A 56178-nucleotide genomic window follows, 5' to 3' on the forward strand; every position below is an offset into this window, starting at 1 on the left:
CTGGGCGACGTCGACCACGCCGAGGTGCAGGAACGCTGCGCCGGCTTCATCGACGCGATGGGCGGCCGGGCCACGGTGCACATCATCCGGCCCAAGGCCTTCACTTTCGAGGCGGGCTTCGACAGCATCTCGTCGCTGCTGAAGAAGAAGGGCGCCAATTTCGACGGCGTGTTCGCCGCCAGTGACTTGCTGGCCATGGGCGCGATCCGCGCGCTGGCCGAGAAGAATTTGCGGGTGCCGGAGAATGTCTCCGTCATCGGCTACGACGATACGCCCGGCGCCGCCAGTTTCGTGCCGCCGCTGACGTCCGTGCACCAGTATCTGCGCGACGGCGGCGTGTTGTTGGCCAAGAAGATGTTGGGCCTGATCGAAGGCCACACGGTCGCTTCCGAAATGCTGCCGACCACCCTGATGGTACGTCATACCTAGATTTCCTTTGAAAACGCCGTAAAACAGCTGTTTTTCAAAATTCAAACCGCTTTGAATCGCATATTTTAAGGAATACGCTGTGCAACAACACACTTATCCTCTGGAAGCCTGGTGCATCCGCGAGACCGCCTTCGACACCGACTCCCATTTTCTCGACGAGACGCTGTTCGCGCTCGGCAACGGCTACATCGGCCTGCGCGGCACCGGCGAAGAGGGCTACAGCGGCCCGGCCGGCACCTCGCTGGACGGCACCTATCTGAACGGCTTCTACGAATCGGAGCCGATCCAGTATCCGGAGGCGGCCTACGGCCTGGCCAAGGTCAACCAGTTCATGCTGAACGTGCCGAACGCCAAGGGCATCGAACTGTGGCTGGACGACGAGCGCTTCGATCCGCTGACCGGCAGCGTGCAGGCCTACGAGCGCGTGCTCGACTTCCGCACCGGCGTGTTGACCCGCTCACTGGAATGGACTTCGCCGCAGGGCCGCAGCGTGCGCGTGCAAAGCCGACGCCTGGTGTGCTTCGATAACAAGCACCTGTTCGCGATCGAGTTCGAAGTGACCTCGCTGAATTTCGCCGGCCGCCTGCGGCTGGTGTCGGCGCTCGACGGCGCGGTGAAGAACCTGGAAGCCGGCGACGATCCACGCGTCGGCTCGGCCATCTCCGGCCCGACGCTGCACATGATCGACAGCGAGCAGACCGACAGCTTCTCGGCGCTGGTGCAGAAGACCCACAACAGCGGCTTCACGCTGATCAGCGCGACCGAGACCGCGCTCAGCGTCGACCTGCCGGCGGTCACCGCGCGGCAAGGCCAGCGCCTGACGCAGACCTGGGAACTGCAGGTGAGCGAAGGCCAGACGCTGGGCCTGAAAAAATTCGGCAGCTATTACTCGTCGCGCGACTACGACGCGAAAGAGCTGATGTGGCGTAGCAGGGAGACGCTGGCCAGCGCCAAGGCGGCCGGCTTCGACGAGCTGCGCCTGGCGCAGGAGCAGTACCTGGCCGACTTCTGGCAGCAGGCCGACGTGCAGATCGCCGGCGACGACGCGCTCCAGCAAGGCATCCACTTCAACCAATTCCACCTGCTGCAATCGGTGGGCCGCGACGGCAAGACCAATATCTCCGCCAAGGGCGTGACCGGCGAAGGCTACGAAGGCCACTATTTCTGGGACACGGAAATCTACATCTTCCCGTTCTTCCTGTACTCGAAACCGGAGATCGCGCGCAAGCTGCTGGAGTACCGTTACGCCGGCCTGCCGAAAGCGCGCGAACGCGCACGCCAGATGTCGCACGCCACCGGCGCGCTGTACCCGTGGCGCACCATCGCCGGCGACGAATGCTCGGCCTACTTCCCGGCCGGCACCGCGCAGTACCACATCAACGCCGACATCGCCTATTCCATCAAGCTGTATATGGAAGCGACCAACGACCAGGAATACCTGGTCAAGCACGGCGCGGAAATCGTCATGGAGACGGCGCGCATCTGGATGGGCATCGGCAGCTACGACCGCGAGGGCCGCTTCTGCATCAACCAGGTGACCGGCCCGGACGAATACACGGCGCTGGTCAACAACAACTACTACACCAACGCGATGGCGCGGATGCATCTGGACTTCGCCGCGGCCATCGCCGAGCAGTTGCAGGCGACCGAGCCGGCGGAGTTCGCGCGCATCGCCGGGCTGGCCGTGCTGGACGCGAACGAGCCGGCCGAATGGCGCCGCGCCGCGTCGCTGATGAATCTTCCGTACGACGAGGCGCTGCAGATCCACGCCCAGGACGACAGCTTCCTGTCGAAGAAGGTGTGGGACTTCGCCAACACGCCGAAGGAGAATTACCCGCTGCTGCTGAACTACCACCCGATGGTGATCTACCGCCACCAGGTGTGCAAGCAGGCGGACGTGGTGCTGGCGCTGTTGCTGCTGTCGGACCAGTTCACGCTGGAGGACAAGCGCCGCGACTTCGACTACTACGAAAAGGTGACCACGCACGATTCCTCGCTGTCGTCCTGCATCTTCAGCATCATCGCGGCGGAAGTGGGCTATCAGGACAAGGCCTACGACTACTTCATGGAGACCGCGCGCCTCGACCTGGACGACACGCACGGTAACACCCACTACGGCGTGCACACGGCCGCGATGGCCGGCACCTGGATGGGCGTGGCCTACGGCTTCGCCGGCATGCGGGTGGTGGGAGGCGAACTGAAATTTGCGCCGTCGCTGCCGGCCAAGTGGCAGCACTACACGTTCAAGATCCATTTCAAGGGTGCGCTGCTGGAAGTGCACATCGAGCCCGGCCGCGCCGACTACAGCCTGCTGCAAGGCGAGGTGCTGGACTTCATGCATGGCGACGAGCCCGTCGCGTTGGCCCTGTCGCAGCCCAAGCAATCAAGGAGTTTCGCATGAGCCGTTTTAAAGCAGTTATTTTCGATCTGGATGGCGTGATCACCGATACCGCCCACTATCACTACCTGGCGTGGAAGCGCCTGGCGGAATCGCAGGGTGTGCACTTCGACCACGCGTTCAACGAGAACCTGAAGGGCATCGACCGTATGGGATCGCTGGACCTGATCCTGGCCGGCGCCAAGCGCGCCTACACGCCGGAGGAAAAGCTGGCGCTGGCGGACGAGAAGAACCTGCACTACCAGGAACTGATCGCAACGATGTCGGCATCGGACCTGCTGCCCGGCGCGGTGGCGGCGCTGGACACGGTGCGCGCCGCCGGCCTGCGCATCGGCCTGGCGTCGGTCAGCAAGAACGCCTTCACGGTGCTGGAGCGGCTGGGCATCACCGACAAATTCGACTACGTGGTCGACGCCGCGACCATCGCGCGCGGCAAGCCGGATCCGGAGATCTTCCTCAAGGCCGCGCGCGAACTGGGCGTCGCGCCGGCCGACTGCCTCGGCGTCGAGGACGCGGTGGCGGGCGTGGCGTCGATCAAATCGGCGGGCATGTTCGCGCTGGGGATAGGCCATCCCTTCGTGTTGACGCAGGCGGATGTCGTCATCACCAGCCTGAGCGAATTCAATCTGGCCGCATACTGACCGCGCGCCAAGCGCGGCAAAAAATAACGGAGACCGCAGCATGAAGAACCATCGCATTCTATTCGCGCTATTTTTGATTTATTTCGTTTTCGCGATTCTGCTGAACAGCGTCGGCACGGTGATCCTGCAGGTGATCGGCAACTACGGCGTGAGCAAATCCAGCGCCAGCGTGCTGGAAGGCTTCAAGGATCTGCCGATCGCGGCGGTGTCGTTTTTGATCGCCTCCGTCCTGCCGCGTCTCGGCTACAAGAAAGCGATGCTGACCGGGCTGGCCATCGTCACCGCCGCCTGCGTCGCCATGCCGCTGCTGCCGTCGTTCGCCACCACCAAGCTGCTGTTCTTCTGCGTCGGCGTCGCGTTCGCGCTGGTGAAGGTGTCGGTGTATTCGACGCTGGGGCTGATCGCCGCCGACCGCAAGCAGCACGCCAGCATCATGAACCTGCTGGAAGGCTTCTTCATGGTCGGCGTGTTGAGCGCGTACTGGGTGTTCGGCTACTTCATCGACTCGCGCGACCCGCTGTCGCAAAGCTGGCTGCAGGTGTACTGGGTGCTGGCGGTGCTGTGCGCGGGCACGTTCGCGCTGCTGCTGTTCACGCCCTTCAACGAAGACATGGCCGCGCTGCCGGCGGGCCGCAGCATCGCGCAGGATTTCGCCGCGATGCTCAAGCTGTTCTTCAAGCCGCTGGTGTGCGTGTTCGTCATCACCGCCTTCCTGTACGTGCTGATCGAGCAAAGCGTCGGCACCTGGCTGCCGACCTTCAACAACGAAATCCTCAAGCTGCCGGCGGCGATGAGCGTCGAAGTGACCAGCATCTTCGCCGCATGCCTGGCGGTGGGGCGCTTGTCGGCCGGGGTCCTGATGCGCAAGTTGAACTGGTATCCGGTGATGAACGCCTGCGTGCTGGGCATGGCCGCGATGGTGCTGCTCGCGCTGCCGCTGACGCACGACGTGGTGGCCGACCCGCACATCACCTGGGCCACGGCGCCGCTGGCGACCTTCCTGTTCCCGCTGATCGGATTGTTCATGGCGCCGATCTACCCCGGCATCAACTCGGTGATGCTGAGCTCTTTGCCGAAGAACCAGCACTCGTCGATGACCGGGCTGCTGGTGATTTTCTCGGCGCTGGGCGGCACCACCGGCTCGCTGATCACCGGCTACGTGTTCGGCAATTTCAGCGGCCATTTCGCGTTTTACCTGACGCTGGTGCCGATCTCGATCGTGCTGGTGATGTTGTATTTCTTCAAAAAGGCGGTCGATGACGGTGGCGGAGAATTTGACCGCACCGCTATAATCAGCGGTCAGCATTGATCGATCTTTTATGAATCTGGAGCGCCTCGCGAATCAACTGGGTGTATCGAAGACCACGGTGAGCCGGGCATTGAACGGCTACCCCGAGGTCAACGTCCGCACCCGCGAGCGCGTATTGAAGGCGGCGGCGGACGCCGGCTATCAGCCGAATCCGATGGCGCGCTCGCTGGCGCTGGGGCGCACCAATGTGTTCGGCATCATCTACCCGCTGCTGCCGGCGGACCTGGGCGACCCGATGTTCCTCGACGTGGTGGCCGGCATGTCGGCCGCGCTGGAAGCGGTCAACAAGAATTTGATCATCGCCCCGGTGTCGCCGGCGGCGGAGCAGCCGTCGTACCAGCAGATCGTGCGTGGGCGGCGGGTCGACGGCCTGGTGATCGGCCGCACGCTGGTGCACGACGAGCGCATCGCCTTCCTCAGCAAATCCAAATTTCCCTTCGTCGCGCACGGCCGCACGCAGCTGGACGCGCCGTATGCGTGGTTCGACTACGACAACGCCGCCGGCATCCGCATGGCGGTGGAGCGGCTGCTGGGCCTGGGCCACCAGCGCGTCGCCCTGATCAGCGCACCGCTGGAATTGAACTTCGCCCGTCAGCGCAAGGACAGCTTCGTGGCATCGATGACGGCGGCGGGATTGTCGGTGGATCCGCGCCACCTGATCGCCGACACGCTGGACCGCCGCAGCGGCCACGAGGCGATGCAGCGACTGCTGGCGTGCTCGCCGCGTCCGACGGCGGTCATCGTCGACAACCACCTGTCCGGCGCAGGCGCGCTGCGCGCGCTGCTGGACGCCGGCATCGAGATCGGCAAAGAGATCTCCCTGATCGTCTGGGGCAACATGGCCGACACGCTGCTCGGCGCCCACGTCACGACGATCGACCAACCCGACCCGCGCCAGGCCGGCGCCCGCATGATCGCCATGCTGCTGGCGCTGGTGGACGGCACCCCGGCCAGCGAGTTGCAGGAGCTGTGGCAGCCCATCCTGCTGGCTGGTTCCACCGTCGGACCGGCCCAAACCTGAATGTCCTAAACTCCGGGGTCAGAGCTAAAAACTGGACACGGGCTCAACAGTAGCGTGCGCTACTGTTGAGCCCGTGTCCAGTTTTTAGCTCTGACCCCGGAGTTTTAGGTCACATATTGCGGCGGTACTGGCCGCCGACTTCGAACAGTGCTGTCGTGATCTGGCCTAGCGAGCAGACGCGGACGGCTTCCATCAGCTTTTCAAACACGTTGGCGTTGTCGATCGCGGCTTGCTGTAATGCCGCCAGCGCGGCCGGGGAGGCTTCGGCGTTTCGAGTGTGGAAGTCTTCCAGGCGCTTGAGCTGCGATTGTTTTTCGTCGTCGGTGGAGCGGGCCAGTTCGATCTTCTGCGGCTCGCCCGTGGCCTTCGGATTGCGGAAGGTGTTGACGCCGATGATCGGCAGGGTGCCGTCGTGCTTCTGGTGCTCGTACAGCATCGATTCTTCCTGGATCTTGCCGCGCTGGTAGCCGGTTTCCATCGCGCCCAGCACGCCGCCGCGTTCGGCGATGCGCTCGAACTCTTGCAGCACCGCTTCCTCCACCAGGTCGGTCAGCTCTTCCATGATGAATGAGCCTTGGTTCGGGTTCTCGTTCTTGGCCAGGCCCCATTCGCGGTTGATGATCAGCTGGATCGCCAGCGCGCGGCGCACCGATTCGTCGGTCGGTGTGGTGATCGCTTCGTCGTAGGCGTTGGTGTGCAGCGAGTTGCAGTTGTCGTAGATGGCGATCAGCGCTTGCAGGGTGGTGCGGATGTCGTTGAAGTCGATCTCCTGCGCGTGCAGCGAGCGGCCCGACGTTTGCACGTGATACTTCAATTTCTGCGAGCGGTCGTTGGCACCGTATTTGTCGCGCATCGCGATGGCCCACAGGCGGCGGGCGACCCGGCCCAGCACCGTGTACTCGGGGTCCATGCCGTTGGAGAAGAAGAACGACAGGTTGGGCGCGAAGTCGTCGATGTGCATGCCGCGCGCCAGGTAGGCTTCGACAAACGTGAAGCCGTTCGACAGCGTGAACGCCAGCTGCGAGATCGGGTTCGCGCCCGCTTCGGCGATGTGGTAGCCGGAGATCGACACCGAGTAGAAGTTGCGCACCTGGTGGTGGACGAAGTATTCCTGGATGTCGCCCATCACCTTCAGCGAGAACTCGGTCGAGAAGATGCAGGTGTTCTGGCCCTGGTCTTCCTTGAGGATGTCGGCCTGCACGGTGCCGCGCACGTTCGCCAGCACCCATTCGCGGATCTTGGCCGCTTCGTCGGCGGTCGGCTGGCGGCCGTTGTCGGCCACGAACTTGTCGATCTGCTGGTCGATCGCGGTGTTCATGAACATCGCGAGGATGGTCGGCGCCGGGCCGTTGATGGTCATCGATACCGAGGTGCTCGGGCTGCACAGGTTGAAGCCGTCGTACAGCGCCTTCATGTCGTCCAGCGTGGCGATCGAGACGCCGGAGTTGCCGACTTTGCCGTAGATGTCGGGACGCAGCGCGGGATCGGCGCCGTACAAGGTCACCGAGTCGAACGCGGTCGACAGGCGCTTGGCGTCCATGCCGGTCGAGACCAGCTTGAAGCGGCGGTTGGTGCGGAAGGCGTCGCCTTCGCCGGCGAACATGCGGGTCGGGTCTTCGCCTTCGCGCTTGAAGGCGAACACGCCGGCGGTGAAGGGGAAGGAGCCGGGCACGTTCTCCAGCATCAGGAAGCGCAGCACTTCGCCGTGGTCTTCGTAACGCGGCAGCGCGACCTTGCGGATCTTGGTGCCGGACAGGGTGTGCTGGATCAGGCGCGTGCGGATTTCCTTGTCGCGGATTTTGACGACGTAGTCGTCGCCCGCATACGCGGCCTGCATGTCGGGCCATTGGGCCAGCAGCTTCTTGGCGCCGCCGTCCATCTCGGCGTCGCGCTCGGCGATCAGTTCATCAAAGTCGGCGCTCTTGTGGGCGATGGCCAGCATGCGCTTCGATTCCGTCAGCTGCTGGCGTTCGCGCGCCAGCGTGACCTGCTTGCGCGTGAAGCGGTGGTAGCCGCGCACGGTGTCGGCGATCTCCGCCAGGTAGCGCGCGCGCGCCGGCGGCACGATGACGTGCTTGCCGCTGGAGTGGCGCACGTCGGCGCCCGGCAGTTTGCCCGGCCTGGATTGCAGGCCGAATTGCGCCAGCTTCGGCAGCAGGCCCTGATACAGCGCGGTGACACCGTCGTCGTTGAAGCGCGATGCCTGCGTGCCGTAGACCGGCATCTCTTCCGGGCGCTGGCTCCACAGTTCGCGGTTGCGCTGGTACTGCTTGGCGACGTCGCGCAGCGCGTCCAGCGAGCCTTTGCGGTCAAACTTGTTGATGGCGATGAAGTCGGCGAAATCGAGCATGTCGATTTTTTCCAGCTGCGAGGCGGCGCCGAATTCCGGCGTCATCACGTACATCGAGACGTCGACGTGCGGCACGATGGCGGCGTCGCCCTGGCCGATGCCGGAAGTCTCGACGATCACCAGGTCGAAGCCGGCCACCTTGCAGGCGGCGATGACGTCGGGCAGCGCTTGCGATATCTCGGAGCCCGCTTCGCGCGTGGCCAGCGATCGCATGAACACGCGCGTTTGGCCTGCCCACGGATTGATGGCGTTCATGCGGATCCGGTCGCCCAGCAGCGCGCCGCCGGATTTGCGGCGCGACGGGTCGATCGAGATGATGGCGATGTTCAGCGCGTCGCCCTGGTCGAGGCGGATGCGGCGGATCAGTTCATCGGTCAGCGAGGATTTGCCGGCGCCGCCGGTGCCGGTGATGCCGAGCGTCGGCACCGGCAGGTGTTCGGCGGCGGCCAGCAGTTCGGCGCGCAGCGCGGGCGTGGCCTTTTCGTTTTCCAGCGCGGTGATCAGCTGCGCCAACGGGCGGTGGCGCGCGGCGATATCGCCTTCGCGCAGCGGCGCCAGCGAGGTTGGCGAGTATTGCGTCAGGTCGATGTCGCACTGCTGCACCATCCATTGGATCATGCCGACAAGGCCCATGCGCTGGCCGTCTTCCGGGCTGAAGATCTTGGTGACGCCGTAGGCGTGCAGGTCGGCGATTTCGTCGGGGACGATGACGCCGCCGCCGCCGCCGAAGACCTTGATGTGCGCGCCGCCGCGCTGGCGCAGCAGGTCGATCATGTATTTGAAGTATTCGACGTGGCCGCCCTGGTAACTGGAGATGGCGATGCCTTGCACGTCTTCGGCCAGCGCGGCGGTCACCACGTCGTCGACCGAGCGGTTGTGGCCGAGGTGGACCACTTCGACGCCGTTCGATTGCAGGATGCGGCGCATGATGTTGATCGAGGCGTCGTGGCCGTCGAACAGTGAGGCCGCTGTGACGAAGCGGACTTTGTTCGTGAGGCGCGGCTGGTCCGGCACGGCCGCGATTTTCGGAGCTGAGAGGTCGTTCATTGGTGTCCCTTATACTTTTTCTTTATTATATGACGTTTACGTTAACGTCAATTAATCGAAACCCGCACTGCGGCAAACAGGGGTCAGACCCCGTACGGGGTCTGACCCCAGCGTCTGGGTTGCGGGTCCACGTCTCAATCATGCAGCGCGCTGTTGGCTGAATTGCGTTAGCAGGCGGGCCTTCTCGGCGTGGAAGGTGGCGACCGCCTTTTCTTTCACATGGCCGAAGCCGCGCACTTTCTCCGGCAGGCCGGCCAGGTCGACCGCGACGGCGTGGTTTTCCGGCGTCAGCTGGTCAATCAACGCGACCACCAGTTCGCGGTATTCGACGATCAGCGCACGTTCCATCTTGCGCTCTTCGGTGTAGCCGAAGATGTCGAACGCGCCGCCGCGCAGCCCCTTGAACTTGGCCAGCAGCTTGAACGCGCTCCACATCCACGAGCCGAATTCCGCCTTGACCAGATGGCCCTTGGCGTCCTTCTTGGCGAACATCGGCGGCGCCAGATTGAACTTGACCGAGAAGTTGCCCTCGAACTGCTGCTTCAGCTGCTCGACGAAACGGCCGTCGGTGTACAGGCGCGCGACTTCGTATTCGTCCTTGTAGGCCATCAGCTTGAAGTAATACTTGGCGACGGCGGTGGACAGCTTGTTGCCCAGGCCGAGCGCCGTTTCCTTCGCGCGCACCTGCGACACCAGCTGCTCATAGGTCGCGGCGTAAGCGGCGTCCTGGTAGGCGGTCAGGAACTCGACGCGCTTGGCCAGCACGTTCTCCAGGCTTTGCGGCATCTGCACCACGATGGCTTGCGCCGGCGTCGCCACGCGCTCGACGCGCTTCAGGTCCACGGCGGCGCGGCGGCCCCACAGGAAGCTTTTCTTGTTCGAGGCGATGCCGACGCCGTTCAGTTCAATCGCGCGCAGCAGCGACGCTTCCGTCAGCGGGATGCGGCCCTTCTGCCATGCGTAGCCGAGCATGAACAGGTTGGCGGCGATCGAGTCGCCCATCAGCGCGGTGGCCAGCTTGGTGGCATCGATGAAATCGGCGGCGCCGGCGCCGACCGATTCCTCGATCAGTGCGCGCACTTCGGCCACCGGATACTGCCAGTCGGCGTTCTGCGCGAAGGTGCCGGGCGGCTGCTCGTGCAGGTTGATCACGGCCAGCGTGCGGCCCGGACGCATCTTCGATACCGCGTCGGCGGCGCCGGCGGTCAGCATGTCGCAGCCGAGGATGACGTCGGCCTCGCCGGTGGCGATGCGTTGCGCGCGCAGGTGCGCAGGGGTCTTCGCGACCTTGACGTGCGACGTGACCGAGCCGTTTTTCTGCGACATGCCGGTCATGTCCAGCACCGACGCGCCTTTGCCTTCCAGGTGCGCGGCCATGCCCATCAAGGCGCCGACGGTGATCACGCCGGTGCCGCCGATGCCGTTGATCAGGATGTTGTACGGTTGCTCGCACGATGGCAGCGCCGGCTCCGGCAGAGGGCCGAAGCCGTCGTCGGCGTTGTCCTTGGTGACGCCCGTTTTGGTCTTCTTCAGCGCGCCGCCTTCGACCGTGACGAAGCTCGGGCAGAAGCCCTTCACGCAAGAGTAGTCTTTGTTGCACGACGATTGATCGATGGTGCGCTTGCGGCCGAACTCCGTTTCCTTCGGCAGGATCGAGGTGCAGTTCGATTGCACGCCGCAGTCGCCGCAGCCTTCGCACACGGCTTCGTTGATGACCATGCGCTTGGCCGGGTCGGGGAACTCGCCTTTTTTCCGGCGCCGGCGCTTCTCGGCCGCGCAGGTCTGGTCGTAGATGATGACCGATACGCCTTCCAGCTCGCGCAGTTCGCGCTGCACCGCGTCCATGTCCTTGCGGTCGTGCAGGCTGACCACCGTCGGCAGCGCGCTGCGGTCGGTGTAGCGGCTCAGGTCTTCGGTCACCAGTGCGATGCGCTTGACGCCTTCGGCCGCCATCTGCTGCGCGATCATCGGCACCGAGGTGATGCCGTCGACCGGCTGGCCGCCCGTCATCGCGACCGCGTCGTTGTACAGGATCTTGTAGGTCATGTTGACCTTGGCCGCCACCGCCGCGCGGATCGCCAGATAGCCGGAGTGGAAGTAGGTGCCGTCGCCGAGGTTCTGGAACACGTGCGGGATTTTCGAGAACGCAGCCTGGCCGATCCACGGCGCGCCTTCGCCGCCCATGTGCGTGGTCAGCTTGTTGAACTCGGGGTAGATCGAGGTCGCCATCACGTGGCAGCCGATGCCGGCCAGCGCCAGGCTGCCTTCCGGGACTTTGGTCGAGGTGTTGTGCGGGCATCCGGAGCAGTAGAACGCCGGGCGGAAAGGCGTGCTGATGGCCTTCTTCAGCACCGCGTCCTTGGCGTCGAGGAAGGACAGGCGGGCCTTGATGTGATCGCAGGTGACCGGGTCGGAGATCAGGCGGGACACGCGCGAAGCGATCACGCGCGCCACTTGCGACACCGAGAAGTCGGCCTTGGAGGTCAGCAGCCATTCGCCTCGCGGCGCGACCCATTCGCCTTTTTCGTCGAACTTGCCGATCACGCGCGGACGCACGTCGTCGCGCCAGTTGTACAGCTGTTCCTTCAGTTGATATTCGACGATCTGGCGCTTTTCCTCCACCACCAGGATCTCGTCCAGGCCCTGGGCGAATTCGCGCACGCTGTCCGGCTCCAGCGGCCATGGCATCGCGACCTTGAACAGGCGCAGGCCGACGTCGGCCGCCATCTTCTCGTCGATGCCCAGTTCCTCCAGCGCTTCCAGCACGTCGAGGTAGGATTTGCCGGAGGCGATGATGCCAAGCTTGGCGTTCGGGCTGGTGATGGTGGTGTGATTCAGCTTGTTCTCGCGCGCGTAGGCCAGCGCGGCGTAGATCTTATAGTCCTGCATCAGCGCTTCCTGATTGCGCGCCTGCTGGCCCAGCGGGATGCTGGACAGGCGTGCATTCAGGCCGCCTTCCGGCATGACGAAATCGTGCGGGATCTTGACTTCGACGCGGAACGGATCGGCGTCGATCGAGGCCGACGATTCGACCGTGTCGGCCAGCGCCTTGAACGCCACCGTGCAGCCGGAGAAGCGCGACATCGCCCAGCCGTGGATGCCGAGGTCGAGGTATTCCTGCACATTGCATGGATACAGCACCGGGATCATCGAGGCCGAGAACAGGTGGTCCGACTGGTGCGGCAGCGTCGACGAATAGGCGCCGTGATCGTCGCCCGCCACCAGCAGCACGCCGCCGTGCTTCGAGGTGCCGGCGTGGTTCATATGCTTGAACACGTCGCCGCAGCGGTCGACGCCCGGGCCTTTGCCGTACCACATGGCGAACACGCCGTCGTATTTGGCTTCGCCGATCAGGTCCACCTGCTGCGAGCCCCAGACGGCGGTCGCCGCCAGATCCTCGTTCACGCCGGGGACGAACTGCACGTGATGCGCTTCCAGGTGCGCTTTGGCCTTCCACAGGTTTTCATCCAGGCCGCCCAGCGGCGAGCCGCGATAGCCGGAAATGAAGCCGGCCGTGTTCAGGCCTGCGGCCTGGTCGCGCACGCGCTGCATCATCGGTAGGCGTACCAGCGCCTGTATGCCGGAGAGGAAGATGTCGCCATCGGTGGCGGTGTATTTGTCGTCGAGGCTCACGGTCGTGAGTCGGGATGCGGCGCCGGCGTGGGCGGCGGGGCCGTGTGCCGAAGTTGTATCGGGCATGGTGTGTCTCCGTTTTTAGTATCAGATCGCGCCCGAATTCGGTCGCGCCGGGTAGGCGCGCCTGGATCGGGCCATGGGCCGCATGGTTAGCAGTCCATGAAGTATGGGCGCGGGTTGACGTATACGGAAATAGCGATTGCCGATATGGGTATAAGAAAAAACGATGGCTAGCTGATGGGCGTTGCGCCGGGCCAGCTGCCGCCGGCGCACAGTTGGGCGCTGACTTGCTGCACCAGCCGGCTAACCGCCGCCGCCGCGTTGGTCAGCGGGATGTTCTTGGAGGCGCACAACACCACGGTGCGCGAAATCGACGGGCTGTGGATGGGCTGGGCGCGCAGCATGCCGCGCTCCAGCTCGTCCAGCACCGGCGCGGCCGGGAGGATGGTGGCGCCCATGTCGGCCAGCAAGGCCGACTTGAGGATGGTGATGGAGTTGATTTCGATCACCTTGGACAGCGTCAGCCCGGCCCCGCGCGCCACGCTTTCGATACGCGGCCGCACGCCGTGCTGCAGGCCGGGCAGGATCAGCGGCGCAGCCAGCGCCCGCTCCAGCGTCAGTGATTGCTCACCTTGCGCGTAGGCCGCATCGGTGCGGCAGATGAACCGCAGCTCTTCCTCGACCAGTGCCGTGGTCGCGAACTGCGCCAATTGGCCATCGTCGAATAGCACCGCCAGGTTGACGCGGCCGGATTTGAGCTGCTCGGCCAGGTTGCCGGTCAGTTCCTCGGTCAGCTGCAGCGTGATTTCCGGATACTGGACGCGGGTCGCGGTCAGCAACGGCAGCGCCAGCGCGCCGGAAATGCTGTGCGGCAGCCCCAGCGTGACGCTGCCGCTGGGCCGTTCGGCCGACTGCGCGACGGCGGAACGGGCGTCGGCCACCTGCTTGAGGATGGCTTGCGCGTGTTCATAAAAGATCTTGCCCGCGTCGGTGCTGAGCACGCCCTTGGCCGAGCGGTGCAGCAGCTGCACGCCGAGTTCCTCCTCCAGCTGGCGTAGTTGCTGCGTCAGCGCCGGCTGCGCGATGTGCAGCACCAGCGCGGCGCGCGACAGCGAGCCATGGTCGGCGATCGCAACAAAATATCGAAGTTGGCGTAATTCCATGTAGTGAATGAGCTACATTAATACATCGGTGAAAGTGTTAGCATGGAAGAACAAGTCGTAGCGTTTGTAAACCTAATCCCGGCAGGAAACTATTTGTTATACTTTTATATCGGCGCGCCGGCGCTGGGCAGCATTTCTCTGTAGGTATCCGCATGTTAAAGAAAGTCGACGCTTCCCAGCTCAAGGTAGGCATGTACATCCATGACCTGAGCTGCGATTGGATGACCCATCCGTTTGTACGGAACCGATTCCTGCTGTCCAGCAATGATGAGATCCGCAAGATCATCAATGCCGGCATCCACGACGTTGTCATCGACAGCGCCAAGGGCTTGGACGTGCAGGATGCGCCCACCTTGGCAGAAGCGCAAGCGGCAACCGAACGTGAGATCGTTGAAATCGTCGCCAAGGCGCCGGTAGTCACCCGCGTTTCGCTGGGCGAGGAGATGAAGCGCGCGGTGCAGATCCGCCATCAGGCGTCGACGCTGGTGCGCACGGTGATGCAGGATGCCCGCCTCGGCAAGGCCATCGAGCTGGACCAGGTGCAGCCGGTGGTGCAGAACATCACCGAGTCGATCCTGCGCAACCCAGGCGCGCTGGTCGGTCTGCTGCGGATCAAGAACAAGGACGATTACACCTTTTTGCACTCCGTTAGCGTATGTACGCTGCTGGTTGCTTTCTGCCGTTCGCGCAATATCCCGGCCGATGTGACCCACCAGGCGGGATTGGGCGGACTGCTGCACGACACCGGCAAGGCGCTGGTGCCGGACGCCATCCTCAATAAGCCAGGGCCGCTGACCGACGAGGAATTCGCCGTCATCAAGCGGCATCCGCAGGATGGCTACGAAATCCTGCGCCAATCGCCGGAAATCGGTCCGATTCCGCTGGATATCACGCTGCACCACCACGAACGGCGCGACGGCAGCGGCTACCCGGGCAAGCAATCCAGCGATGACATCAGCGAATTGGCGCAGATGGCGGCCATTGTCGACGTGTACGACGCCATTACTGCCGATCGTTGCTATCACAAGGGGATGTCGGCGGCGGCGGCGCTGCGCAAGATTTACGAGTGGAGCAAGTTCCACTTCAATCCGACGTTTGCGCAGGAATTCATGCGTTGCGTCGGGATTTATCCGGTCGGCACCATGGTGATTCTGGAATCCGGGCGTCTGGGTGTGGTGATCGAACCACACGAAACCAATCTGCTGGCGCCCAAGGTCAACGTTTTCTTCCACACCAAAAAGAACGTCTACATCAAGCCGGAGACCATCGATTTGTCGCGGGGATTGGGATTTGGCGGCGGCGACAAGATCGTCGGGCACGAGTCGCCGGCCAAGTGGAACGTCGATCCGATGCGCTTCCTGACCCTGGCCGAGGCCTGAGCCTTAGAAGAATTCGGCGGTATCGTTGGATTCGATGGTCTGCAGCAGGCCGCCGCTGACCAGTTCGTCGTAGTGGCAGGCCAGGTTGCGGCCATGGCTTTTCGCGTAGTACAGCGCCTGGTCGGCGTGTCCCAGGATGATCACCGGCGCCTCCAGCGCGCTGATGCTGACGAAGCCCACACTCACCGTCACCTTGCCCACTTGCGGGAAATCATGCGACGCCACGTTCATGCGGAAGCGGTCGATGATCTTTTTCGCGTTGTCCAGCGTGGTGGAGCGCAGCAGCACGACGAATTCCTCGCCACCGAAGCGGAACACGCGGTCTTGCGCGCGGAACGAGGAGGTGAGCAGGTTGGCGATCAGGATCAGCACCTCATCGCCGTATAAATGTCCGAAACGGTCGTTAACGTGCTTGAAATGGTCCACATCGACCACCGCCAGCCATTCCTTTTCCTGCTCGCTGTGGGTGCGGCGCTCTTCCTCGCCCGGCAGGGTGATGGCGTCCTGCTCGGTGCTGGCGGCCAGCATCTTGGCCAGCTGGTCGTCGAAGGTCTTGCGGTTGAGCAGGCCGGTCAGCGAATCGCGTTCGCTGTAGTCCAGCAGGTTCTGGAAGTTGCGGTAGACGCTGACGATGCCGCCGATGACGTGCACGGTGTCGCTGGTGTATGGCGTCGGGTTGACGATTTCGAGGCAGGTGTCGGCCTTGTCGCCGAGCCAGATCGGCAGCCACAGCGTGTGCTCGCCGGCTTCGTTGGCGATGTCGGCGCCGGATTCGTGGCGCGCGATGCACTGCGCCAGCGCCGGGAAGGATTCGATCGGGCTGCCGGGATTGTGCAGGTCGGAAGTGTCGACCATGCGCGCGGCTTCGCCGGCGCTGATGATGGCGCGCGGCCGAACGAAGATCTTCCCCCTGACGGTGGCCAGGGTCAGCACGCGGACCAGACTGGCGTGGGCAAGCTCCTGCACCGCCGAGATCACCGAGATGTCGAGCATCGTGTGATCGCGGTGACCGGTCATGTCCACCATGTGTTTCAGTAGGGAATCCATTTTCTTCTCTGGAAAATAATCACACAAATACTGCGTTCGCCACGTTTCGTTCACGCCTATCAAGCCCATCTCTTTGATAGTCAGGCGCACTGTGAAGCAACACGGGGCCTTTCCAAAGAACAGCTAAGCAGGATAATGGCTTTTTGCTAGCAAGGCAATTCATGTGTGCGAAAAAAAACTCCATTGATATGAAATGCAACCTTTTTCCGACAGCGTAGCGTTCCCGCAAGCAATTTCAGCGGACTGGTCTGAAAGCTGGTGCAGTGTGACATATGCGGGCGACGCCGTGTGTCTTGCGGAGCGATTTTCTTCATCGTACCGGAAATAATTCCACATGGAAAACTTGCGTGAAGTCAACTCTCTGATTTCCTCGATCCGTATAGTGAACGCAATGGCGCGGCAACGGCGGCAAAGCATCGGCCGGCCGTCCGCGCCAGGGGTTTTTTATGGACTCAACCGAGGAGTACAACATGCACGCGCTTATTGCAGCAGCAAAGGAGTTTGCGCACGACGAGGACGGCATCACTGCCATTGAGTACGGCCTGATCGCGGCGACCATGGTGGCCGCCGTGGTCGCCGCGTTCGGCTTCCTGACGCCGGCGCTGAGGGATGCGTTCGAAGCGATCGCCGAAAAAATCACGGCGCCGTAAGCATCGGGCTTTCCAGCCGAGGCCTGGCTGGAAAGCCTTTCGACGGAGACGCCACCATGTTCAACGCCATCGAAGTGATTTTGATCTGCCTGGTCGCCCAAGCAGCGGTGACCGATCTGGCGATGCGCAAGATTCCCAACGTTCTGATCCTCAGCGGCCTGTTGCTGGCGCTGATACTGCATTTGCTTGCAGGGCAGCCGTGGGCGCCGGTAACACAATGGCTGGCCGGCTGTCTGGCCGGCTTTTTTTTATTCCTGCCGCTGTATCTGCTGCGCGGCATGGCCGCCGGCGATGTCAAGCTGATGGCCATGGTCGGCGCCTTTGGTGGGCCGCTGGAGGCGGTGCGGATCGCGGCGGTGTCGTGTCTGATCGGCGGCGTCCTGGCGTTGCTGCTGCTGTGGTGGAACGGCCGCTGGCGTGACGGCTGGCGCAATCTGGCGCAGCTCTGCCGGCCGCTGCTGTTGCGCCTGCTCGGTGTGCCGCTGCTGCCGGTGCCGCTGGCGCCGTCGGCCAGCGTCGGCGGCGTTCCCTATGGGGTGGCGATCGCGCTCGGCACCGTCGCGGTTGTGGCATGGACGCATCGTTGAAGCGAGGAAAGGCTCAACCTTGCTGCGTGTCAATGTCCACACAGCATGGACCGATAAACTGATTCCCAGACGTAACAATACCTTGCTGCGGAGAAGATCATGCTTGCTCTTGAATCCCCATCCCCCTACGCCCAGCAGTGCGACGCGGAGCAGGACGCCGCGCTGCCGCCGCAGCCGAAATCGGTGCGCGACACCGGCCTGACGCAGCAGCTGATCGTCGAGCTGCTCGCCAAGGCGATGTACCTCGGCGGCAAGACCCATCTGCCGGTGCTGACCACCCGGCTGCATTTGTCGATCAACGTGCTGCGCGAGGTGTTCGATTTCATGGTGGCCGAACAGGTGGCCGAGGTGGCGTGGCGCGGCGAGTCCGACATCGACGTCCAATACCAGCTGACCAACGCCGGCAAGCAGCGCGCCAGCGCGTGGCTGGAGCGCTGCCCCTACGTCGGGCCGGCGCCGGTGACGCTGGACGCGTACCGCGCGATGGTCGAGCGCCAGGCCGTCCAGGCGCCGCACTGCGCCGACGAGCTGGCGGCCGAATTCGCCGACGGCCTGCTCGACCCCGCGTTACAGCGCATGCTGGGCGCGGCGATGTACTCGGGCCGCAGCATTTTGCTGTACGGGCCTTCGGGCAGCGGCAAGTCGACGCTGGCGCGCCGCCTGGGCGGCTTGCTGCCGGGGGTGATCGCGGTGCCGCACGCGCTGGTGGTGGGACAGGACATCGTCCAGGTCTACGATGCGGCGCTGCACTGCGCGCCGCAGGGCCCGGCGCCGCGCCAGCCGCGCCAGTTGCCGCAGCAGCGCGGCGGCGATCCGCGCTGGGTGCTGTGCCGGCGGCCGGTGGTGGTGCTGGACGGCGAGCTTGATTCGGCCATGCTCGATCCGCAATTGGACCATCACAGCGGCTGCTATCGGGCGCCGCCGCAGCTGAAGGCCAACAATGGCTTGCTGATCGTCGATGATCTGGGACGCCAGCGCATGCCGGCGGCCGAGCTGCTGAACCGCTTCGCGTTGGCGCGGGAACTGGAACGCAGCCAGTTGTCGCTGGCCGGCGGTTGTCACTTCAACGCGCCGTGCCGCATGCGCCTGGTGTTCGCCACCAGTCTGGCGCCGGAGTCGTTGTTCGATGCGGCGGCCTTGCGCCGGGTCGGCTACAAGGTGGCGGTGGGTGCGCTCAGCGTCGCCAACTACCGCACGCTGTTGCGCCAGCAGTGCCTGAGCGCCGGTGTGGCCTACGACGATGCGGCGCTGCGCTATCTGCTCGACGAGCTGCACGCCGGCAGCGGCTTGCCGCTGTTGGCCTGTTATCCGCGCGAGATCGTCGGTCGCATCGTCGATTTCGCGGGCTTCATGGGTGAGCCGGCGCGGCTGTCGGTCGCGGCGCTGGACCAGGCCTGGACCAGCATGTTCGCCGGCTGCGGCGCGCTGCCCGACGGCGATGTCGAGGCCGATCTGCTGGAGCCTCGGATAGCATGAAGAACCGGCGCGCACTGTTGATGATGGCGTTGGCCGTCGCGTTCGGGCTGGCGGCGGTGGCGCTGGCTTCGCGCTGGCTGCTGCGGCAGACGCCCGGCGCGTCGAACAGGATCGTGGTGGCTGCGGCCGACGTCAATCTGGGGCAGCGTCTGACGCCGGAGATGCTCAAGTCGTTGGACTGGCCGGCCGATAGCCTGCCGCGCGGCGCGTTGCGCGATGCTTCCCGGCTGGTGGGGCGGGTGTTGAAAACCAGCGTGCTGCGCGACGAGCCGCTGAGCGAGGCCAAGCTGGCGCCGGCCGGCACGCTGGGCGGGCTGTCGGCGCTGATCGCCGAGGGCAAGCGGGCGATCACGGTGCGGGTCAACGATGTGGTGGGGGTGGCCGGCTTTGCGTTGCCGGGGAATTTCGTCGATATCCTGGTCAATACGCAAGCGGCGGGCGTCGGCCGGGAAAGTGCGATTTCCAAGATTGTGCTGGAGCGGATCCTGGTGCTGGCGGTGGCGCAGGAGGTGGGGCGCGATGAGACCAAGCCGCGCGTGGTCAACGCGGTCACGCTGGAGGTGACGCCGGCGCAGGCCGAGAACCTGGATCTGGCGCGCAGCGTCGGCACCTTGTCGCTGGCGTTGCGCAATCAGGTCGATCCCCGGCCGGGGGTGACGGAGGGGGCGACCAAGTTGACCTTGCTCGGCGCGCAGGGCGCGCAGGTGGCTGCTGCATCGCCGGCCGAGCTGCCGGTGGCGCAGACGGCGGCGCAGGCCAGACCGCGCGCGCAGATGGCTTCGGCCGCCGCGCCGCGTGCCTGCATCGGCGTCATCGCGGGCGTGCAGCGCACGCAGGAATGCCTGTGAGCCCGTCATGGACCCGCGCTCCCACATCATGCCGGCAGGCGGCCGGGCGTGCCTTGCGCACCGCGCGCGGCGCGTCCTCGCCTTCCTGTGGGTGCTGCCCGCTCTACTGATCCCGACGACGGCGCCGTATGCGGCCATTCGCGCCGCCGGCGCCGGCGCCACCGCCACCGCCGCCACCGCCACCGCCGCCACCGCCGCCACCGCCACCACCGCCACCGCCACCACCGCCACCGCCGCGCCGGCCGACGGCGGGTTGCGCTGCGGCGGACAGGCGGCGGCGCCGGGGAGCTTATCGCTGCAGCTGGGGAAGTCGACGCTGATGCGCATGCCGGAGCCGGTACAGGCGCGCAGCGTCGGCAATCCGGCGGTGCTGCAGGCGATGCTGGTGGCGCCGGACACCTTGTACGTGGTCGGCGTCGACATCGGCAGCAGCAATATGATCGTGCAGGGCAGCAGCGGCTTGTGCAACGTGATCGAGGTAGTGGTGAGCATCGACCCCGGCGCCTTGCAGCAATCGCTGGCCGCGCTGATGCCGGAGCAGAAGGACATCCAGGTCAGCGGCGCCGGCGACACGCTGGTCCTCAGCGGCACCGTCAGCGACGCGCAGGCCGCATCGCGCGTATTGGAGCTGGCGGCGGCCTTCGTGCGCCGTCCCGCGCGCCCGCTCGATATCGGCAGGAGCGACAAGGGCGACGCGATGTCGGTACAGGCGGGAGCAGCGGCCGCGCCGGGCGGCACGCGCATCGTCAACTTCCTCAACGTCGGCGCGCCGCAGCAGGTGATGTTGGAAGTGAAGATTGCCGAAGTCTCCAAATCCCTGCTGGACAAACTGGAGGCCGGCCTGTCGCTGAACATCGGCGGCGGCAGCTGGGCCGGCGCGCTGTCGGCGAATTTCATCAGCGGCGCGCTGAAAGGCCTGCTCACCGTCGGCAAGCCGGTCGGCGACCACCTCGGACTGGCCGCCGAAAAGCAGGATGGCCTGGTCCGCATCCTGGCCGAGCCGACGGTGATGGCGATCAGCGGCCAGGAAGGCAGCTTCCTCGCCGGCGGCAAGATCTTCATCCCGGTCGCGCAGGACAACAACAAAATCACGCTGGAGGAAAGAGAGTTCGGCGTCGGTCTGCGCTTCACGCCCACGGTGCTGGCCGGCGGCCGCATCAACCTGCGGGTGGCGCCGGAGGTGTCCGAGCTGTCGCGTGAAGGCGTCGGCATCTCGTCGGCGGGAGTGAGCGGCCGCGCCATCCTGCCGCTGATCACCACACGCCGCGCCGCCACCACGGTGGAGCTGTACGACGGCCAGAGTTTCGCCATCGGGGGTCTGATCAAGAACAGCCAGACCACCAACATCAACGGCCTGCCCATCCTCGGCGAGCTGCCGGTGCTGGGCGCGCTGTTCCGCAGCACCGACTTCCAGCAGGACCGCACCGAGTTGCTGTTTGTCGTCACACCCCACTTGGTGCAACCGCTTCCGGCCAATTACAGGCTGCCGACCGACAGCGTCGCCCCGCCGGGGCGCGCCCGGCTTTTCCTCGGCGGCCAGATGGAAGGCGCGCCGGCCCAGGGCACGGAACGCAAATAACCAGGGAACGATCATGCGATACCTACTTTGCCTGCTGACGGCGGGCACGCTGTCTGCCTGCGTCTCCGGCGTGACTTCGACCACGCCGCAATGGGATGCCCGCTTCGGCGCCGACGTGCGCATCGCGCTGGCGCGGCAGATCATCGATCCGGATGCCGGCCGCAATACCGATCCGGTGGCGGGCATGGACGGCCGCGCCGCGCGCTCCGCCTTCGAGCGCTATCAGAAAGCGTCCAGCGAGCCGGCGCCGCAGCCGTCCAGTTTCACCATCGGCGTCAGCGGATCGAAGTAGGAGGCGGCCATGAAAGCACTGATGATCAGCAGCGACGCCTTGCTGCACGCGGAAATCGCCGCGCAAGGGTCGGCGCGCATGCCGCCGGTACAGCTGATGGCGTCGCGCAGCTGCCTGCGCGACGCGGTCGAACGCCCGCTGCCGGAAGCGCCGCAACTGGTGGTGTTCGACGCCAGCGGCGTCACGCCGGATGAAGGTGAGCTGGTCGAACGCCTGAGCAAGCAGTATCCGGGCGCCTCCTTCATGCTGTTGACGCGCGAACCGCAGCACGACCTGTTGATCCGCGCCATGCGCGCCGGCATGCGCGAAGTGCTGCAACTGCCGCTGGCGCACCGCGCCTTCCACGAGGCGATGGACCGGATCGAAGTCGCCGCCGGCGTCAGCGAGATGCGCGACGGGAAGGTGCTGGCCTTCATCTCCTGCAAAGGCGGCAGCGGCGCGACCTTCCTGTCGACCAACTTCGGCTACGCGCTGGCCGCGCTGGCCGACAAGAAGGTGCTGCTGATCGACCTGCACGGCCAGTTCGGCGACGCCACGCTGTACGTGTCGGATCAGAAGCCGGCGATGACGCTGTCCGACATCTGCGCGCAGATCGGCCGCATGGACGCGTCCTTCCTCGATTCCTGCCTGGTGCACGTGGCCTCCAACTTCGGCGTGCTGGCGGCGGCGGATGATCCCAACCACGTGGTCGACATGAAGCCGGAGCACATGGACATCATCCTGCGCGTGGCGCGCCAGCACTACGACTTCATCGTGCTCGACGTCGGCCGCCAGATCGACGCCATCTCGCTGCGCGCGCTGGACCAGGCGGACATCATCCACCCGGTGCTGCAACTGGCGCTGCCCGACATCCGCGACGGCCGCCGCCTGCTGGACATCTTCCGCTCGCTGGGCTATCCGAGCGAGCGCACGCGCCTGATCGTCAACCGCTACGAGAAGGGCGGCAAGCTGCGGCTGATGGACCTGGAGCAGGCGCTGGGCGCGGACGTGGTGCACACGGTGCCCAACGATTACCTGTCGGCGACCGATTCGGTCAACCAGGGCATACCGGTGTTGCAGCTGTCGCGCAGCAGCACGGTGGCGCGCAGCCTGGCCGAGCTGGTGGAACTGGTGACGGCGCGCCGCGTCTCGGAAAGCAAGGGTTTGTTCGACCGGCTGTTCGGCCGCCACGAAGGAGGATGACATGAGCTTACGCGAACGCCTGGCCGTCGCCGACGACGGCCGCCAGGACGGCAACGGGCCGCCGGGCCTGGCCGCAGCCGCTTACCTGGAGCTGAAGAAGAGCATGCACCAGACCATCCTGGACCGCATCGACCTGGAACGCCTGAAGCGCCTGACGCCCGAGCAGTTCAAGCACGAGCTGGCGCTGCTGGTCCAGCGCATCATCGAGGATGAGCGCATCGTGCTCAATCAGCATGAGCGGCACAACCTGGTGCTCGACATCCAGCACGAGATGCTGGGCTTCGGTCCGCTGGAGCCGTTGCTGGCGGATCCCGGCGTGTCCGACATCCTGGTCAACACCTGCGCCAGGGTGTACGTCGAACGCGCCGGCCGGCTGGAGCTGACCGAGGTCACCTTCAACGATAACGCACACCTGATGAAGATCATCGAGAAGATCGTGTCGCGCGTCGGCCGCCGCGTCGACGAATCGAGTCCGATGGTCGATGCGCGGCTGCCGGATGGCTCGCGTGTCAACGCCATCATTCCGCCGCTGGCGATCGACGGCCCGATCCTGTCGATACGCCGCTTCGCGGTGACGCCGCTGACGGTCGAGAACCTGCTCGACTACCGCAGCCTGACGCCGCCGATGATGCAGGTGCTGCGGGCGCTGGGGCAGGCCAAGATCAACATCCTGATCTCCGGCGGCACCGGCTCCGGCAAGACCACGATGCTGAACGTGCTTTCCGGCTTCATCCCGGCCCACGAGCGCATCGTCACCATCGAGGACGCGGCCGAGCTGCAAATGCGGCAGCCGCACGTGGTGCGGCTGGAGACGCGCCCGCCAAACATCGAAGGCAAGGGCGAGGTGAACCAGCGCTCGCTGGTGCGCAACGCGCTGCGGATGCGGCCCGACCGCATCATCCTCGGCGAGGTGCGCGGCGCCGAGGCGCTGGACATGCTGCAGGCGATGAACACCGGCCATGAGGGTTCGCTGGCCACGATCCACTCCAACACCCCGCGCGACGCCTTGTCGCGGCTGGAGAACATGGTCGGCATGGCCGGCGTGAACCTGACGCCGCGCGCGACGCGGCAGCAGATCTGCTCCGCCGTCACGGTGGTGATGCAGGTGTCGCGGCTGACCGACGGCACCCGCAAGCTGGTCAGCCTGCAGGAGGTGACCGGAATGGAAGGGGAGGTGATCGCGATGCACGAGATCTTCCGCTTCGAGCAGACCGGCGTCGACGCCAACGGCGCGGTGCAGGGGCGCTTCTACGCCACCGGTGTGCGGCCGCGCTTCGCCGACCGCCTGCGGATGTTCGGCGCGGCGGTGCCGGACAGCGTGTTCGATCCCGACAAGATCTATCAGTAAGCGCCATGGACGCCGTCTTCTCCGCCTTCGCGGTCCTGCTGTTCGCCGCCGTGATCCTGATGATCGAAGGGGCCTGGCTGTGGTGGTCCGGCGCGCACGGCGGCGGCGCGCGGCGTATCGCCAAGCGCCTGCGGCTGATGGCCGCCAGCGGCAACGGCGGCGGCGAGCGTATCGACATCCTCAAGCGCCGTACCTACAGCCGCAATCCGGCGCTGGAAAAGCAGCTGCGCCGCATCGCGCGCGTCGCCAGGCTTGCGCTGTTGGACCGGCTGCTGCTGCAGGCGGGCGTGCGCTGGTCGGTGGCGCAGTTCCTCGGCTGCTCGCTGCTGATGCTGGCGCTCGGACTGCTGCTGCCGTGGATGGCCGGCATGCCGGCCGCGCCGGCGGTGGGCGCGCTGGCGTTGGCCGGCGCGCTGCCGTGGATGCTGCTGATGCGCGCGCGCCGCGCGCGTCTGCGCAAGCTGGAGGAGCAGTTGCCGGAGGCGGCGGACTTTCTCGGCCGCGCGCTGCGCGCCGGCCATTCCTTCGCCAACGTGATGCAGATGGTGGGCGAGGAGATGCCGGAACCGATCGCCGGCGAATTCAAGTTCGCCTACGAGGAGGTCAACTACGGGGTGCCGATGAACGAGGCGCTGCACAACCTGGCCTTGCGGGTGCCGCTGACCGACTTGCGCTACCTGGTGATCGCGGTGCTGATTCAGCGTGAATCGGGCGGCAACCTGGCCGAGGTCTTCGGCAGCATCAGCCGTTTGATCCGCGCTCGCCTCAAGCTGCTGGCGCAGGTGCGCGTGATGTCCGCCGAGGGCCGCATGTCGGCCTGGATCCTGTGCCTGCTGCCGGTGGGCGTGCTGGTGCTGATGGCGTTGGCCAATCCCGGTTACGTGCGGGTGCTGTGGACCGATCCCATCGGCGTGCGCCTGGTGTGGTACGCGATGGGCATCGCCGTCCTTGGCGTGCTGTGGATGCGCAAGCTGATACGCATCCGGATCTGAAAAGGGGAGGGCGCATGAATGGATCGCAGATCGTTTTCCTGGCCATCGTGTTCCTGGTGGCGGCGGCAATCGCCGTGGCCGCGCTGCAGGTGGTCACGCCGGTGGCGCTGCGCGAACGGCTGAACGAAGTGGTCGAGCCGACCGAGGCCGCGTCCGACACCGGCGGCGGCTGGGTGGAGAAGGTGGCGCAGGCGGCGCAGCCGTTCTCGCGCTTGTCCTTGCCGGAGGCGGGCTGGGAGCGTTCGCCGCTGCGCACCCGCTTCATGAATGCCGGCTGGCGCGGCGCGTCGGCGCCGTCGCTGTATTTCGCCGCCAAGTCGCTGCTGGCGCTGGGTCTGCCGGCGTTGCTGGCGCTGTTCGGCGCGGCCGCGCTGGGCGGGACCCACAAAGGCTTCATGTATCTGTTGTTGCTGGTGGCCGGCATCGGCTACTACCTGCCGAACGCGGTCCTGTCGCGCAGGGCGGACGCGCGCCGCCGCGAAATCTTCGAGACCTTCCCCGATGCGCTGGACCTGCTGACGGTGTGCGTGGAAGCAGGCCTGAGCCTGGAGCGCGCGCTGGCCAAAGTGGCCGGCGAGATCCACATCAAGAGCATGGCGCTGGCGCAGGAGCTGCAACTGGTGCTGATGGAGATGCGCGCCGGCTTCAGCAAGGAGCGCGCCTTGCGCAACCTGGCGCTGCGCAGCGGCGTGGAGGATGTCGATACGCTGGTGGCGATGCTGATCCAGTCGGAACGCTTCGGCACCAGCATGGGCGATTCGCTGCGGGTGCATTCGGATAATCTGCGCGGCAAGCGCAGCGTGCTGGCCGAGGAGGCGGCCGCCAAGATCGCGCTGAAGCTGTTGTTCCCGCTGATCTTTTGCATCTTCCCGACGCTGATGCTGGTCTTGATCGGCCCTGCCGGCATACAGATCTACCGCATGATGGCGCGGTCCGTTATTCCCCACTAGGAGACCGGCTTGAAAAAAACATTCGTCGCCGCGAGTGCGGGCGCGCTGCTGATTGCCTGCGGCGGTTTGCAGAACGTCGGCACCGCGCCCGCCGAGCCGGATCTGGCCGTGCTGGAAAAAGCATGCGTGCGCGATCCGCTGGATGCGGACAAATGGGAGCGGCTGGCGGCGGCCCTCAGCGCCGCTGGCGAACGCGAACACGCGGCCACCATGTATCTGCAGGCGGCCACGCTGCGCGCGCACGACGTGCGCAATGACTATGCGCTGCTGAAGCAGGAACTGCAGGACGCCCGCATCGCCGAAGCCGCCGCCTCCGCAGGCATCGACGCCGCCATGCCGCGCACGCAGGTGCGGCGGGTCGGCGCGGCGCTGGTGGAGGTGTTGCGCGTACCGACTGCCGGTTCCGCGCCGATGCCGCCGCCGGCGGTCCGCCTGGAGATCAGCAACGGCAACGGCGTTCCGGGCGCCGCCGCGCGGCTGGCGCGCACGCTTGATGTCGATGGATGGAGGACGGTGCGGCTATCGAACCTGCGGCCGTTCGTGGTGCCGCGCAGCCGCATCGAATACCAGCGCGCGCAGGAAGCGATGGCGCAGCAGCTGGGCGACCGGCTCCACCTGCCGCTGCATAAGCTGCGCGACAACTCCGCGCGCGCCGACATGCGCATCGTGCTGGGCCACGACGTGCGCTATCTAAAATAAAAAAACGTCCGAGTGGGTTTCCCCTCCCGGACGTAAAAAAACACACCCATGTGTTTACAGTTGCAGCCGGCCGCCGGGGCCGGCGCGATTCTTTACTGCCAGCTCACGCTACCCAGGCCGCGCGCGCTGGCGCTGCGATTGGTCGGATTGCCATACACGGTGGCGGAACCGAGGCCGGTCAGTTTGAGACTGGCGCTGTTCTTCGCGTACACCGACGCGCTACCCAGGCCGCTCATGTTGACGTCGATGGTGTCGGCGCGCAGCTGCTGCGCGTCCAGGCTGCCCACGCCGCCAAGGCTGGCGTGCAGTTGTTTGGTCTGGCCGGTCATCTCGATGCGGCCCGCGCCGTTCAGGCGCAGCTCGACGTTGTCGCTGCTGCCCGCGTCGACGGTCATGCCGCCCACGCCACCGAGCCGCACGTCGACATTGCGATACTGCGCATTGACCTTGACCGAGCCCGCGCCTTCGAGCGCCAGGCGCAGGTTGTCGCCTTTGAAACCGCTCACTTCGGTGGCGCCGACGCCGCCCGAGGTCAGCGCGCGCAGATTCGGCAGCGTCAGTTCGGCGCGCAGTTCGCGCTTGTTGCCGAAGTTGATCGAGTTCATTTTGCTGGTGCCGATGTGCAGCATATCGCCGCTCTGATCGACCACCACTTTTTTCAGCGCGTCGGCTTCGCCGTAGATCGTCAGCGTGGCCGTCGGGCCTTGCCGCACCTTGAGGCTGATGACGCCATCGAGCTCGATGTTGACCGCGCGCGCATCGACGCTGCGGCTTTCGCTGACTACATCGGCGGCCAGCGCGGCGGGTGCGCCGCAGCTCAGGACCGTGGCCAGCATCGCAGCCTTCAGGGTGGTGATCATCATGCGCTCCATTGGTTGTCGTTGGATTACAGCGCTGCTTTTTCAGCGGCGGTCAGGCGCTTGGCGGTGACGGTCACCACTTGCATCTTGCTGGCTTCGACCTTCGCCGCGGCCGGCACCGAGATGCGCGTCGCAGGCACGGCGGCGGTGGCGTAGGTGGTGGCGCCGGCGATGACGACTGCGGCGATGAAGATGGCTTCCATGTTTTTTGCGATGTTCATTTTGAGCTCCTTGTGGGTGGTTAGTTCGTTGCGTTGAGTGAACTATAGACAAGGGCTACCCGTCCATCCACCGGGATGTGACGAACTGCGAAAACAGGGGGGCAGAATGCGTTTTACGGGTTTAAAGCCACGCCGCAAAGCAGGTCCTGGTTGCCGGCGTAGAGTTGCGACAGCCAGGCGGAGACGGTTTTGAAGCGGGCGATGCTGCCGGCGTCGCGATGGCTGAGCAGCCAGATGTCGCGCTGCACCTCGACGCCGGCGCCGATGCGCTGCAAGCCTTCCTGCTGGCCCATGACGCAAGGCAGCAGCGCCATGCCGACGCCGGCGCGGCAGGCGCGCACCATCGTGCTCAGGCTGTTCACCTTGAGCACGCGGCGCGGTTGCGGCTCCATCTGCGCCAGCCATTGCATCTCGCCGGTCGCCGCCAGCGAATCGTCATAGGCGATCCACGGCTGCGTGCCCCAGCAGGCGCGCGGCGTGTCGGCGAACTTGGCGTGGCCGTAGACGGCGAAGCCGAGATCGCCCAGCTTGCGCATCACCAAAGCCGCGTCTTCGCCCGGCTTGCCGAGGCGCAGCGCCAAGTCGGCCTCGCGGCGGGTGAAGGAGAGGTTATGGTTGTCCGCTTGCAGCGTCAGCTGCAAATGCGGATGCTGGGCGTGCAGCGCCGGCACGTGTTCCAGCAGCCAGTAGTCGAACAGGAAATCGATGGAGGTGATGTTGACCGGGCCGGCGGTGGCGTCCGCCTCCTGCGACGATGCCCGCAACATGCTCTGGACGTTGCCGTAGACGGCGTCGCCGTGTTCGACGAAGACCTGGCCGGCGTCGGTCAGCTGGTAGCCGGTGTTGTCGCGGATGAACAAGCGCAGCTTGAGCGCCTTTTCGGCTGCGGCGATGCGGCGGCTGATGGTGGAGGCATCCAGGCCCAGCTGGCGGCCGGTGGCGCTCATGCTGCCGCTGCGCGCCAGCGCCAGGATCAGGGGGATGTCGTTCCAGTCGAAGTCGCTGCTAGTGGGCATTTGGGAGGATGTGGGCTTTTTCAAACTGTAGCACGGCGCCGGATATCGACCTATACGTAAAAAGACAGGGTAAAAATAGCTTGCTATTAAATAGCGCGCGATATATATTGAGCACATGGGCAACAAACAAACGCCCCGGAAGCTGTAAAAACATAGTTCACTATTGAATCGTCATCTACTAAATACGGAGTCCATCATGAGCAACGCATCCCAAGACCAAGTCAGCATCTCCCGTCGTTCCGCCCTGTTCGGTGGCGCCACCGCAGCGGTCGCTGCCGTCGCCGTGCCGCTGGCCGCCTTCGCCGGCGGCAGCGCGCAAGCGGCGCCGGTCGTCCATGGCGGCGCGGTCGGCAAAACCGGCAGCACCATCACCACCCGTGACGGCGTCGAGATCTATTACAAGGATTGGGGTCCGAAGACCGGTCAACCGGTCGTGCTCAGCCATGGCTGGCCGCTGAACTCGGATAGCTGGGAATCGGCCGCCTTCCACCTGGCCAACAACGGCTTCCGCGTCATCACCCACGACCGTCGCGGCCACGGCCGGTCGAGCCAGCCGTGGGACGGCAACGATATGGACCACTACGCCGACGACCTGGCGCAGGTGATCGAGGCGCTGGACCTGAAAAACATCATTCTGGCCGGCTTCTCAACCGGCGGCGGCGAAGTGGCGCGCTATGTGGGCCGTCACGGCACCAAACGCATCGCCAAGCTGGGCCTGATCTCGGCGGTGCCGCCGCTGATGCTGAAAACCGCCACCAATCCGGGCGGCCTGCCGATCGAAGTGTTCGACGGCATCCGCGCCGCCTCGGTCGCCAACCGCGCCCAGTTGTACCTGGACCTCGCCTCCGGTCCGTTCTACGGCTACAACCGCGCCGGCGCCAAACCGTCGCAAGGCATCATCCAGGCCTGGTACGCGCAGGGCATGCAGGGCGGTCATAAAAACACCTACGATTCGATCAAGGCCTTCTCGGAAACCGACTTCCGCGAAGATCTGAAAAAATTCGACAAGCCGACCCTGATCATCCACGGCGACGACGACCAGATCGTGCCGATCGACGCGGCGGGCAAGGCTTCGGCCGCCATCGTCAAGCACGCCAAGCTGATCGTCTATCCCGGCGCACCGCACGGCTTGACCGACACGCACAAGGATAAGTTCAACGCCGATTTCCTGGCCTTCGCCAAATCCTGAGCCGCAAAGCAAAGGGCCCGCAACCGCGGGCCCTTTTCAATGGTGCTTCAGGAAGTTACAGGCAGCAGGCCAGCATCTTCAGGCAGCAAGCCAGGTCGCCGCAGCAATCCATGCTGGCGGCATAGGCGCCGGCCGAGGCCAGCAGGGTGGCGGCGATGGCTGCGGATTTGAACAGTATCGATTTCATGGTGTTTCCTTTAAATGAGTGAAAGTTGTCGTGTGCGGCACTTTCGTTCATCAGTCGGGCGGACACCAGACTTCCTTGGCCGGTTGCGGCGGGATGACCGCGCTTTCCGCGATCGGCGCGACGCGCATCGCCTGCGGGGCGACGGCCGCCACCAGGCCTGCGGCGGCCGGCATCGCCGACGGCGTGCACGCGGTCGCGACGCACTGCACGAGCGGACAGTCGGTGCCGGTGCAGCAGGCATGCGCCGGCGCCGCCGCCAGCACGGAGCTGTACAGCAGGAAAACCACAGCGGCGAAGAGTGTCAGGGCCTTATGCATTGCGCGATTGTACCAGCGTTATACTTGCACTAGTTCAATGAGGTCCCGCATGTATTCACTGCCGCTAAGCGCTTTGCTGTTGTTGATGACGTCCCAGGCGCTGGCCGGAGATTGTCTGGTGCGGGTCGGCTATCCGGACCGCGAGCGACGGCCGTATTTCATGGGCAGCGGCAGCGAGCCGGCGAATCCGCCCGGTGTCGGCGTCGAGCTGTTGAGCAAGGCCGTGCTCAGCGTCGGATGCCGGGTGGCGCTGGTGCGCTTGCCGACCGCCCGCCTCAAGCTGGCGCTGGCGGCGGGCAGCATCGATTTGACGCCGTATGACCTGGTCGACGGCGAAACGCCGCTGGCCGCCTTGCCGCAGACCGCCGCCGGCGCGCCCGATACCAAGCGGGCCTTGCGCACCTTGGGCGTGGTGTATGTGCGTCGTGACGACGCGGCCGCCGTCGGCGCCGATCCACACGCCTATTTCCGGCGCCATCGCCTGGTGGCGAACCAGGGAACGCCGCTGGGATTGCAACTGCGCGCCGAAGGCGTGCAGGTCGACGACGGCGCCGCCGACACCATGAGCAACTTCGAGAAAGTCATGCTCAAGCGCGCCGACGGCGTCGCGCTGACCACCATCAACGAAAAATCCATGGACGGCGTCATCGCCGCGCGCTACGGCGGCGCGATGGTGCGCATCGACACGCCGATCAAGACATCGTATATCTGGTTTTCCACCAGCAAGGCGTTCTACCAGGCCCACCGCCGCGAGGTGGAGGGCATCTGGAGCTGGGTCGGCAGCCACGCGCCGGCGCAGCACGACGCGTTGATCAAGCAATACGCGCTGCGCTAAGCCTCAGGCCAGCCTGGCACGCAGGAAGTCCGTGGTGCGCTGCCATGCCAGTTTGGCGGCGGCGGCGTCGTAGCGCGGCGTGGTGTCGTTGTTGAAGCCGTGTTCGACGTCGGGATAGACGTGGTACTCGTAGGTGACGCCGGCTTCCTTCAGCGCCTTCTCGTAAGCCGGCCAGCCGGCGCGGATGCGTTCGTCCTTGCCGGCGTCGTGGATCAGCAGCCGGGCTTTGATCTTCGGCACCTCGGCCGCCGCCGGCTGCGCGCCGTAGAACGGCACCGCTGCCGCCAGTTCCGGTAGCTGCGTGGCCAGGTAGTTGGCGATGCCGCCGCCATAGCAGAAACCGACCACGCCGAGCTTGCCGTTGCCCTCCGGCCGTTGCTGCAGCCAGCGCGCGGCGGCGACGAAGTCGACGCGGGTCTTTGCCTGGTCGAGCTTGCCGAACAGCGCGCGCGCCTTGTCCTCGTCGCCGGGATAGCCGCCCAGCGGGTGCAGCGCGTCCGGCGCGAAGGCGATGAAGCCGTCGAGCGCCAGGCGGCGCGCGATATCCTCGATGTGCGGATTCAGGCCGCGATTCTCGTGCACCACGAGCACCAGCGGCAGCTTGCCCTTGGCGTCGGAGGGCGAGACCAGGTAACCGCGCACGCTGCCGTTGCCTTGCGGCGAAGGCAGCTCGACGAAGCGCGCGCTGATGCGCTTGTCGTCCGGCGTGACCAGCGGCGCGGCGAAGCTCGGGCTCAGCGCGCCCAGCAGGCTGGCGGCGGTGGCGCCGCCGACCGCGTAGCGCGCCGCCGAGGCCAGGAAATCGCGGCGGGTGATGCCGCCGTGTACATATTGGTCGAACAGCTTCAATACTTCCGGATCAAAATCTGCGGCGGTTTTGCGGGTCATGTCTCGGCTCCGTGGGCGGGTGGTTGGTCGCCCAGTGTAGCGCAGCCGGCCGCGAATTCCGTCGTTCAGTTGCTACGCGGCGTGTAGATCGGATCGGATTGGCGGCGACGCGTCTGTGAAACAAGGACGCGCAAAATCACCGGCGTCGGCACGCCGTGCTCGGCGAGGTAGGCCCAGGCGCTGGCGGAGCCGTTGACTTCATCGACCACCAGCCCGTTTTCAACGGCTTGCGCCGTGTCCATATCTTTTCGTAGTTGCATAGTTAAACCCGTCTGGGAGAACTGCGGACAAGAGGAGGTCACGGGTCTGGGTGATGGCACTGTGGGAAAGTGGGCAAGGTTGTGGCACACGGCACAGCTCGCGACAAATATACCAGATGATGTCGACAAAGTGATTGCATATTGCTATCGAATCGCGATGGCGAGGCTATCGCGCGCGCATGAAGACGAGGCCGGCGCGGTACGCTGCGCCGGCCTCGGTCGGGCGCTTATCGCAATACCGGCAAGTCGATATAGCTTTGCTCGTCGCCTGCATGGTGGACCGCGTTGTCCGCCACGACGCCTTCCTTCTCGCTCTCGTTCGGACCGCCGGTGTTGAGGTTGCGGACGAACTTGGGGAAGTTCGACGACGTGACCTCGACCCGGATCCGATGGCCGGCGGCGAACTGGGTCGCGGTCGTGATCGGCGTCGGCTTGATGGTGTAGACCTGGCCGGGCGTCATCATTTCCGGCTTGTCGTAACCGTTGCGGTAGCGGGCGCGGAAGATGGTGTCGCCGATGATCCAGGCGGTGCCATCGGGCGCGACGTCGACCAGTTTCACCGCGAAGTCGGTGTCCTTGGCGCTCGACGAGACCTTCAGCACCGCGTCCACGAAGCCGACCACGTCGACCGGCTTGGTCAGCGCGTCGCTGGTGTAGACCAGCACATCGTTGCGCGCCTCGATCTGGCGCTGGTCGGACGCGCCCGGCTGGATCACGCCGCCGTTGCAGCAATCGCCGCCGCCGATGGTCTGCACCGGATTCATCGGATCATAGCGGTAGCGGTCGGCGGCCTCGGACGCCGGCGGCGCTTCCGCGACCAGGCGACCGTCGCCGTTGAGGCTGTTGGCCTTGCCGCCGGAGCGCAGGTACAGACGCATGGTCTTGGCGTTCGCCGGCGGCCACTGCGCCGCACTTTGCCAGCGGTTGCTGCCCATCATGTAGTACTGCACGTGCGGCGTCGACGCAGGGAAGGCCTTGGTGTTGCCTTTGAGCCAGCGGTCAAACCAATCGTAGATCGCACCGTCGACCTTGAAACTGGTGTCGCCCATGTCGCGTTCACCGACCACGGTTTTCGGGCCGAGCTGGGCGTAGCGGCAATGCGCCACCGGAGCGATCACGGCATATTGATTCGCGCTGGCTTCCTTGTCCGTGTTGGCCGCGCGGGCCATGTTGAACAGCTCCATGTTCGGCCCCATCGACACGTCGTACCAGGTGTTGAACCACAGCGCCGGGACGCCCCAGCCCATGCCCTCGTGATACAGGCCGCCCTGGTTCCACGCCGGATCGGCGGGCGTACGGCGGATGAGCTGTTCGAAGGTTGCCGGTGGCTCGCCGAGCGCGGTCAGCATCTGATCGACCGGCAGGTGCTTGATCTGCTTAGCCCAATCGACCTTGGGCTTGGTCGCATCGAGATCGTTGTAGGCCTCGATGCGCGCGCGCAGCTTCTCGTCGGTCAGCGAGGCAGGCAATTCCGCGCGCAGCGGATTGTCGACGCCGTAGAGCCAGACAAAGAACAGGTTGCGCGGCACGCCGCCGGTGTACCAGTTGCCCTGTTCCTGGAAGCGGCCGACCTTGCCGATGCCGGCGCCCGCCGACATCGGCACCATGGCCGCATGGGCCGGATGATTCATCCCGGCCAGCGCCAGTTGCCACTCCGCGCTCGACGAGCAGCCAAGGGTGCCGACTTTACCGTTCGACCAGGATTGCGCCGCGATCCAGCTCAAGGCATCGTAGCCATCGGTTTGCGGGTGGCCGAGGATTTCCCATTTGCCCTGCGAGAAGTAGCGGCCGCGCTCGTTCTGCACGATGAAGGTGTAGCCGCGTTTCACCGATTCCAGGATATAGCGCATGGTGGTGCCGCGCGCCTTGTGTTCGTTGTAGGGCGTCTTCCAGAGGATGGTCGGCAGTTTGCCCGATGGGTTCTTGGGCGAGTAGATATCGGTCGACAGCGCCACGCCGTCACGCATCGGCACCATCACGCCCAGGCGGGAGACGGCGTTTTCCGCCAGCTCCTTCTCCAGCGCCTCCGGCGTGTACTTACTGTACTCCTGCGCGGCGACCAGGCCGGAGACATGGGACAGAACGAGTGTGAGCGCGACGAGCTTGACTGTTTTCGGCTTCAAAAAATTCTCCTAAGATAAATGACGGGAGCGATATTGATATTGCTTTCCAGTCGTCAATCTTAAGCAAATTTGATGCGCCTTGTATTACAAGTTGTAAATTAAATTCCCAGCCATACGCACTCGAAATCTCTACTGCCGCTGCACATCGGCAGCCGCCGGGAATTGTGCTTGCCGCGCCGCGATTATTTTGTGTATGGCTTCGGCGTCCTGGAGCCACATCGCATACTCATGGCGGTTCATGCCCAACAGCTCGCGCAATTCCAGTCCGCTGCCGATTGCGCCGTCATGCCATTGCGCGACATGGTCGTCGATCTGATCCGGCGTTGCGGTGCCGCTGAGGCAACGATCAATAAAAGTCAGAACTTCAGACATGCAGCTTCCTCCCCTTCACCGCCTCTTTTGTTTGCTTACCCGAGACGGCGTCAAATGCGCCCAAATGGCGGCCTCGGCTATCGAAACCCTCGATTTCACCGTGGCGGGCATCCCACGTATAGTAACGCCGCCGGTCTTTGCTCGCCCAGACCTGTTTGCCCCCTTGGATGTGGAGCTTGTCACAGGTGTCGAGGAAAGACGGCACCGGTTTTGAGATATTTGCCATCGTATGAAGGAAGAAAACCGTCGGCGATATCAGTCTATCGATGAAAATTGCCGCAGTAATCGGTTACATCAAAATGCTTAGGCTTTTCCTCGTCTGACTTACGAGCGCAAAGAAATCAAGGCACCTTCATGGTGGCGAGTAAGCGAAGGGAGGATTGGTGGCGGCCCTGGCCAAAAATAGCAGGTCAGGGATGCATGCGGGAACATAGCGAATTTCTGGAGCCCAAACAAAAAGCCCAGCTTTTGAGAGCTGGGCTTTTTATTCGATTTTATTGGTGCCGACTGCCGGCCTCAATAAGTTAAAAAAATCAGGCACTTAGTTCAAGAATTGGTAAATTCTTACCATTGGCGGCTCAATTGAATTAGCGGTAATACCGGTTTTTGTTGGCCCCGTTTGAATAGGTGTCGCCATCAGATCAACCGCTTCTTGAAACCATCGATCCAGGCCGCCAAGGCGGTCACGTCCCTTTTGATGTCCTCGAAGTCGGGCAGTTCTGCAGGTAGTTCGTCCGGCTGCGAATGCTCGAAACTGGAATACCGGGTCATGAGGTTGTCAACAAGTTGGCAATCTTCAGGAGTTATTTTAGCCAGTGCTCCGATTTTATTTTTCGTCTCTACTGACCTTCGGAAACGAGTTAGAACGTCATTTATTAGAACTTTTTCCACGCAACGCTCAACTAATATTCGGAAATCGCTGCATATACTTTTAGCTCGTTCCTCGTATTCTTCTGCTTGGCCTGCGGCATGTAGTTTTGCCAACTGTGGCACAGCTTCGTCCCGAAGACGGTTTGCTGCACTTTGTGGGTTGGTATCACGGATGCTAATCAGAGAGTTTGTAATGCCCGCGACTTTTCCCATCCGTCGGAGAGACTGTATCTGGAGCGTTGCGGGGGCTTCCTTTCCTTCCATCTTAGCCTGTTGCTTCAGGCGATCGATCATGTTCTCGATTAGGGTAAGAAGCGACAAGCGGTGCGTGAACACGACGACTTGTCGTGTCTTCGATAGATCGACGAGTCGACTGACCACTCGCTCCTCAAAAGACTGGTCTAGCGAAGAAATTGGGTCATCAAAGATGAATGGACTTGGATCCGACGATCCTCCCATGTCGGCCAAGAATGCTGCCAGCGTAACGATCCGAGTTTCCCCTTCGCTTAGCACGCGGGCTGCGCTCGATGGTTTTTTCGAGTCCATTATCGTGAGCCCGAAGCTGATCTTCCCCTTTCCTTCTTTCTTGCTTTCTGGCGTAATCGGGATCCGCGTCCCGCCCAGTTCCTTTAGCTCGGCGGCAAAGCGGGCTTGGTATTCAGTGCTTAGTTCGTTTTCGCCGAGTTCGTTTTTCTTGTTTGTGAGTGCATTTGTCTTTGCTAGTGCACCAGCCTTCTCGATGCGCTTAAGAGCCGCAAGACGGGCGATCTCCGCGTCAATGGATTTCCTGTTCTGGGCCAACCATTGCGAAGTCCTGAGATCGAGGATACGTGTTGCAAGTAATTTCCGATTTTCATCTTGCAATAATTTTGTAAGTGTTTGTTGTTCCGTCGTGTGACCTAGCACTAGCGAGGTCACTAGCTCCTCAAATGGGCTCCAATCGAATTCTTCGATGACAGCGAGGTCAGTGGCTGTGTTGATGCCATCCCATCGTGTTTGCAGGTTCAAGAAGGTCGCATCGCCAACATCATCACCTAACTTCAGGACTCCGCATTGGAGCTTCCATGCTTCCTGGGTTGGCATAGTTGGGATAGTTGCGCTTGCGTCCTTCAGAATCTTCTCCGCTGCGACAGCTTCTGCCTCCAGTCCATTCTTTACGAACGCTTCGAACGAATCGAGGCGCAACTGGGCTTGCTCGTCAAGCTCTTGTTGGCATAAAACGCAACGCCCTTGTTCTTGAGTGACGGGAAAAGCGTGCTCGGGATACGCGAGCGATTCGGAATACTTGCGTGCCTGCTTCCAAAGAGCGAGCCAAGAATCTTGCCCGACCCCCTTTAAAGGGGCTTGTGCAAAAACTCGCTTCGCATCCTCAGAGGCAGTCTTTCGTTTCGATAGCGCTTCTCTTCGCGCGACGACTAACGGTGATATCTGTTCGTTGCTGAAAGACAGTTTCAACGCGTCGAGGTTTGTCTTCAACGTTTGGAGTGTTGAAATGCTCTTCGTGACCTGCGCAAGTTTGCCAGGAATGTCCTTTTCATTAAGCGCCTGTTCTCCGGCGATCCGCTCATCATCGTGTCCCTGTTCATAGGCGCAACGCTTCTCTACGTCGGCTGCCGTGGTGGTAGCAGTGAGCCCGTTAACCCATATCGCTCCCGCAGTAGTCGCAAAGTCAGGAGGAAGGGCAGGAGTCTTCTTGACGAGCGCGAGCTTTTCCGCATCGAGCATCTTAGTCACATTGTCGCAGACGACTATCAGCGACGAGAGGAATCGCATCTTGCGTGGTTCGTACCTAGCTTCGTTTTTCGGCCCCATGTAAAGCTGCGCAGACTTAGAGTCGAATACGTGGACATCGCGCAAGAATCGGTGAGTCGGCGCGTCGATAGTCCACTCGATTAGAGGTTGTATTTCCCCGGACTTCGCGATACTGATCTTTGCTGTGGGAGGTATGTTTCCTGCCACAAATATGTTTGGCAGAATATCCTCTTTGGCGCGTGATCCACAAGCGTGCTTCAGCAGTCGAGCAAATCCAGTCTTCCCAGATCCGTTCTGTCCATAAATGACTGTGATGTTTGCCGTACCAAAATCAATTCCCGTCCCCTCCTTGAGGGCGTTCACGCCGCTGACCTCAAGCAGTTGACGGATATGGATTGGGGGATTGCCCGGGGCTGCCGCTAGACTGCCTACTGGGACAGTTGCGAATAGCGCATCCTTTTTACCGGCGGCTTCGGCCTTGCATAGCAGTACCAGTTCAGCCATCTCGTCTTCGTCGGGCAAGCGGCGGTTTTCAATCATCTGGGCAGCGGCAGTCTGTAGCCAACGAGGGCGTTCTGCCAGCCATGTTTCAAACGGGTCGGATGCGATCTTGACGTGAATGGGCTCTGGCATGATGGTGTGTTCCTCAGCTTTTAAGTAATGAGATCGAAAACTGGCATCTCTTGATGGAGGTGCGATCATTTACTGCCAGGAAGATTGTTGCATGCGTAAAATTCGTATGCGAGACGTATCGTTTGTAACCTGTAGGAAATAATGCGTATTAGACAGTCTTGGAGAAGACTAGATGTTGGTCAAGCTAAATAATGATTGTGACAATTGGTGGTATTGTTTAAGCAACAAAAAATTTCGATATGGACGAAAAAGCGCTACGATTTGATATATGTTCTGTAAAGTATCTTGGGAATTGAAATTGATTTTTCTAATTGCCTTTTGAAATAAAATGCCACCGCAATAGGTGGCATTTAGCAGGTGTTTTTTTAGGCTACGAAGGAGTCAACTATTAACATAGCGGATTAAACAGAAAAATTTGTCGAAAATTCTTACATTATTCTTTGCCATTGCCTGCAAACTTCAATAGATGTAGCACAAAAGCACTTGCGTTGGTGGCAGCTAGCTTTTGGTTGACCAATTTGTTTTTTGATTTTTTACCGTCTGCCCAATCACAAATTGCCTTAATAAGTATCCAAGGAACACCGCTATTGGCGCAAGCCACATATAGTCCTGCCCCCTCCATTTCTCCTCCAAGTGCGTCGGAAACTTTAGCAGCAAGTTGGTCACGAAAATCAATGTTGTCAATTAGTTTTTCACCACTAAGTAATAATCCGGATTCGACTTTGATCGAACTATTTCCACTCCACGACGAAATTGCATGCCTAACCCAATTTAAGGGCTCTGGGGATGCAGGTACACGATCGCCGCGCAAGTTGAATGTTGCGTCGGCATTAATCCGTTGCAATTCGTAAAATAATAGTTGTTTTGAGACTAAAATATCGCCAATGGAAAATTTCTTTTTATTAACGCCAAATGCTATGCCAACCATAAAAGTGGCTGCAGGTGAAAGTGCATTGATTGCTTTTCGAATTGATTCTTGTGAACCAGAAATCCCACCGGTTCCCATCTCTGAAATTGATAAAAAAACATCAAAATCTCCGATCTCACCAAGGAATTGATAGATATAGCCCTCGACCTTTAACGGTTTAGCGCTCTGGCCAGTTTCCACTTCAAATGCTGAGCGAATGGCATCTATTTCAACAGATGTGACAGCGACGATCAAAATTCTTTCTTTAGATCTTTGCATTTTCTTTTCTGGTGATTTTAAAAGTAAATCTCTTAACTTGAATTCTTTTACGACAAGATTCCAAGTATTTTGTGCTGAAACGCTGTCATGAATTGCATCTTCTGGGGAGGATATAATTCGTTCCACATCGGTAGGCAGTTGAATATTGGCATCGAAATGTGCTTTAATTATCGCTGCTAGCTCTAGCATTGAACTAGCATTATCAAATCTTTGTGTATTTCCTTGGAGTGTCGGCTGCGCATCCTCAGGAACATACGAAACAATGCCCTGTTTATCTATCAATAGTGTTGATCTATCGACCAAGTGGGGTTGGTTTTTCCTTATAACATCTGCGACCACGCTTTCGCGAGGAAGCGAGTGATGAGTTACAAGTTCGACTAGATTTATATCAGATAATATTTCTTTTGTATCTGTTGAGACGATCTGAATCGCAGAGAAACATTTTGGTAGGGATGGGAGCGGTTTTGCATTTCTATCCGCTTGAGTAATGATGCCACCCAACAATCGGACAAATTCCAGAAGCCTAGGATGGGATTCTAAATTTTGCAACTGTAACAAGTCAGTATCTGCAGATACGGAAAATGGAGAAAGTTCAAGTGTTATACATATGAACTGACCGAACAGCCTTATTGTAACGTTTAATCGATTCGAGATTTCAGCAGGAAAACCAGCGATTTCATATGGAAATTTATTTCCTACCAGATCAAGTGAATTTTTTCCTTTAGCAAGAGCTTGGTGAAGAACATCAGTAGGCTCAAGTAGTATAGGTTCGTATGTTGTTTGGATTCGACCGCCAATGCTACGGATAAAGCTGCGTCCACCGCGTTGATTGAAAAGGAGTCCGGTTAGAAGTTTCTCGCGCGCTTCTAATGAGGTTAAGCGAGTCACAATCTTCCATCTGAGCTTAATTTGAAAGGGCATAGAAATTCCTAAGGGCGGATAGGGAAGGAATCGAACCCCCACTCTCGAGAAATCTCAAGTCCTTTGCCAGCTAAGCCTATCCAGGAGGAAATATGATAGCATGGGCTTTCCACGCATGTGTATGCTTGTTTTAAAGTTACGCAGCTCATTAATTGAGGCTCGGGTTTTCAGGCGAATGTCGGTAGATTAATCTTACTTTAGCCACACTCAGCGGAAACGAGGGAGCCGAGTGTTCTGATCTGCGCACAAGGAAGCTCAATTCAGACGGTCGTATCTTCGCAGCTAGCGAATTTTCCACCCGTAGATTTTTCCAAGGGGGGTGGGATAAACGTAGCAAATTCCGTGTTCGGTTTTCCATCCAGGTTGATCGCACCTCGCAAGACGGTCGATGCTGCCGGCGAGTGCCAGGTGATACGCGGCCTTTCCTTGCGGTGTATTGGCCCATGCTGCTGCCGCTTTGTCGTCTTTAGTGTCTGCATACGCTTCGCCATATCCTTTGTCGTAGCCGGCTTCGTAGGCCATCCGATGGATATACCAGCCGAACGTTCCTAACGTAACGCTGCACCCGAGCAAGCATGCGGCGATCCAAGTTGCAGCTTGTCGTGCAGCAGTAAGACGCGCAACATCACGCGCTGCCGTCGAAACAGCTTTGGCTAGCTCTGCCTTAGCTGACTCTTTTGCCGATGTTAGCGTGCCTTCGGCGGTCTGCTGGAATTGCCGCAGAGTTTCAACAGCGGCTTGTTTGATCAGCTCGGGAAAGCGTGCGTACATCGTTTGATGATACTGCAAGGCCATTAGGATTAGCCACAGTGCATCGTTATTTTTCAATGCCAATGCATCGCGCACCTGGTATAGCTGATGGCGCTCGGCGTCGGTCGGCTGCCGTCCAAGAAGCTTGGCGAAGCTGTCCTCCAGCTCATTCATTTGTTAGTTGCCCCAGCATGGATTTGACGGCAGCGCGCCAGCGATGCAGTTCAGCGCGATTGCCCAAGGGTAGTTCTTGCGCAGCTTGGGCGATGTTCATGCGCTTGCTGTAGATGTCATCGCTTACGCGATCAGCCAGGTCAGGGAAGGTCAATGACAGACCGCCGCGTTCCTCGACCAATGCGCGTCGTTTAGAACCGTTGTATAGCTCGAACTTGCGCTCCTCACCGAAGTAACCGTTTCTAACGACGTGAACGACGGTATCGGGAATAGCATCCATATATTCCTTGAGCAGCTCTAGACTGTCACGCTGACGGTTGATTACCCATAGTGTGACTAGTTTACGGCGTAGTTCGGGAAGTGTGTTGCTTAGGATCTGACCATACGCGCTGACGGATTTGTTGTTGCGCGCAGCCGTATTGATCACGATGACGCTGTCTGGACTGTTGTCGGCGACGTTGATCAGTTCTATCCAACCATCGGCGTTATCCAGGTCCAACAGCTCGGTACGTACGGTGCCTTTGTATGCCTTCCAGACATCGGGATTGCTGGTATCCGCATCGACCAGTAACAGGTCCTCTTCACGCTGCAGCACGCAGTCGACCATCGCCATAGAGACCAGGGACTTGCCGACGCCGCCCTTGCCGCCGCCAATCAGATAGATATTTTTCGCCATGGCGGTTCTCCTAGATTTCGTCGGTGTCTGAAGCTACGGGGAATGACGCTGATTTGTTAGATGGCTTTGGTTTGGCTTGCACCGGTTTTGGATCGGTCGGCGTTGCGGGCACCTTTTTGCGAGTCGGCTTTGTACGCAGCAGGTAGTTTTTTAGCGTTGGAGTCGCGATGTCCAATCCTTCACCGCGCAAGGCCTCAGCGATTTGTGCAAGTGCATAGCCACGTTTTTGCAATCCTCTGATTTCCTTGATTAGCACTTCAACTGCGGCCTGCTTCGTGTATTCCTGCCGAGGCTTTGCAGCAGCCGGCATGTCGCGCAGCTTGGCGGCGATGGCATCGAGTTGTTCGCTGGTGTATTTCATATCAGCTCCGTGCTTCCTGTAGTTACGGTAGCACTCCAGCGACGGTCGATCTTGTGCCAGATCAGTTCGAGCTCGTCGCGAAATCGTAGACTGAAGTGGTGAGTGAAAGAGATACAGGATGGCCCTTGTCACACACATGCTGGCGCATGTGGTGGCAAGGGACGCCATGCCATTCGGCGCTACGCTTCTCACGGCAAGGCTCATCCTGCAAGGGGCGCACCCCTTGACCCCAGACACGCTGCGCGTGGCGCCGCCAACCGTCGTCGCTATCGTTGGAGTCCGCATGCCTTTTGAAAAACGTGGCGACGAGCCTTTGGACGCTGTGATCAACGTGCGCTTAACGAAGGCGGAAAAGGCGCGGCTTCTAGAGGATGCTGACCTAGCCGCGTTAAGCATGTCGGAGCTGGTTAGGCGGCGCTACTTTGGGCGTCCAATCCTTGCCAACGCTGACCAAGCGATGATCAGGGAATTGCGGCGACTGGGCGGACTACTCAAGCACCTGCACAACGAAACCGGTGGAGTCCTGCATCGCGACACCGCCTCCGTACTGGCGGCGCTGAAAGCCTATATCGAAAGGCTTAGTCATGATCGTCAAAAAGATTAAGAATCCGAAGAAGTCCGCGTCCAAGCGTGCGCGTATTTGTCGGCTGATGGACTACATCCGCGCACCGGAGCAAGAAAGCAGCAATGAGAAATGTTTGTACGCCGGTGCGCGTGGCTTTCTGTCCGACGACCATAAGGCGCAGAAGGCAGAGATGCTAGCCCTGTCGCAGGAGGCGGTGCGCAGCGCGGACACCATCAACCACTACGTCCTGAGTTGGCAGGAAGGAGAACAACCCAGTCCGCAGCAGGTCGAAGAGGCTGTCGACATTTTGCTCAAGGAGCTAGGATTGGAAGGGCACCAGACTATGTATGGCCTGCACGTCGACACCGACAACGTCCACCTTCACATCGCCATCAACCGCGTCGATCCCGAGACGCTGAAGGTGATTAAGCCAAATCGCGGCTTCGACATCGAGGCCGCGCATAAGGCTGTGGCGCGCATCGAGGAAAAGCAAGGCTGGCAACGTGAGGCGCATGGTCGCTACCGAGTCAAGAGCGACGGCGATGTCGAACGCGATGCTCGCGGTCGTGGCGAATCGCGTCAGCCGGAACAAACCAAGCGCGATATGGAGCAGCGTACAGGCGAGAAGTCTGCGGAACGAATCGCAATCGAGACTGGCGCACCGATCATCAAGGCCGCCGCCAGCTGGCAGGATCTGCATCGAGCGCTTGCCAAGGAAGGCATGCGCTATGAGCGCACCGGCAGCGGCGCGGTGCTGTTCGTGAACGATATTGGCGTGAAGGCCAGTCGTGCGGATCGGGAAGCCAGTCTCGGTAAGCTGGAAAAGCGACTGGGGGCGTTCGAGCCGTCGCGGCGACAGAACGTTGTGGAGCGCGCACCGGAACCAGTGGAGCATGTGGTGCGAGGCTGGAAACAGTATATCGCGGGGAGGCGGGCGCATACCGCTGAAAAGGAGGCGGTCTTGAAAGCGTTAAAACAGCGCCAGGAGGTCGAGCGAAAAGCGCTGCTACTACGTCACCAACGTGAACGCGCGGACGTGCTACAGGGGCGCTGGGAAGGGCGTGGAGAGCTACGCAATGCGCTCGAAAGCATATTGGCGGCACGGCGCGCCGTGGAACAAGCGGACATGCGAGACCGGCAGCGCGAGCAGCGTGCGTCGCTGCGCGAACGATATCGACCATATCCAGATCTGGAGCAGTGGTTGCGGCAGCAGGATTATCCTAAGTTGGCCGAACAGTGGCGTTACCGTGCCACCGAAATGCAGCATATCCGAGGCGGCCATGCAGAACCAGTTAGGCCGTGCGATATACGCGACTATGTGCCGATGATCGACGGTGAGCAGGTGCGCTATGCGCGGGGCCCCATGACAAGAGTTGATGCAGATGCCGCGTTCGTCGATAAAGGCGGCGAGATCGACGTCTATGCATGGCGCGAACGCGCCAGCGTACTCGCCGCGCTCCAGCTGGCCGAACAAAAGTGGGGGACGTTTGAAGTCGCCGGGCGTGCCCAATTCAAAATGCTGTGCGTTGAACTTGCGGTCGAACATGGGTTCAAATTAGATAATCCAGAATTGCAGAAGCAGATCACCCAGGAGCGGCAGCGTCAGTTGGAGGCGCGTGCCATATCGCGTGGTCTCAAAGCGACGTCGGTCTCCGGTCGCGAGGGTGTGAAGGAGGCGCGGATTGATCCGGCTGCCGCCACCCACGAACGTGTGCCTCCAGCGTTTGAGCGTACTACCAAGGCTTATGCTTCCCATTACCGGGACGTGTTGAAGCTCCAGAGCCAAGGAGGGCACTTGGCCGATCCGGCGCGGGTGGATGCGATGATTGCGGTGCGAATGCGGGCCACCGGCCACACACAACAGCAGGTCGAGGCGGTCTTACGGCAATGCGCGCCGGCGACGCGCCAGAAGGAAGAAATACGAGACTGGGACAACTATGCGAAACGCACTGCCGAATATGCCTTCGGCGTAGCAGGTAAGCAACAAGCGGATGCGCTCAAAAGATATTGGCAGCAGTGGCAAAGACTGGAAGGCCGGGAATCAACCCAAGAGCGCGAACGCGGGCGCGGCATCTCCCGGTAAATTTGCAGCGGGAAAAGCTTATAAATTCCGTATGGCGGCGGCGTGGGGTATCTTCAGATTAAGAATTCAAAGCTAGAAAGGAGCTTTACAGTTTCAGGAAGCTTCTGTTGGAGGAGTCTGTCTAAATATTCTCGGGAGGTGTGCGGGAATTTCTTCAAGGATGCGCGTTGGCGGCGTGCTGCCTCAAGCACCGCAGCTTGATCCAAATCCCAGAGGTCGACAATGAAGCTGTCCGGATGCAGCGCTTCAACATTAAACGGGGCCAGTATGTCAGGCGGAAAGTCCTTGAGATTGAACGTTACGATAACGGACGCGTTACATTTGATTGCTGCCGCGAGCACATGGCGATCATCGTCGTCCGGTAGATGAAGCCCGTCGATAAGCGGCTCATAGTCAGTGACAAGTCCATCCGGGACGGCTTTGTCCATCAGCGAAGATGTTCGATCCAATTTTTCACGCATGATGTCTTGACGATTTTTCAGAAGATTGCGCTTCCACTCTTCATGGACCTGCGCGGTCCAGCGTGCGCGGTACACGCCAGTCAGCGCCAGGTGAATCAAAAAATCACGCAACGGCGCGGGATAGAGGACGTTCGCATCATAGAAAGCTGTGAACGGTGACTGTCTCATTCGTACCCCATCCCCAACTCTTCGGCTTGTGCTGTCAGTTCATCCATCGCGGCATAACTGGCCTGATCGCGTTGTGCCTTGTAAGTCATCAGGTCGTTAAACTTGATCCTTCGATGGCGGCCTGTTTTGGTGTGTGGTAACGCTCCTTCATCCAGCAGTTTCACAAGGTGCGGCCGGGAAACATTTAGCATGTCGGCACCTTCCTGGGTGGTGAGCTCAGCATGGATGGGAACCACCTTAACGGCGTTACCCAACGCCAGTTCGCTGAGGATTTCTCCAAGCAATCTCAAAGCAAAGGTGGGAAGCTCGATAACTTCCCGTTGTTGGCTTTCGTCTACCAGTTCAATGCGCTGGGTTTCAACCTTTGTCGAAAGAAATGCCGCCAGCTGACGGCTAGACTCCACAGCCGCGTTGATTTCTTTCTCATCTGGAAGAACTGTGCGGTTAAGGGCGGCGTTGGTCATAACTTTCCCCAAGACTAAATTAAACGGTGTTGAAGCACGAAGCTGTCACGATCAATTTTATTCGAAATAAACGAAAATCGCAATAAACGAAACGACTATGTGATAGTGCCGCTGAATCCAATTTCGGTGAGGCATAACTAATTGCAACAATGGCAAATCATTGACATAAAACTAATTGTGAATGTTGGGTGTGAGAGACAATCCTGTGATGGTGCTGAGAATTGTGATGCTGCCTATAGGAACAATCGCACTGAGGACAGGGAGTTGGACCGGTTGCATACCATGACTCCCATGCCAAACAATTAATGTCCATGAACTGGCGCGCCGGGAAGGATTACAGAATGAATACCGAATTACTTTTAGAGAAGCTGTTGGAGCAGTTGTCGAAACCTACACCGGTTCTGCTGCCTGTAGCGATTGATCTGTGGGATACCAGGCATATTGCAGCTTACCTTAAGCGGTCTGTGGATACGGTAAGGGATGACATCATCACTTTGCCCTCATTCCCCCGCCCGATTCGTCTGCCCGTTAAGGGGACAGCACGCGCCCAAGCGCTGTTCAAGGCGCGCGAGGTGGTCGCTTGGGCGGAGCGGCAGACCTCCAGATGACATCCCTTAATCCAGTTGTTGCCATGCGCCGGTAAGACGGCAAATACGCCGAGGAAATCCTATAACTTTTTGGCGATGTCTTCGGCGGTTGCGTTGTAATAGGTCTGCAATTGTTTGATGTCATGATGGCCCACCATGCGAGCTAGGTCTAAAACATTAATCTTACTTGCCAAGCGCGTGATCGCTTCATGCCGACTGTCGTGAAAAGTTAATCCTTCAACGCCTGCCCGTTGGCGCGCCATACGGAACATCGCGTCCAGGGTCGCTGTCGTGATATCGAAACCATTAGGGACCATGGACCAGATTTCCATGGCGCGAGGCGACAAGGGGACATTGCGTGAAGATCCGTTTTTCGTCATTCTTAGCCTGGCAACGCAGCCTTGGACGTCTTCCTTTCGCAATCCACAGATTTCGCCGGCGCGCATTGCGGTTTCCAAGGCGAACAGGAAGGCCAATGCAATGCGTTGCTGCCTAGTCTCAGGCGTTCTAACGCTGCAGTCATTGGGCCAGCGTAACGCCAGGCAGATGCGGTCAATCTCATCTGGCGTAATGCGACGGTCACGGTGTGGCTTCGCCTTGGGACGCGCGACATCGGTGGTTGGGCTCTTTGCGATCCACTTCCACTCCTTGCGGGCAACCGAGAACACATGAGAGAGCAGATTCATTTCCCGGGTAACGGTGCCACCTTGGACATTGCGTAGGCGCTCGTCGCGCCATGCGGCGATGTGGGACGGCGCCAACTGGGCCATGGTGATGGGGCCGAGCGACGATGCCGCCATTGCCGCGAGGCGCCCCGCTTCCCACCGATGCCCGCGTTTGGTTCGTGACACTTCTATTTCGTAGCGTCGAAATGCGTCCGCACATGTTTTGGTTACGGCAACGTGTTCTGGATGACGCAGGGTTACTCGCTGTTGCGCTTCCCACTTCAGCGCGGCGGCTTTGGTATCAAATGTGCCGGATGTTCGCACGCCATCCACCATGATGCGGTGCCGCCAACGCGTGCCGACTTTTATTGGTATAGACATCTCACACCTCCTTCTTGAATGTTCAAAGAAGGGTTAGACCGGCAGCGTTACCAAACGTTGGTAAATCCTTGCCAAATGGTGCTCCAAAAGCGCGGGTTTCGCCTTACTTCACCGCAAACGAAGACGTAAAAAAACCCGGAGATCCCCTATGAAGAAGGCGATTTCCGGGTTTTTCGCGCGTTGTCTAAAACGCCATTTGGTGCCGACTGCCGGTTTCGAACTGGCCACCTGATGATTACAAATCAACTGCTCTACCAAATGAGCTAAGTCGGCGAAACTTGTACGGGGCGAATTATACGCTATTTAATTCGCGTCAGAGTAGGGCGCCCGCCCTTTTTTGGCGGGTCGGCGTCGTCGTCCGGGGCGCTTGGGGCCTCGGTTTTGACCTCGGCCAGGGCCTTCGGCGCGGCCGCCGGCACCGCCGACAATACCGGCGCCGGAGCGCTGTTTTCCTCCACCGGAGCCGGGGCTTCGGGCTGGCCGCCGGCCTGTGGTTCGAACGCCATCCCCTGGCCGTTTTCGTTGGCGTAGATCGCCATCACGTTGTTGACCGGGACGTAGATTTCGCGCGAGACGCCGCCGAAGCGGGCGTGGAAGCGGATGCTGTCGTTGTCCATCTTCAGGCCCGAGGTGGCGCCGAAACTGATGTTGAGGACAATTTCACCCTTCTTGACGTATTCCATCGGCACCGTGGTCGAGGCGTCGACCTTGACCGCGAGATAGGGCGTGTAGCCGCTGTCGGTGCACCATTCGTAGATGGCGCGCAGCATGTAGGGCTTGGTTGAGATTTCGGACATGGTATTCCAGGGCTGCTGTCAAACACGGCGCGCCGCCGGCCAGGGCCGGCCAACGCGCCGCTACTTCAAGTAAAACGGGCGCGTCGAATTAACGGCGCATCACTTTTTCCGACGGCGTCAGCGCTTCGATGTAGGCCGGGCGCGAGAAGATGCGCTCGGCGTATTTCATCAGCGGCGCGGCGGTCTTCGACAGTTCGATGCCGTAATGGTCCAGGCGCCACAGCAGCGGCGCGACTGCCACGTCCAGCATCGAGAACTCGTCGCCGAGCATGTACTTGTTCTTCAGGAACAGCGGCGCGAGCGTGGTCAGGCGGTCGCGGATTTCGGCGCGGGCCTTGTCGTGGCTCTTGTCGTTGCCCTTGGCGCGTTCGCTTTCCAGCACGTGCACGTGGACGAACAACTCTTTTTCAAAGTTGAACAGCATCAGACGCGCGCGCGCGCGCATCAGCGGATCGGCCGGCATCAGTTGCGGATGCGGGAAACGTTCGTCGATATACTCATTGATGATGTTCGATTCGTACAAAATCAATTCGCGTTCGACCAGGATCGGCACCTGACCATACGGATTCATGGTCGAGATATCTTCCGGCTTGTTGAACAAGTCGACGTCGCGCACTTCAAAGTCCATGCCTTTTTCAAACAGGACCAGGCGGCAGCGTTGCGAGAATGGGCAGGTCGTACCCGAGTAGAGAACCATCATTTTTATAGTTCCTTAGAAGAACAAAGGGGGTGAACCCGAAAACGGATCACCCCGGATCGATCGCCCGCCAGCGCGGACATCGCAAAACAAGCGCCGGCCAGCCGGCGCTCTCGATTATTTCACTTCTTTCCAGAACGACGCGTTCAGGCGCCATGCCAGGAAGGCGAACACGGTCATGAACAACACGACCGCGACGCCCAGTTTCTTGCGGGTCTGCGCCGCAGGCTCCGCCATCCACTCCATGTAACCGACCAGGTCGGCCACGGCGGTGTCGAATTCCAGCTTCTGCATTTTCCCCGGCGTCACCACTTCGAAGCCGGCGAATTGGTGCGTCATCTTGCCCGGCTCGTGCGGATCGGCCACTTCCTCCATCTTGACCTTCTGCACGCCCTGCAATTCCCACAGCACATGCGGCATCGCCACATTGTTGACCACCAGATTGTTCCAGCCGGTCGGGCGGGTGTCGTCCTTGTAGAACGTACGCAGGTAAGTATACAGGTAGTCGCCGCCGGTGCCGGCGCCGGACGATTTCGCGCGCGAAATCACCGACAGGTCCGGCGGCACCACGCCGAACCAGGCCTTGGCGTCGGCCGGCTTCATGGTGGTGGTCATCATTTCCCCCACCTTGTCGCCGGTGAACAGCAGGTTGGCCTTGATTTGCTCTTCGCTCAGACCGAGGTCCTTGAGGCGGTTGTAGCGCATCGAGGACGCATTATGACAGTTCAGGCAGTAATTGACGAACAGCTTGGCGCCGTGCTGCAGCGCGGCCATGTTGGTGGAGCGGTCCGGCGCCTTGTCGAGGGCGACGCCGCCTTCGTTGGCCAACGCCAGGCCCGGCAGCAAAGCCAGGGTCGCGAGCAGTTTCTTAGCAAAATTCATGTGATGTCCTTTATGTACTTTAGCCGAAGTGGTCGATCAGTGCGCGTGGAACACAACGCGGTCCGGGACCTTCTTGAACGTGCCCATGGCGCTCCACCATGGCATGAACAGGAAGAAGCTAAAGTACAGCAGGGTGCACACTTGCGAGAACAGCGTCCGGCCTTCGGTCGGCGGCAGGGTACCCAGGTAGCCCAGCGCCAGGAAGCAGAAGAAGAACACGCCGTACACATATTTATGCCAGTCCGGACGGTAGCGGATCGACTTGACCGGCGACTTGTCCAGCCACGGCATGAAGGCCAGGATCACCACCGAGCCGCCGAAGAACACCACGCCCCAGAACTTGGCGTCGAGGATCTGCGGCAGCATGCCGATGATGGCCAGCAGCGCGATCACGGCGATGGCGATCTTGACCAGGCGCGGCAGTTGCGATTTCAGCCACACGAACACCACGTAGGCGGCGACGAAGAACATCAGCACCCACATGAAGTCGGCGGTGGTGGCGCGCAGCACCGAGTAGAACGCGGTGAAATACCAGGTCGGGGCGATGTGCAGCGGGGTCTTGAGCGAGTCGCCCGGCAGGAAGTTGTTGTATTCCAGGAAGTAGCCGCCCATTTCCGGGGCGAAGAACACCACCGTGCTGAAGATCAGCAGGAATACCGACACGCCGAACAGGTCGTGCACCGTGTAGTACGGATGCGACGGGATCGAGTCCAGCGGATGGCCGTCGGCGCCCAGGTGTTCCTTGACTTCGATGCCGTCCGGATTGCTGGAACCGACTTCGTGCAGCGCGATCAGGTGGGCGGCGACCAGGCCCAGCAGCACCAGCGGGATGGCGATCACGTGGAAGGCGAAGAAGCGGTTCAGCGTGGCGTCGGACACCACGTAGTCGCCGCGGATCCACAGCGACAGATCGGGTCCGATCAGCGGGATCGCGCCGAACAGGTTGACGATCACCTGCGCGCCCCAGTACGACATCTGACCCCATGGCAGCAGGTAGCCGAAGAAGGCTTCGGCCATCAGGCACAGGAAGATGGCGAAGCCGAACAGCCAGATCAGCTCGCGCGGCTTGCGGTACGAGCCGTACAGCAGCCCGCGCGTCATGTGCAGATAGACGATGATGAAGAAGGCCGAGGCGCCGGTCGAGTGCATATAGCGCACCAGCCAGCCCCACGGCACTTCGCGCATGATGTATTCGACCGAGCCGAAGGCCAGGTTGGCGTCCGGCTTGTAGTGCATGGTCAGGAAGATGCCGGTGACGATCTGCAGCACCAGCACCAGCATCGCCAGCGAGCCGAAGATGTACCAGAAATTGAAGTTTTTCGGGGCGTAGTACTTGCCCCACTGGTCGTTCCACAGCTTGGTCAGCGGGAAGCGGTCGTCGACCCAGCCCAAGGCTTTTTGTGCGGCTGGTGCATCTGCAGGGAATTTAGTCTCTTTGAAAGCCGCCATGATTTACGCCTCGCCTTTCTCGTCTTTACCAATGACCAGCTTGGTGTCGCTCAGATACATATGGCGCGGTACTTGCAGATTGTCCGGCGCCGGCTTGTTCTTGAACACGCGGCCGGCCATGTCGAAGGTCGAACCGTGGCATGGGCAGAGGAAGCCGCCCTCCCAGTCGTCCGGCAGCGACGGCTGCGGGCCGGGGGTGAATTTCGACGACGGCGAGCAGCCCAGGTGGGTACAGATGCCGACCGCGATCAGGATGTCGGGTTTGCGCGAGCGCCATTCGTTGCGGGCGTACTCGGGGGTGAATTCTTCGGGATTGCGTTTCGAGTCGGCGTCGGCCACTTTGCCGTCGGTTTTTTTCAGCGAGGCCACCATTTCCGGCGTGCGCTTGATGATCCAGACCGGCTTGCCGCGCCATTCGACGGTTTTCATCTCGCCCGGGTTGAGGGTGGAGATATCCACCTCGACCGGCGCGCCGGCGGCTTTCGCCCGCTCCGACGGCTGGAAGGTGCTCACCAACGCCCCAGCGGTTGCCAGACCTACTACACCACCCGCCGCGCCTGTTGCGACGAGCAATCCGCGACGGCCGGTATCGACCTGCTTTTCGTTACTCATACAAACCCCAATCAGTCAAAGTGCGAACAAAATCTGAAAACCGCCTACCTACCTGAAAAGTGAAACCTTGTCGAAGCACGAATAGAGCTTCTAGCAACCTTAAATTATAAGGTAAGCGTGTTGCGAATTAAAGAAAAAACGTTGCTCTTACCCCAATTTGGGCGCTTTGCGCACCATTTTGGAGGTCCAAAGACGAGCATCGACAATTAATATTGATGTAAGTCAAATTTATAACGTAATTCGTCGCGAAATGCGCAAAGGACAAGCGTGTTTGGAATCTAATTGAAAAAATAGTATGATCCAGACGCGGTTTTGTTCACAATTGGCCACACAGCGGGGATGACAACATGGCAATGATGCAAGAATTTAAAGAGTTCGCGATGAAGGGCAATGTGGTCGACCTGGCGGTCGGCGTGATCATCGGCGGCGCCTTCGGCAAGATCGTCGATTCGCTGGTGGCCGACATCATCATGCCGCCGATCAGCAAACTGTTCGGCGGTCTGGACTTCGCCAGCTACTATATCGGCCTGAACGGCCAGCCCTCCGGCCTGAGCCTGGTGGAGGCGAAAAAACTGGGCGCCGTGTTCGCCTACGGGAATTTTGCTACCATCCTGCTGAACTTCATCATCCTGGCGTTCGTGATCTTCCAGATGGTGCGGTTGATGAACAAGGCGCGCTCGTTGAGCCATCGCCAGGATGCGTTGGCGGAAGCCGCCGCGCCGCCGGCGCCGACGCCGGAAGATATCGTGCTGCTGCGCGAAATCCGGGATTCACTCAAGAAATGACAGGACGCCGTCTCCGGGACGGCTTGAAAGCTATGCGACGACTCTGGTTATTGTTTGCGCAAACGGTGACCGTCGTATTGGCACTGTATTTCGTCTACGCGGCGCTGGGTCCGCAGCGCAGCGCGCCGGTGCGCCTGCAACAGATGGGCAACGCGGAGCGGCCGGCGGTGATGCTGGAGGCCGGCCCGGCCAAGCCGCCGCTGTCGGCGTCCGGTTCCTACCGCGCGGCGGCCGGGCGGGCGATGCCGGCGGTGGTCAACATCGTCACCAGCAAGAAGCCCAAGCGCGGCAAGCATCCGCTGCTGCGGGACCCGTTCTTCAAGAAATTCTTCGGCGACCGCGACGGCGAGGGCGAGGACGACGAGTCCAGCCTGGGCTCGGGTGTGATCGTCTCGGCCGAAGGCTACATTCTGACCAACAACCACGTGGTGGAGGCGGCCGACGACATCGAAGTGGCGCTGGCCGACGGCCGCAAGGCCGCCGCCAAGGTGGTCGGCACCGATCCGGAAACCGACCTGGCGGTGATCAAGATCACGCTGGACAAGCTGCCGGTCATCGTGCTGGGCCAGGCCGAGCAGGCGCAGGTGGGCGACGTGGTGCTGGCGATCGGCAACCCGTTCGGCGTCGGCCAGACCGTGACCATGGGCATCATCTCCGCGCTGGGGCGCAACAATCTGCACATCAACCAGTTCGAGAACTTCATCCAGACCGACGCCGCGATCAACTTCGGCAATTCCGGCGGCGCGCTGGTGGACGCCAACGGCAACCTGTTGGGCATCAACTCGGCGATCTATTCGCAAAGCGGCGGTTCGGTCGGCATCGGCTTCGCGATTCCGGTCTCGACCGCGAAGACAGTGATGGAGGCGATCATCAAATCCGGCCACATGGTGCGCGGCTGGATCGGCGTCGAGACGCAGGAGATCACGCCGGAGCTGGCCAACAGCTTCGGCCTGAAGCGGCAGAGCGGCGCCATCATCGCCGGCGTGGTGCGCAACGGGCCGGCCGACAAGGGCGGCATCAAGCCGGGCGACATCCTGCTGTCGGTGGACGACAAGCCGGTCACCGACACCAACGGCATGCTGAATCTGATCGCGCAACTCGTTCCCGGCGGAAAGGCTAAAATGAAGGTCTTGCGCAAGAGCCGCGAGACCACGCTGGACATCACGGTCGGCAAGCGTCCGGCCAGCGCCAAATAAGGATTTACCACGACATGCATCTGCGCGACCTGACGCAATTCCTCAAAGAACTCGCGGACAACAACAACCGTCCCTGGTTCATCATGAACAAGCCCCGTTACGACATCCTGCGCGAAGAATTCCTGCAGGTGGTGACGGAGACCATCGTCGAACTGGGCAAGTTCGACACGGCGGTCAAATTCTGCAATCCAAAGAAGGCGATGTTCCGCATCAACCGCGACGTGCGTTTCGCGCACGACAAGAGCCCGTACAAGACGCGCTTTTCGGCGGCGGTGGCGCCGAACGACCTGCGCCGTCCGAGCAAGGCGGGCGGGCCGACCTACTATGTGCAGATCGACGGCAGCGGCCGGCTGCTGTTCGGCGCCGGCGAATACATGCCGCCGCCGCACCGGCTGAAGGCGCTGCGCCAGCACATGGTGGACGACCCGGCCGGCTTCAGCAAGGTGCTGAAGAACAAGAAATTGAAGGCGACCTTCGGCGACATCCAGAACGAAGGCAAGCTGATGCGCCCACCGAAAGGCTTCGACGCCGAGCACGAGCACATCGAATACATCAAGCTGAAGAGTTTCTTTGTCTGGACCGAGCTCGACGTGCCGATGAACAAGCCCGAGCTGCTGGTGCCGATGATCGCCCAGGGCCTGAAGGACGCCTATCCGCTGGTGGCGTGGATGCGCGAAGCCAAGGAAGAGGAAGTCGCCGAATAAACTTCGGTGTCAACCCCGGTGTCAGTGCCGACATTCGGACACGAGCTCAACCGTAGCGTCCGCTACGGTTGAGCTCGTGTCCGAATGTCGGCACTGACACCTATTTATTCGCCGCGGGGATCGCGCGCCAGCAGGCGGGTGACCATCGCTTTCGGCTGGTCGCCGTCGAACAGCACGCCGGCCACCGCGTTGGTGATCGGCATCTCCACACCCAGCCTGGCCGCCAGCTCGCGCACCGCCTTCGAGCACGGCACGCCTTCGGCGACGTGGCCCAACTCCTGCACCACCACCTCCAGCGACTTGCCCTGCGCCAGCCCGAGGCCGACGCGGCGGTTGCGCGACAGGTCGCCGGTGCAGGTCAGAATCAAGTCGCCCATGCCGGTCAGGCCCATGAAGGTTTCGATCTGGCCGCCCAGCGCCGTGCCCAGCCGGGTGATTTCCGCCAGGCCGCGCGTGATCAGCGCGGCGCGCGCGTTCAGGCCCAGCCCCAGCCCGTCGGCGACGCCGGTGGCGATCGCCAGCACGTTCTTGACCGCGCCGCCCACTTCGACGCCGACCAAGTCCTCGCTGGAATATACGCGGATGTTGCCGCCGTGGACCGCCGCCACCACGCCTTCGCGCAGCGCCGCCGAGTCCGAGGCGATGGTCAGCGCGCACGGCAGCCCCTTGGCCACCTCCTGCGCGAACGACGGTCCCGACAGCGCGCCGCCGGCGACGTCGTCGCCCAGCACGTCGCGCACGATCTGGTGCGGCAGCAGGCCGGTCTCGTATTCGAAACCCTTGCACAGCCACACCACGTGGCGGATCGGGTGGGATTTCAGCTGCTCCAGCAGCGGCCGCAGCCCGGCCACCGGGCAGGCGGCGATCAGCAGGCCGTCGTCGCCGGCGGCGTGGGCCAGCGCGGCGTCGAAGTCGGCGGCGACGTCCAGCCCGGCGGGGAACGGATAGCCGGGCAGGTAATCGGTGTTTTCGCGGGCCCGGCCCATCGCTTGCAGCGCGGCGCCGTTGCGGGCCCATAGCAGCACCTCATGGCGCTGGGCCAGGGCGATGGCGACGGCGGTGCCCCAG

General features: G+C 61.6%; 53 protein-coding genes and 1 tRNA gene (2 of these 54 running past the window's edge). 25 read left to right on the top strand and 29 right to left on the bottom strand.

The window, feature by feature from the left end:
• The 5 genes from GW587_RS24995 to GW587_RS25015 form a co-directional block, all read left to right on the top strand.
• Window positions 1-429 carry the final stretch of a LacI family DNA-binding transcriptional regulator gene (locus GW587_RS24995; protein ID WP_229259649.1) on the top strand. It extends 531 nt beyond the left edge of the window, so only the last 429 of its 960 coding nucleotides appear in the window; its start codon lies off the left edge, out of view; its stop codon occupies window positions 427-429.
• A 79-nt stretch (window positions 430-508) separates the two neighbouring features.
• Window positions 509-2830: a glycoside hydrolase family 65 protein gene (locus GW587_RS25000; protein WP_166107622.1), complete on the top strand. Its 2322-nt coding sequence runs from the start codon at window positions 509-511 to the stop codon at window positions 2828-2830.
• On the top strand, window positions 2827-3468 hold the full coding sequence (pgmB, locus tag GW587_RS25005) for a beta-phosphoglucomutase (protein WP_166107623.1): 642 nt from the start codon (window positions 2827-2829) through the stop codon (window positions 3466-3468). The genes GW587_RS25000 and pgmB overlap by 4 nt, the downstream gene beginning before the upstream one ends.
• 40 nt (window positions 3469-3508) lie before the next feature.
• Window positions 3509-4777 (top strand): MFS transporter, encoded by a 1269-nt coding sequence (locus tag GW587_RS25010; RefSeq protein WP_166107624.1) that lies wholly within the window; start codon window positions 3509-3511, stop codon window positions 4775-4777.
• 10 nt (window positions 4778-4787) lie between these two features.
• Window positions 4788-5798, top strand: a complete 1011-nt coding sequence (locus GW587_RS25015; protein WP_166107625.1) for a substrate-binding domain-containing protein — start codon at window positions 4788-4790, stop codon at window positions 5796-5798.
• Between the two features lie 109 nt (window positions 5799-5907).
• Here the strand turns inward: GW587_RS25015 and icmF are convergent, their stop codons facing one another.
• The 3 genes from icmF to GW587_RS25030 all read right to left on the bottom strand — a co-directional run bounded on the left by icmF (window position 5908) and on the right by GW587_RS25030 (window position 13994).
• A complete protein-coding gene (icmF, locus tag GW587_RS25020; protein WP_166107626.1) occupies window positions 5908-9195 on the bottom strand; it encodes a fused isobutyryl-CoA mutase/GTPase IcmF in 3288 nt (1095 codons plus the stop codon).
• Window positions 9196-9333: 138 nt separating this feature from the next.
• Entirely contained in the window at window positions 9334-12894 is a 3561-nt protein-coding gene (locus GW587_RS25025; RefSeq protein ID WP_166107627.1) for an indolepyruvate ferredoxin oxidoreductase family protein, read from the bottom strand.
• 167 nt (window positions 12895-13061) lie between these two features.
• Window positions 13062-13994 carry a LysR substrate-binding domain-containing protein gene (locus GW587_RS25030; protein ID WP_166107628.1) on the bottom strand — a complete coding sequence of 311 codons (933 nt, stop codon included), beginning with the start codon at window positions 13992-13994 and terminating at the stop codon, window positions 13062-13064.
• A gap of 152 nt (window positions 13995-14146) precedes the next feature.
• On the opposite strand from GW587_RS25030, the gene GW587_RS25035 reads away from it, so the two are divergent.
• Complete coding sequence (locus GW587_RS25035; RefSeq protein ID WP_166107629.1) at window positions 14147-15373, top strand: HD-GYP domain-containing protein; 1227 nt, start codon at window positions 14147-14149, stop codon at window positions 15371-15373.
• 3 nt (window positions 15374-15376) lie between these two features.
• Here GW587_RS25035 and GW587_RS25040 read toward each other — a convergent pair whose 3' ends face one another.
• Window positions 15377-16420, bottom strand: a complete 1044-nt coding sequence (locus tag GW587_RS25040; RefSeq protein ID WP_166107630.1) for a GGDEF domain-containing protein — start codon at window positions 16418-16420, stop codon at window positions 15377-15379.
• 470 nt (window positions 16421-16890) lie between these two features.
• On the opposite strand from GW587_RS25040, the gene GW587_RS25045 reads away from it, so the two are divergent.
• The 11 genes from GW587_RS25045 to GW587_RS25095 all read left to right on the top strand — a co-directional run bounded on the left by GW587_RS25045 (window position 16891) and on the right by GW587_RS25095 (window position 27023).
• Complete coding sequence (locus tag GW587_RS25045; RefSeq protein ID WP_166107631.1) at window positions 16891-17070, top strand: Flp family type IVb pilin; 180 nt, start codon at window positions 16891-16893, stop codon at window positions 17068-17070.
• Window positions 17071-17126: 56 nt separating this feature from the next.
• Window positions 17127-17657: an A24 family peptidase gene (locus tag GW587_RS25050; RefSeq protein WP_166107632.1), complete on the top strand. Its 531-nt coding sequence runs from the start codon at window positions 17127-17129 to the stop codon at window positions 17655-17657.
• Between the two features lie 99 nt (window positions 17658-17756).
• A complete protein-coding gene (locus GW587_RS25055) occupies window positions 17757-19133 on the top strand; it encodes an ATP-binding protein (RefSeq protein WP_166107633.1) in 1377 nt (458 codons plus the stop codon).
• Entirely contained in the window at window positions 19130-19981 is an 852-nt protein-coding gene (cpaB, locus tag GW587_RS25060; RefSeq protein WP_166107634.1) for a Flp pilus assembly protein CpaB, read from the top strand. Before GW587_RS25055 ends, cpaB begins: the two co-directional genes overlap by 4 nt.
• Window positions 19982-19988: 7 nt before the next feature.
• Window positions 19989-21560 carry a type II and III secretion system protein family protein gene (locus tag GW587_RS25065; RefSeq protein ID WP_229259650.1) on the top strand — a complete coding sequence of 524 codons (1572 nt, stop codon included), beginning with the start codon at window positions 19989-19991 and terminating at the stop codon, window positions 21558-21560.
• Between the two features lie 13 nt (window positions 21561-21573).
• Window positions 21574-21852 carry a hypothetical protein gene (locus tag GW587_RS25070; RefSeq protein WP_207393636.1) on the top strand — a complete coding sequence of 93 codons (279 nt, stop codon included), beginning with the start codon at window positions 21574-21576 and terminating at the stop codon, window positions 21850-21852.
• Between the two features lie 9 nt (window positions 21853-21861).
• Complete coding sequence (locus tag GW587_RS25075; protein ID WP_166107635.1) at window positions 21862-23034, top strand: CpaE/TadZ family protein; 1173 nt, start codon at window positions 21862-21864, stop codon at window positions 23032-23034.
• Between the two features lies 1 nt (window position 23035).
• The gene (locus GW587_RS25080; RefSeq protein WP_166107636.1) at window positions 23036-24382 is read left to right on the top strand and encodes a TadA family conjugal transfer-associated ATPase; all 1347 of its coding nucleotides are present in this window, start codon (window positions 23036-23038) and stop codon (window positions 24380-24382) included.
• Between the two features lie 5 nt (window positions 24383-24387).
• A complete protein-coding gene (locus tag GW587_RS25085; protein WP_166107637.1) occupies window positions 24388-25374 on the top strand; it encodes a type II secretion system F family protein in 987 nt (328 codons plus the stop codon).
• Between the two features lie 14 nt (window positions 25375-25388).
• Window positions 25389-26324, top strand: coding sequence for a type II secretion system F family protein (locus GW587_RS25090; RefSeq protein WP_166107638.1), 936 nt, complete (start codon window positions 25389-25391; stop codon window positions 26322-26324).
• Between the two features lie 9 nt (window positions 26325-26333).
• Window positions 26334-27023 (top strand): LytR C-terminal domain-containing protein, encoded by a 690-nt coding sequence (locus tag GW587_RS25095; RefSeq protein WP_166107639.1) that lies wholly within the window; start codon window positions 26334-26336, stop codon window positions 27021-27023.
• A 92-nt stretch (window positions 27024-27115) separates the two neighbouring features.
• On the opposite strand, the gene GW587_RS25100 is transcribed toward GW587_RS25095, so the two are convergent.
• From GW587_RS25100 to GW587_RS25110, 3 genes are all read right to left on the bottom strand, one after another.
• On the bottom strand, window positions 27116-27886 hold the full coding sequence (locus GW587_RS25100) for a head GIN domain-containing protein (RefSeq protein WP_229259651.1): 771 nt from the start codon (window positions 27884-27886) through the stop codon (window positions 27116-27118).
• Between the two features lie 23 nt (window positions 27887-27909).
• Window positions 27910-28104 carry a hypothetical protein gene (locus GW587_RS25105; RefSeq protein ID WP_166107640.1) on the bottom strand — a complete coding sequence of 65 codons (195 nt, stop codon included), beginning with the start codon at window positions 28102-28104 and terminating at the stop codon, window positions 27910-27912.
• A 113-nt stretch (window positions 28105-28217) separates the two neighbouring features.
• Window positions 28218-29120 carry a LysR family transcriptional regulator gene (locus GW587_RS25110; protein WP_166107641.1) on the bottom strand — a complete coding sequence of 301 codons (903 nt, stop codon included), beginning with the start codon at window positions 29118-29120 and terminating at the stop codon, window positions 28218-28220.
• Between the two features lie 196 nt (window positions 29121-29316).
• Here GW587_RS25110 and GW587_RS25115 point away from each other — a divergent pair, with 196 nt between their 5' ends.
• Window positions 29317-30309, top strand: a complete 993-nt coding sequence (locus GW587_RS25115) for an alpha/beta fold hydrolase (protein WP_166107642.1) — start codon at window positions 29317-29319, stop codon at window positions 30307-30309.
• Window positions 30310-30364: 55 nt separating this feature from the next.
• Here GW587_RS25115 and GW587_RS31705 read toward each other — a convergent pair whose 3' ends face one another.
• Both GW587_RS31705 and GW587_RS25120 read right to left on the bottom strand, forming a co-directional pair.
• Window positions 30365-30496 carry a hypothetical protein gene (locus tag GW587_RS31705; RefSeq protein WP_267878131.1) on the bottom strand — a complete coding sequence of 44 codons (132 nt, stop codon included), beginning with the start codon at window positions 30494-30496 and terminating at the stop codon, window positions 30365-30367.
• A gap of 50 nt (window positions 30497-30546) precedes the next feature.
• Window positions 30547-30783: a hypothetical protein gene (locus GW587_RS25120; RefSeq protein ID WP_166107643.1), complete on the bottom strand. Its 237-nt coding sequence runs from the start codon at window positions 30781-30783 to the stop codon at window positions 30547-30549.
• Window positions 30784-30862: 79 nt separating this feature from the next.
• Here GW587_RS25120 and GW587_RS25125 point away from each other — a divergent pair, with 79 nt between their 5' ends.
• Complete coding sequence (locus GW587_RS25125; RefSeq protein WP_166107644.1) at window positions 30863-31648, top strand: transporter substrate-binding domain-containing protein; 786 nt, start codon at window positions 30863-30865, stop codon at window positions 31646-31648.
• Between the two features lie 3 nt (window positions 31649-31651).
• Here GW587_RS25125 and GW587_RS25130 read toward each other — a convergent pair whose 3' ends face one another.
• The 10 genes from GW587_RS25130 to GW587_RS25175 all read right to left on the bottom strand — a co-directional run bounded on the left by GW587_RS25130 (window position 31652) and on the right by GW587_RS25175 (window position 42614).
• The gene (locus tag GW587_RS25130) at window positions 31652-32536 is read right to left on the bottom strand and encodes a dienelactone hydrolase family protein (protein WP_166107645.1); all 885 of its coding nucleotides are present in this window, start codon (window positions 32534-32536) and stop codon (window positions 31652-31654) included.
• Window positions 32537-32601: 65 nt separating this feature from the next.
• Window positions 32602-32796 (bottom strand): hypothetical protein, encoded by a 195-nt coding sequence (locus GW587_RS25135; protein ID WP_166107646.1) that lies wholly within the window; start codon window positions 32794-32796, stop codon window positions 32602-32604.
• A 227-nt stretch (window positions 32797-33023) separates the two neighbouring features.
• The gene (locus tag GW587_RS25140) at window positions 33024-34919 is read right to left on the bottom strand and encodes a CocE/NonD family hydrolase (protein ID WP_166107647.1); all 1896 of its coding nucleotides are present in this window, start codon (window positions 34917-34919) and stop codon (window positions 33024-33026) included.
• 129 nt (window positions 34920-35048) lie between these two features.
• Window positions 35049-35291 carry a hypothetical protein gene (locus GW587_RS25145; protein ID WP_166107648.1) on the bottom strand — a complete coding sequence of 81 codons (243 nt, stop codon included), beginning with the start codon at window positions 35289-35291 and terminating at the stop codon, window positions 35049-35051.
• On the bottom strand, window positions 35284-35517 hold the full coding sequence (locus GW587_RS31895) for a colicin E3/pyocin S6 family cytotoxin (protein ID WP_166107649.1): 234 nt from the start codon (window positions 35515-35517) through the stop codon (window positions 35284-35286). Before GW587_RS31895 ends, GW587_RS25145 begins: the two co-directional genes overlap by 8 nt.
• 410 nt (window positions 35518-35927) lie before the next feature.
• Window positions 35928-38546, bottom strand: a complete 2619-nt coding sequence (locus tag GW587_RS25155; RefSeq protein ID WP_166107650.1) for an AAA family ATPase — start codon at window positions 38544-38546, stop codon at window positions 35928-35930.
• Window positions 38547-38979: 433 nt separating this feature from the next.
• The gene (locus tag GW587_RS25160; RefSeq protein ID WP_166107651.1) at window positions 38980-40653 is read right to left on the bottom strand and encodes a 5'-methylthioadenosine/S-adenosylhomocysteine nucleosidase family protein; all 1674 of its coding nucleotides are present in this window, start codon (window positions 40651-40653) and stop codon (window positions 38980-38982) included.
• A gap of 282 nt (window positions 40654-40935) precedes the next feature.
• Complete coding sequence (locus GW587_RS25165) at window positions 40936-41577, bottom strand: DUF6753 family protein (RefSeq protein ID WP_166107652.1); 642 nt, start codon at window positions 41575-41577, stop codon at window positions 40936-40938.
• Window positions 41570-42253: a nucleotide-binding protein gene (locus GW587_RS25170; RefSeq protein ID WP_166107653.1), complete on the bottom strand. Its 684-nt coding sequence runs from the start codon at window positions 42251-42253 to the stop codon at window positions 41570-41572. The genes GW587_RS25165 and GW587_RS25170 overlap by 8 nt, the downstream gene beginning before the upstream one ends.
• 10 nt (window positions 42254-42263) lie before the next feature.
• Window positions 42264-42614: a protein mobC gene (locus GW587_RS25175; RefSeq protein ID WP_166107654.1), complete on the bottom strand. Its 351-nt coding sequence runs from the start codon at window positions 42612-42614 to the stop codon at window positions 42264-42266.
• Window positions 42615-42732: 118 nt separating this feature from the next.
• Between GW587_RS25175 and GW587_RS25180 the strand changes: the two genes are divergently transcribed.
• Window positions 42733-43218 (top strand): plasmid mobilization protein, encoded by a 486-nt coding sequence (locus GW587_RS25180; protein WP_229259652.1) that lies wholly within the window; start codon window positions 42733-42735, stop codon window positions 43216-43218.
• Window positions 43199-45262 (top strand): TraI/MobA(P) family conjugative relaxase, encoded by a 2064-nt coding sequence (traI, locus tag GW587_RS25185; protein WP_166107655.1) that lies wholly within the window; start codon window positions 43199-43201, stop codon window positions 45260-45262. The genes GW587_RS25180 and traI overlap by 20 nt, the downstream gene beginning before the upstream one ends.
• Before the next feature lie 53 nt (window positions 45263-45315).
• On the opposite strand, the gene GW587_RS25190 is transcribed toward traI, so the two are convergent.
• On the bottom strand, window positions 45316-45891 hold the full coding sequence (locus tag GW587_RS25190) for a PIN domain-containing protein (RefSeq protein ID WP_166107656.1): 576 nt from the start codon (window positions 45889-45891) through the stop codon (window positions 45316-45318).
• Window positions 45888-46355 (bottom strand): helix-turn-helix domain-containing protein, encoded by a 468-nt coding sequence (locus GW587_RS25195; protein ID WP_166107657.1) that lies wholly within the window; start codon window positions 46353-46355, stop codon window positions 45888-45890. The genes GW587_RS25190 and GW587_RS25195 overlap by 4 nt, the downstream gene beginning before the upstream one ends.
• A 341-nt stretch (window positions 46356-46696) precedes the next feature.
• On the opposite strand from GW587_RS25195, the gene GW587_RS25200 reads away from it, so the two are divergent.
• Window positions 46697-46963 carry a hypothetical protein gene (locus tag GW587_RS25200; protein WP_229259653.1) on the top strand — a complete coding sequence of 89 codons (267 nt, stop codon included), beginning with the start codon at window positions 46697-46699 and terminating at the stop codon, window positions 46961-46963.
• Between the two features lie 59 nt (window positions 46964-47022).
• Here GW587_RS25200 and GW587_RS25205 read toward each other — a convergent pair whose 3' ends face one another.
• The 7 genes from GW587_RS25205 to petA form a co-directional block, all read right to left on the bottom strand.
• On the bottom strand, window positions 47023-47988 hold the full coding sequence (locus GW587_RS25205) for a tyrosine-type recombinase/integrase (RefSeq protein ID WP_166107658.1): 966 nt from the start codon (window positions 47986-47988) through the stop codon (window positions 47023-47025).
• 197 nt (window positions 47989-48185) lie between these two features.
• Window positions 48186-48261: transfer RNA gene (locus GW587_RS25210), tRNA-Thr, on the bottom strand.
• A gap of 26 nt (window positions 48262-48287) precedes the next feature.
• A complete protein-coding gene (locus tag GW587_RS25215; protein WP_166107659.1) occupies window positions 48288-48785 on the bottom strand; it encodes a ClpXP protease specificity-enhancing factor in 498 nt (165 codons plus the stop codon).
• Window positions 48786-48873: 88 nt separating this feature from the next.
• Complete coding sequence (locus GW587_RS25220) at window positions 48874-49485, bottom strand: glutathione S-transferase N-terminal domain-containing protein (RefSeq protein WP_017877976.1); 612 nt, start codon at window positions 49483-49485, stop codon at window positions 48874-48876.
• Between the two features lie 114 nt (window positions 49486-49599).
• Window positions 49600-50364, bottom strand: a complete 765-nt coding sequence (locus GW587_RS25225) for a cytochrome c1 (RefSeq protein WP_166107660.1) — start codon at window positions 50362-50364, stop codon at window positions 49600-49602.
• A 36-nt stretch (window positions 50365-50400) separates the two neighbouring features.
• Window positions 50401-51813: a cytochrome b gene (locus tag GW587_RS25230; RefSeq protein WP_166107661.1), complete on the bottom strand. Its 1413-nt coding sequence runs from the start codon at window positions 51811-51813 to the stop codon at window positions 50401-50403.
• A gap of 3 nt (window positions 51814-51816) precedes the next feature.
• Window positions 51817-52425, bottom strand: coding sequence for a ubiquinol-cytochrome c reductase iron-sulfur subunit (gene petA / locus GW587_RS25235; RefSeq protein WP_166107662.1), 609 nt, complete (start codon window positions 52423-52425; stop codon window positions 51817-51819).
• 347 nt (window positions 52426-52772) lie between these two features.
• Between petA and mscL the strand changes: the two genes are divergently transcribed.
• From mscL to GW587_RS25250, 3 genes are read left to right on the top strand one after another with little or no spacing between them, the layout of a single operon-like run.
• On the top strand, window positions 52773-53210 hold the full coding sequence (mscL, locus tag GW587_RS25240) for a large conductance mechanosensitive channel protein MscL (RefSeq protein ID WP_166107663.1): 438 nt from the start codon (window positions 52773-52775) through the stop codon (window positions 53208-53210).
• Window positions 53211-53242: 32 nt separating this feature from the next.
• On the top strand, window positions 53243-54406 hold the full coding sequence (locus tag GW587_RS25245; RefSeq protein ID WP_166107664.1) for a Do family serine endopeptidase: 1164 nt from the start codon (window positions 53243-53245) through the stop codon (window positions 54404-54406).
• A gap of 14 nt (window positions 54407-54420) precedes the next feature.
• Window positions 54421-55110, top strand: a complete 690-nt coding sequence (locus tag GW587_RS25250) for a DUF2461 domain-containing protein (protein WP_166107665.1) — start codon at window positions 54421-54423, stop codon at window positions 55108-55110.
• Window positions 55111-55214: 104 nt separating this feature from the next.
• Here GW587_RS25250 and GW587_RS25255 read toward each other — a convergent pair whose 3' ends face one another.
• Window positions 55215-56178, bottom strand: partial view of an NAD(P)H-dependent glycerol-3-phosphate dehydrogenase gene (locus GW587_RS25255; RefSeq protein WP_166107666.1) — the 3' portion only. 65 nt of this gene lie beyond the right edge of the window; 964 of the gene's 1029 nt are visible here — the last part of the coding sequence; the start codon falls outside the window, past its right edge; the stop codon is at window positions 55215-55217.

Source organism: Duganella aceris, assembly GCF_011090165.1.
Classification (GTDB): domain Bacteria; phylum Pseudomonadota; class Gammaproteobacteria; order Burkholderiales; family Burkholderiaceae_D; genus Rugamonas; species Rugamonas aceris.

Excerpts from the sequence above, each read along its gene's own strand:
- pgmB (WP_166107623.1), top strand. The coding sequence starts at position 2,827 with ATGAGCCGTTTTAAAGCAGTTATTTTCGATCTGGATGGCGTGATCACC.
- GW587_RS25010 (WP_166107624.1), top strand. The coding sequence starts at position 3,509 with ATGAAGAACCATCGCATTCTATTCGCGCTATTTTTGATTTATTTCGTT.
- GW587_RS25015 (WP_166107625.1), top strand. The coding sequence starts at position 4,788 with ATGAATCTGGAGCGCCTCGCGAATCAACTGGGTGTATCGAAGACCACG.
- icmF (WP_166107626.1), bottom strand. The coding sequence starts at position 9,195 with ATGAACGACCTCTCAGCTCCGAAAATCGCGGCCGTGCCGGACCAGCCG.
- GW587_RS25025 (WP_166107627.1), bottom strand. The coding sequence starts at position 12,894 with ATGCCCGATACAACTTCGGCACACGGCCCCGCCGCCCACGCCGGCGCC.
- GW587_RS25030 (WP_166107628.1), bottom strand. The coding sequence starts at position 13,994 with ATGGAATTACGCCAACTTCGATATTTTGTTGCGATCGCCGACCATGGC.
- GW587_RS25035 (WP_166107629.1), top strand. The coding sequence starts at position 14,147 with ATGTTAAAGAAAGTCGACGCTTCCCAGCTCAAGGTAGGCATGTACATC.
- GW587_RS25040 (WP_166107630.1), bottom strand. The coding sequence starts at position 16,420 with ATGGATTCCCTACTGAAACACATGGTGGACATGACCGGTCACCGCGAT.
- GW587_RS25045 (WP_166107631.1), top strand. The coding sequence starts at position 16,891 with ATGCACGCGCTTATTGCAGCAGCAAAGGAGTTTGCGCACGACGAGGAC.
- GW587_RS25050 (WP_166107632.1), top strand. The coding sequence starts at position 17,127 with ATGTTCAACGCCATCGAAGTGATTTTGATCTGCCTGGTCGCCCAAGCA.
- GW587_RS25055 (WP_166107633.1), top strand. The coding sequence starts at position 17,757 with ATGCTTGCTCTTGAATCCCCATCCCCCTACGCCCAGCAGTGCGACGCG.
- cpaB (WP_166107634.1), top strand. The coding sequence starts at position 19,130 with ATGAAGAACCGGCGCGCACTGTTGATGATGGCGTTGGCCGTCGCGTTC.
- GW587_RS25065 (WP_229259650.1), top strand. The coding sequence starts at position 19,989 with ATGGACCCGCGCTCCCACATCATGCCGGCAGGCGGCCGGGCGTGCCTT.
- GW587_RS25070 (WP_207393636.1), top strand. The coding sequence starts at position 21,574 with ATGCGATACCTACTTTGCCTGCTGACGGCGGGCACGCTGTCTGCCTGC.
- GW587_RS25075 (WP_166107635.1), top strand. The coding sequence starts at position 21,862 with ATGAAAGCACTGATGATCAGCAGCGACGCCTTGCTGCACGCGGAAATC.
- GW587_RS25080 (WP_166107636.1), top strand. The coding sequence starts at position 23,036 with ATGAGCTTACGCGAACGCCTGGCCGTCGCCGACGACGGCCGCCAGGAC.
- GW587_RS25085 (WP_166107637.1), top strand. The coding sequence starts at position 24,388 with ATGGACGCCGTCTTCTCCGCCTTCGCGGTCCTGCTGTTCGCCGCCGTG.
- GW587_RS25090 (WP_166107638.1), top strand. The coding sequence starts at position 25,389 with ATGAATGGATCGCAGATCGTTTTCCTGGCCATCGTGTTCCTGGTGGCG.
- GW587_RS25100 (WP_229259651.1), bottom strand. The coding sequence starts at position 27,886 with ATGATGATCACCACCCTGAAGGCTGCGATGCTGGCCACGGTCCTGAGC.
- GW587_RS25105 (WP_166107640.1), bottom strand. The coding sequence starts at position 28,104 with ATGAACATCGCAAAAAACATGGAAGCCATCTTCATCGCCGCAGTCGTC.
- GW587_RS25110 (WP_166107641.1), bottom strand. The coding sequence starts at position 29,120 with ATGCCCACTAGCAGCGACTTCGACTGGAACGACATCCCCCTGATCCTG.
- GW587_RS25115 (WP_166107642.1), top strand. The coding sequence starts at position 29,317 with ATGAGCAACGCATCCCAAGACCAAGTCAGCATCTCCCGTCGTTCCGCC.
- GW587_RS31705 (WP_267878131.1), bottom strand. The coding sequence starts at position 30,496 with ATGAAATCGATACTGTTCAAATCCGCAGCCATCGCCGCCACCCTGCTG.
- GW587_RS25125 (WP_166107644.1), top strand. The coding sequence starts at position 30,863 with ATGTATTCACTGCCGCTAAGCGCTTTGCTGTTGTTGATGACGTCCCAG.
- GW587_RS25130 (WP_166107645.1), bottom strand. The coding sequence starts at position 32,536 with ATGACCCGCAAAACCGCCGCAGATTTTGATCCGGAAGTATTGAAGCTG.
- GW587_RS25135 (WP_166107646.1), bottom strand. The coding sequence starts at position 32,796 with ATGCAACTACGAAAAGATATGGACACGGCGCAAGCCGTTGAAAACGGG.
- GW587_RS25145 (WP_166107648.1), bottom strand. The coding sequence starts at position 35,291 with ATGTCTGAAGTTCTGACTTTTATTGATCGTTGCCTCAGCGGCACCGCA.
- GW587_RS31895 (WP_166107649.1), bottom strand. The coding sequence starts at position 35,517 with ATGGCAAATATCTCAAAACCGGTGCCGTCTTTCCTCGACACCTGTGAC.
- GW587_RS25155 (WP_166107650.1), bottom strand. The coding sequence starts at position 38,546 with ATGCCAGAGCCCATTCACGTCAAGATCGCATCCGACCCGTTTGAAACA.
- GW587_RS25160 (WP_166107651.1), bottom strand. The coding sequence starts at position 40,653 with ATGCCCTTTCAAATTAAGCTCAGATGGAAGATTGTGACTCGCTTAACC.
- GW587_RS25165 (WP_166107652.1), bottom strand. The coding sequence starts at position 41,577 with ATGAATGAGCTGGAGGACAGCTTCGCCAAGCTTCTTGGACGGCAGCCG.
- GW587_RS25170 (WP_166107653.1), bottom strand. The coding sequence starts at position 42,253 with ATGGCGAAAAATATCTATCTGATTGGCGGCGGCAAGGGCGGCGTCGGC.
- GW587_RS25175 (WP_166107654.1), bottom strand. The coding sequence starts at position 42,614 with ATGAAATACACCAGCGAACAACTCGATGCCATCGCCGCCAAGCTGCGC.
- GW587_RS25180 (WP_229259652.1), top strand. The coding sequence starts at position 42,733 with ATGGCCCTTGTCACACACATGCTGGCGCATGTGGTGGCAAGGGACGCC.
- traI (WP_166107655.1), top strand. The coding sequence starts at position 43,199 with ATGATCGTCAAAAAGATTAAGAATCCGAAGAAGTCCGCGTCCAAGCGT.
- GW587_RS25190 (WP_166107656.1), bottom strand. The coding sequence starts at position 45,891 with ATGAGACAGTCACCGTTCACAGCTTTCTATGATGCGAACGTCCTCTAT.
- GW587_RS25195 (WP_166107657.1), bottom strand. The coding sequence starts at position 46,355 with ATGACCAACGCCGCCCTTAACCGCACAGTTCTTCCAGATGAGAAAGAA.
- GW587_RS25200 (WP_229259653.1), top strand. The coding sequence starts at position 46,697 with ATGAATACCGAATTACTTTTAGAGAAGCTGTTGGAGCAGTTGTCGAAA.
- GW587_RS25205 (WP_166107658.1), bottom strand. The coding sequence starts at position 47,988 with ATGTCTATACCAATAAAAGTCGGCACGCGTTGGCGGCACCGCATCATG.
- GW587_RS25215 (WP_166107659.1), bottom strand. The coding sequence starts at position 48,785 with ATGTCCGAAATCTCAACCAAGCCCTACATGCTGCGCGCCATCTACGAA.
- GW587_RS25220 (WP_017877976.1), bottom strand. The coding sequence starts at position 49,485 with ATGATGGTTCTCTACTCGGGTACGACCTGCCCATTCTCGCAACGCTGC.
- GW587_RS25225 (WP_166107660.1), bottom strand. The coding sequence starts at position 50,364 with ATGAATTTTGCTAAGAAACTGCTCGCGACCCTGGCTTTGCTGCCGGGC.
- GW587_RS25230 (WP_166107661.1), bottom strand. The coding sequence starts at position 51,813 with ATGGCGGCTTTCAAAGAGACTAAATTCCCTGCAGATGCACCAGCCGCA.
- petA (WP_166107662.1), bottom strand. The coding sequence starts at position 52,425 with ATGAGTAACGAAAAGCAGGTCGATACCGGCCGTCGCGGATTGCTCGTC.
- mscL (WP_166107663.1), top strand. The coding sequence starts at position 52,773 with ATGGCAATGATGCAAGAATTTAAAGAGTTCGCGATGAAGGGCAATGTG.
- GW587_RS25245 (WP_166107664.1), top strand. The coding sequence starts at position 53,243 with ATGCGACGACTCTGGTTATTGTTTGCGCAAACGGTGACCGTCGTATTG.
- GW587_RS25250 (WP_166107665.1), top strand. The coding sequence starts at position 54,421 with ATGCATCTGCGCGACCTGACGCAATTCCTCAAAGAACTCGCGGACAAC.